This window comes from Vibrio sp. YT-15 (assembly GCF_033337445.1).
GTDB classification, from domain to species: domain Bacteria; phylum Pseudomonadota; class Gammaproteobacteria; order Enterobacterales; family Vibrionaceae; genus Vibrio; species Vibrio alginolyticus.
The window spans coordinates 1-57,671 of sequence record NZ_JAWOQR010000001.1 but is presented as its reverse complement, the minus strand read 5'-3'; the positions used below and the strand labels follow the sequence as shown (position 1 = coordinate 57,671).

The window sequence follows — 57,671 nt, the reverse complement described above, 5'->3', positions numbered from 1 at the left end:
TTCGCACCCAGATGGTAAAGCACGTTTTGTCGTGACCAGTGAATCTCCTACGCGTTTAGAAAGAACAAAAGGCTGGTGGCTCAATACGGGCAGGCAACGTGATCAATGGCATACCATGACGCGCACAGGTCATATCGCACACCTTGCCGCCTCTGAGTTAGAACCAACCGTGTACATGAACACACTCTCTGCTACTCAAAATCGCTTAAAAGCAGGACAACTCACCAAGCTGTTTCAGCCTACTTCAAACACCAGTATTTATGCCAAAGTTGCCATTGATGAAGGTTTGGGTTTTCAAGAGCTATTTATGTCAATGCACTGGGCGGGTCGATATGGCGGTGAAAGCAGTGTTAACGCGATAGTAAACAGCGCAAAAGACCCTATTTCCGGGCAGCCTGCGTTTAAGTCGTCTTATGTTGAAGTGCAAGATGCGGCGGTAAAAACCTACGGTATGTTCATCGGTACACAGTTTGATTCCGGTAAATTTCTCTACAGCGCATTTCAAGCAGAAAGCAATTTGGGCATTTGGCGCTTTGCACACGATAAGCGACCAAAGAAGCAGAGTTTTTGTCGAACGGAAAAGAGCCGCAGAATTACTATAGATATTGCCCAAGGTTGGTTAGCAGTGGATTACGACCTTGTTGGAGACGTTCGTATCATTCGTTCTGTTTTAGTGGTGTCTAGTGAACCGATTCAAACCGACTACACCAACTTTACCGGCTTGATTGGCAAGCCAATGGAGCTATCGCAACTGCTTACCATCACTCAATCGCAAAGCAGTGCCAAACTGGTTTGTAGTTGTTTCCGTGTCACTGATAAACAAATACATGACGCGATGGAGAAACAAGACTGCACGTCACTGACCCAGCTTCAAAACAAACTCAAATGCGGCACCAACTGTGGCTCGTGCGTCTCTCAAATCAAACAAATGGTCGACAGTCATCAGCATCAAAAGGGCAAACAGCAAGCGAACCAGCAAAGTCTGGCTATTCAAATAAAGTAAGTCATAAAGAGGATAAGCACATGGAAGCGCCTTATCAAAAGTCTTGGTTTAAGAAAGGACAAGCGAGTCAGAATCAAGAACGCTCGTCTCGCTTTTCTAAGCATGATCAAGCAAGCAAACTGAACCAACTCTTAGAAGACCATTCAGTAGACCTCGACGCGAACCGCAAAGGTTTTGTCTCGATTGTTGGAGCAGGGCCGCACGATCCTGACTTGTTAACCGTGAAGGCTGTGAAAGCGATTATGTCGGCAGAGGTTCTGCTGTACGACCGTTTGGTTAACAAAGATATTTTGGAGTTGGCTTCGCCACAAGCCGATTGGATTTACGTGGGCAAACGATGCGGACAACCTAGTATTGGTCAGGAAGAAATTTGTGACTTGATGGTATCGCTCGCTCAACAAGGAAAGCGAGTTGTACGCTTAAAAGGGGGAGATCCTTTTGTATTTGGCCGTGGAGGTGAAGAGGCGTTAGCACTCGTCAAACACTCAATCGCGTACGAAGTCATTCCCGGCATTACCGCTGCGATTGGATGTTCAGCAAACAGCTTGATTCCGCTGACTCATCGTGGCGTTGCTCGCAGCGTTACCTTTGTTACAGGGCAAGTGGTAACAGGCGCATTTGAAGCGTGGAGTCAACTGATGCAAAGCGGACAAACGTTAGTCTTCTATATGGGGTTAGAAAAGTCATCGCAAATACAAACGGGATTAATCAACTCCGGTTTGAGAGCAGATTTCCCAGTCGCGATCATCACTCATGGTTGCAGCCCTCAACAACAAGTGCACGTTACACAACTCAATCAGCTCAATGATTTATCGATTACACTTAAAGGCGTGAGCCCAGCATTGATTGTGATGGGAGAAGTTGTCAAACTGCGCGAACAACTAATAGAAACCGTACAGTCAGTGACGGAATACGAGGGAATATGAGCAGCATTTTGGAATGTATAAGAACAGTCGGTCGTGGCGAACGTGGTAGAAAACCACTGAACTTTGACCAAGCGTTTCGAGTTATGGATGAATACCTAAACGGTGAGTGCGATGATGATCAGATGGCAATGCTATTGATGCTGATCCGTGTACAGAACGAAACTCAACAAGAAATCGCTGGCTTTGTGAAAGCATTCCAATCCCGCATGCCAGCTATTGGTGCAGATATTGATTGGCCATGTTATGCGGGCAAACGTGAAGCGGCAGGTCAGCCTTGGCACCTGTTGGCAGCGAAGATCCTCGCCGATAATGGTCATAAAGTGCTGATGCACGGCTATCACGACCGTCAATCTGGACGTTTACACGCTGAAGACTACCTCGACAAATTTGCTATTACGAAAGCGGAATCAGCAGAAGACGCAAAGCGTGTGTTAGAAACACAAAACATTGTGTATCTGCCGCTGAGTTCGTTTGCACCCCAAGCAGAAACCATGATTGGTTGGAAGAATCGTTATGGGCTTAGAACGCCGATTAATACCGTGGTTCGAGCATTGAATCCGGGGCAGGCGACGGTTGGTATTCGTGGTAGCTTTCATCCCGGGTTCCAACAACTTCATGCTGAAGTCGAATTCGAGATTGGCAAAACCGCTCATGCCGTTGTGTCATTCAAAGGACAATCGGGTGAGTCAGAATACAACCCGAAAGTAAGCCAAACAGTATGGTTAAGCCAAACAAGCGGCGTGACATCGCATTACTGGACGGAACAAATGCTGTCTGAGGTGCCAATGCCTGCAAACTGCCCGTTTGGAACGTCAGAAGACGACATGAACCAAATGGCAAATACGGTTCTTGCCACCATGACAGTGGTGCTATTTGCACAAATGCATGACAGGGAAAAAGCATTCGAACGAGCTTTCTCTTACTGGCAAGCCTATTGCGGCCAGCAATAAGATACTATTGTCAATTAATGTAAAACCAACGACGCAAAGTTGTTGAATCTGAATCCATTATCTATTGTTTGAAGAAGGTAAAAGATCCTAGCTCGCCAATGATGTGTTTCACCACCTTGCTCCGTATCAGAGTGGTGAAACCGCAGTTTTAGCCTCAATCGCGTTCGTTTTTAGCTTCGCGTTTGAGAATGAGAAAATCCCATATGGTAAGACACAGAGGACATGGATAATGGTTCTAAAGCATACCACTCCTAGTGAAGAGGCTTCTCATCCGATCCCGCAAGAAGCCTTCGATTGGTACGACGAATACGCCCACGGAAAAATCACGCGCCGTGAGTTTCTTAACAGGCTGGGTGGCCTTGCGGTGCTTGGCTTTAGCATGACAGCACTGGTCGATGCGTTAACCCCGAATTACGCACTCGCAGAACAAGTTTCATTTAACGATCCTGACATCAAAGCAACTTACGAAACCTTTCCATCTCCAAATGGGCATGGAGAAGGGCGTGGTTATTTGGTGATGCCACAGAAGAAGACCTTAAAATCGCCGACCGTGTTGGTGATTCATGAAAATCGAGGTCTGAACCCTTATATCAAAGATGTCGCAAGACGACTTGCAAAAGATGGCTTTATTGCTTTCGCTCCAGACGCACTTTATCCACTCGGCGGCTATCCGGGGAACGACGATGAAGGTCGCGCCATGCAGAAAGAGATGGACAGAGCCAAGATCGAACAAGACTTTATTGCAGCCGCTAACTTCCTCAAACAATACGAGGGTGGCAACGGTAAATTGGGCGCGGTTGGATTCTGCTTCGGTGGATACATTGTCAATATGCTTGCAGCGGTAATGCCTGAGGAGCTCGATGCAGGTGTGCCTTTCTATGGAACACCAGCGGCGCAAGAGATCCAAAAGCAAGTCAAAGGGCCATTAATGATTCACTTTGCAGGGCTCGATAAGCGTGTTAACGACACATGGCCTGCCTATGAGCAGCAGTTAATCGCGACCGACGCACAGTATCAAGCGTTAATGTATGAGAACGTCAACCACGGCTTCCATAACGACTCAACGGCACGCTACGCACCAGAAGAAGCGGCACTCGCTTGGGAGCGTACACTCGGCTTCTTCAAAGAACATCTCGCCTCTAGTTAAAACGCTTCAACCTTAGTTGGCACATTCCTTGTTATGTCTCTCTTAGTGAGTGAGATATAAACAAGGAATGTGCATGACTCAATCAACGTCAAAAACACCTATCATAGTATGCTGTGATAGCCTCCAAGAGCAGGCTCGATTGTCCGGCTTATTGAGCAAAGATTACGACAACATCATCGGCTGCCAATTGGCACAACTAGAAACGTTAATGCAACGAGAACCGTCGGCAAGCGTTGTGGTTGGATGGCAGCAACCAACCGCGGAACTGCGTTTGATCGTCGATTTCTGCCGCAGAAAATCGGCACCACTTCTTATCGTCTTAAAGCAGTTATCATCTAATGATATCAATCGGTTATCAGAAAAAATGGACTATGTTCTTATGCCGCACGATAGTGAGTTTGCACTTCAACCTTGGATTGAACATGCGACATTAGTGAGAGCGAAATTCGAAAGTATGCAATCGGAAATTGAATTACTGACCCATAAGATTGAAGAGCGCAAGCTGGTGGAAAAAGCCAAAGGTCTGCTGATGAAGATGCACAGCGTTGATGAAGAACAGGCTTATAAAGCACTTAGAAATTCAGCCATGCAATCGAGCCAAACGCTCGCACAAGTTGCCAAGAATTTGATAACTACTTTGGAGGTGCTTGATTAGTTGCTCTACCACTTTGGGGTTAGAGTGCATTTTCTAACGTGGTGCGTGTTGCACTATCAGCAAGCAATAACAGGGAATAACAAACGGCAAGATATACTAATCTATTGTATTTACTGTGAAAAATAAGTTGGCACAGTAATTGGATTAGAAGAATTGGGTTTATTGTTGAATCGCTTATCTCAATTATCAACGGCGGTAATTGTAGACTTAGCAACGGCGCTACTGCTCTTCGGAGTAGTGGCGCTTTTTTTATGGGAGCAAACCAATGAAATGGAGTTCGATGCTGAAAGTGTCAGCAATTTCATTATCGGTATTCACCACGGTCAGCGTAAAGGCAGAGTTGGGTGAGCCAGAAATTGAAGACCTGAAGTTTGGTTTTATTAAGTTAACCGATATGGCACCGCTGGCGGTTGCTTATGAGAAAGGCTTTTTTGAAGACGAAGGTTTGTACGTCACTTTAGAAGCGCAAGCAAACTGGAAGGTGCTTTTAGACCGAGTCATCGACGGTGAGCTGGCTGGCGCGCACATGCTTGCTGGTCAGCCATTGGGCGCGACGATTGGTGTCGGCACAAAAGCAGAAGTGATTACCGCGTTCAGTATGGATTTGAACGGCAACGCAATCACGGTTTCCAATGATACTTGGGAGCAGATGAAGCAATACATTCCAAAACAACCAGATGGCAAACCTGTTCACCCAATCAAAGCGGATGCACTGAAGCCTGTGGTCGACAGCTATCTGGATAAAGGCAAACCTTTCAATATGGGCATGGTGTTCCCTGTATCGACGCACAACTATGAGTTGCGATACTGGTTAGCAGCGGGTGGGATCCATCCAGGTTTTTATGCCCCAGAATCAGGTGACAACAGTGGTCAGTTGGATGCTGACGTTCTTTTGAGTGTTACACCGCCACCACAAATGCCAGCAACAATGGAAGCGGGCACGATCAAAGGGTACTGCGTAGGCGAACCATGGAACCAACAAGCCGTATTCAAAGGTATTGGTACGCCAGTTGTGACCGATTACGAGATCTGGAAGAACAACCCAGAGAAAGTGTTTGGTGTTTCCAAAGCTTGGGCTGAGAAGTATCCAAACACGCACATTCGCGTAGTGAAAGCCTTGATTCGAGCTGCACATTGGTTGGATGAAAACGACAATGCCAACCGCCAAGAAGCAGTGAAGATGCTATCAAAAAGCGAATACGTTGGAGCCGATGCCGAAGTTATCGCCAACTCGATGACGGGCACATTTGAATACGAGAAAGGCGACAAACGAGACGTGCCAGACTTCAACGTGTTCTTCCGTCATAACGCCACTTATCCGTATTACAGCGATGCGATTTGGTATCTGACCCAAATGCGTCGCTGGGGACAGATCTCAAGCGAGAAATCCGATGATTGGTACATGGATGTCGCAAAAGAGGTTTACCGTCCGGACATTTACCAACAAGCGGCTCAAGCGCTAATTGAAGATGGTGTGTTGAGCAAAAAAGACTTCCCAGATTTCAGTGCTGAAGATGGCTTTCGTGCGCCACAAACACACTTTATCGACAACATCGTTTATGACGGTCGCGAGCCAAATAAATATCTAGAGAAGTTCTCTATCGGGCTTAAAGGAAAAGACAAGGTTTAACCATAACGATAAACGCCACAGGCGAGGGGATTCGCTTGTGGCAACAAGGATGTAAATTTCTTAGGAGTGAGTATGTCTAGTAATGTCATTTCCCTGTTTCCTGCTAAGCAGGTAGTGAACCGAAGTCGGTTGGTACTTTTGCCCGTCATTGGTTTGCTGATCTTTTTGGCAATGTGGCACTTAGCAGCGAGAGAAGTGCAAACCTCATTAGGTACGCTACCGGGGCCTGTGCAAACTTTTCAGCAGTTCAGCAACCTTGTCGATGACCATTGGCAAGAGCGAGAAAAGGAACAAGCGTTTATCGAACGTCAGGAAAAACGCAATGCTGCGAAGTTAGTCAAGAATCCGGATGCGGAAGTGAAGATTCGTCCTTACACAGGTAAACCGACGTTCTTCGACCAAATCATAACAAGCTTAGTGACTGTTACTGCCGGCTTTCTATTGGCGACTGTCATTGCGATTCCACTTGGCATCGTGCTTGGTCTGAATCAAGGACTGTATCAAGCGTTCAACCCAATCATTCAATTGCTCAAGCCCGTATCACCTTTGGCTTGGCTGCCTATCGTCACTATGGTGGTGAGTGCAACTTATGTGAGTGATGATCCGATGTTTGCTAAGTCGTTCATCAACTCACTGATCACTGTGGCGCTGTGTAGCTTATGGCCGACGCTGATTAACACCGCAGTGGGCGTAACGAGCGTTGATAAAGACTTAATCAACGTGAGCAAAGTGCTCCAACTTTCGTGGTGGCAGCACATTCGCACTATCGTTTTACCTTCTGCCATTCCAATGATCTTCACAGGTTTACGTCTCTCTTTAGGTATCGCTTGGATGGTGTTGATTGCGGCAGAAATGCTCGCTCAGAACCCAGGGTTAGGCAAGTTCGTTTGGGATGAGTTCCAGAACGGCAGTTCAGCATCATTGGGGCGCATCATGGTGGCAGTCATCACTATTGGCTTTATCGGTTTGATGCTCGATAGAGGCATGCTGCAACTTCAAAAGTGGCTGTCTTGGAATAAACAACAAGCGTTGAGATAAGGGAAAAGATCATGGAAAAAGCATTATTAGATCTAACGCGTTTAGGGATGCGATTCCCAACGCCAGATGGCGAGTTCATCGCGCTTAAGAACGTTGATTTACAAATCAATAAAGGTGAGTTTGTATCGCTGATTGGCCACTCTGGCTGCGGTAAATCAACGGTATTGAACTTAGTCGCAGGGCTGCACATGCCAACAGATGGCGGCGTGATCGTCGATGGACGAGAAGTATCCGGACCAGGGCCTGACCGCGCAGTGGTGTTCCAAAACCATTCATTATTGCCTTGGTTAACCGTGTATCAAAACGTTGAGCTCGCAGTAAAACAAATTGCCGGCAAAAAGGGCAAAGCGTGGATTCAGGAACAAGTGAACCACTATTTGGAGTTGATTCAAATGCAGCATGCCGCGCACAAAAAGCCCGATGAAATCTCGGGTGGTATGAAGCAGCGAGTCGGCATCGCGAGAGCACTGGCACTTCAACCGAAGGTTCTGCTGATGGATGAACCATTTGGCGCGTTGGATGCGCTAACACGCGCGCATTTACAGGACGCACTGATGAAGATTCAAGCCGAGCTAAACAACACCGTCATCATGATTACCCACGATGTGGATGAAGCGGTGTTGCTATCCGACAAAATCGTGATGATGACTAATGGACCGGCGGCAACTATTGGTGAAGTGTTAGAAGTGAATCTACCTCGCCCTCGTGAGCGTGTCGCACTGGCAGATGATGCGCAGTATCAGAAGTGTAGACAAGCAGTGCTGAAGTTCCTTTACGAGAAGCAATCCAAAGTCGAGATTCCTGCTTCGAAAGAAGACAAACCCAAAACTGCAGCGCAAACGGCATAAGGAGGCAGCGATGAACAGTCCTTTAACGATTCCAGTAAAGAACGCATTGAGCCACATCGTTGTGGTAGGCAACGGTATGGTCGGGCAACACCTCGTCGAGCAATTAGTGCAGAAAAACGCGCATTTGGAGCACCGAATTACCGTGATTGGTGCAGAGCGTTTTATCGCGTATGACCGTGTACAGTTGTCCTCTTTGTTTGCGGGTAAGTCTCATGATGATTTGATGCTGAGTAACCAAGAATGGTACGACATGCATGGCATCCAACTTGTACTTGGCAGCCAAGTAACAGGCATAGACAGAGAGCAAAAGCGCATTCTGCTTGATGGTGAAGATGTGCTGGGTTACGACCAACTTGTGCTCGCTACTGGTTCGTACCCATTTGTGCCGCCAATTGAAGGTAAAGACCGCGACAACGTGTTTGTCTACCGCACGCTTGATGACCTTTCACAAATCAAAAAGGCATGTGAAGGTGCAAGAACAGGTGCAGTGGTTGGCGGTGGCTTATTGGGTTTAGAAGCGGCAAACGCACTCAAGCTATTGGGGCTAGAAACTCACGTTATTGAATTTGCTCCCCGCCTGATGCCCATGCAGTTAGACGATGGTGCTGGCTTAGTACTAAAAGAGAAGATTGAAGCGCTAGGGCTAACCGTTCACACTTCAACGGGGACGGAGCGAATCTGCGATGGTGAAACGGCTAAGCATCGAATGGTGTTTAAAGACAAAGATCCTCTCGAAGTGGATGTGATTGTCTTCTCCGCAGGCATTCGTCCTCAAGATGAGTTGGCAAGGCTGGCTGAGCTAGAAATAGGCGAGCGAGGCGGCATTGTGATTAATAACCAATGCCAAACCAGCGATGAGAACATATACGCGATTGGTGAATGTGCCCTTTGGGAGCAGAAGATATTTGGTTTAGTCGCACCCGGTTACACCATGGCGAGAACGACTGCCGATGTCTTGACTGGTATGCCGAGCGAAGGTTTTAAAGGTGCTGACATGAGCACCAAACTCAAGCTGCTTGGGGTGGATGTGGCGTCTATCGGCGATGCACAAATGCAAACCGAAGGCGCACAGGAAATGGTGTTGCAAGATGCGGTTGCAGGCATCTACAAAAAGCTGGTGGTTGATGCGAGCGGCACCCAATTGCTTGGTGCGATTCTCGTTGGTGACAACAGCGACTACGATGCGCTCTTACAGTGTTATTTGAACAAAACGGTTCTACCAGACCACGCCGCGAACCTGCTGTTTGATACCGGAATGCTGGACGGAGAGATGCCAGACAGCGCTATCATCTGCTCTTGTCACAACGTCACAAAAGGCGACTTAGTTGCCGAGATTCAAGCCGGCACTACCAACCTGACAGACCTTAAAGCCAACACCAAAGCCGGTACTGGCTGTGGTGGCTGTAGCAATATGGTGAAGTCGGTATTGGATACTCAATTGGCAGCCATGGGGGTAGAGGTTAACAACCACCTTTGTGAGCACTTTGAGCTCAGTCGCCAAGATATGTTCCATATTTGCCAAGTGGAACAGATCAAAGACTTCGACACCTTAATTGCACTGCATGGCAAAGGGCATGGGTGTGATATTTGTAAGCCGACAGCGGCATCTGTGTTTGCTTCTTTGTGGAATGAACACATCATGGAGCCACAGCATCAATCTCTGCAAGATTCTAACGATGCTTTTATGGCAAACCTGCAAAAAGATGGCTCTTACTCAATTGTACCTCGTGTTCCGGGCGGCGAAATTACACCAGATAAACTTATCGTGCTAGGCGAAGTTGCGCAGCAATATGATTTGTACACCAAGATCACCGGCGGTCAGCGCGTGGATTTATTTGGTGCGCAGTTAGAGCAACTCCCAGAAATCTGGCAAACCTTAATTGATGCTGGTTTTGAAACAGGGCACGCCTACGGCAAATCGGTGCGCACCGTGAAATCTTGCGTCGGTTCTACGTGGTGTCGTTATGGTGTTGATGACTCGGTCGGATTAGCCATTGAGTTAGAGAACCGCTACAAAGGATTGCGAGCGCCCCATAAGCTTAAATTTGCCGTATCGGGCTGTACTCGCGAGTGTGCAGAAGCGCAAAGTAAAGACATTGGGGTGATCGCTACTGAAAACGGCTGGAATCTATACGTTTGTGGTAATGGCGGCATGAGACCAAGACACGCTGATTTGTTTGCATCCGACTTATCCAAATCAGAGTTGATCACCATGATTGACCGAGTTTTGATGTTCTACGTCAGCACCGCTGATCGCTTGCAGCGTACGTCTGTGTGGATGGAGAACATGGAAGGGGGCTTAGATTACCTTAAGCAAGTGATTCTGGATGACTCTCTCAATCTATGTGACTCTTTGGATGAACAAATGGCACGAGTCGTAGATACCTATCAATGTGAGTGGAAGAGTACGCTGGATAATCCTCAAAAATTGCAACGCTTCCGTCCTTTCTTGAACAGCACGTCGGGCAGTAAAGTCTTACCGTACCAACGTGTGCGCGGTCAGCGTATTCCAGTGAAACAGGAGGTGTAAATGGCAGCTTTAACCAAAGTGAAATTGTGTCAGCTTGATGACTTAATGCCGTTTATCGGTGCCACTGTATTGATTGAAGGCGAGCATGTCGCGTTATTCTACATTCCTGATAGTGGTGTTTACGCCGTTCAGGATTGGGACCCAATTGGTAAGGCTTATGTGATGAGTCGAGGGATTGTCGGTGATATTGATGGTGAGATGTGTGTTGCATCACCACTGTATAAACAGCACTTCAGTTTAAAGAGTGGGCAATGTTTGGAAGACGATGCGCACTGTCTAAAAACGTGGCAAGTAATAGTCGACGATAATCAGGTTTGTTACTTAGTCGAAGAATGACCCTCGAAACTAGCTTGCTCGATATGATTAAATTCTTAGCGTAAGAGATGAGCGAATAAAGCTCCAGAGACAGCCAGTATGGCTCTGGAGCTTTTTACTATTTGGAAGGATTCACTTGCAGTTCGGTATAGCCAGTCGAGTCGTCCATCGCTCTAGTAAACTCAAGTTCTGAGTAAGAATGGATGATCAATTCTGCGGTAGTATCAATCACTGTGCCTTCCAACAAATGCCCACCCCAAACTCGTCCTTCACGATCAGACACCGAGATATGAACGTGTTGATGTTCAGCCGTTAGGGTTCCCATCACAGAGACAATTTCAAATGGCTCTTGTTTGGTTAACGTACTATCTGCACCTGCCAAACGAAGGTTGAGGTCAGAGGTACAGCCAACGCATGAGGCAATCGAGCCTGCTTTGATGCCATGCTGCTCGACCAATTTCGCTAGGCTCAGCTTTAAGTCCATGCCTTTGGTAAGACGTACTGCTATCACTTCAATCGACATGTCACTTCCTAATCAAAACTAGCAAGCAGGAAAGCGCGGTATCCAAGTCGGCATAACGTTTGGCTTTGCCAAGTACGCGCATACCTTGCATGTTGTTGAGAACAAAACGAGCGAGCTCTTCTGGTTTCAGCGTTTTCGGCACTAAGGTTTCTTTTTGCGCATTGGTCAGCGCATCCGCAATGATGTCGATAAGATGGTCAAATAAGAAATGCCCTTTGCGCAGTACGTCATCATCTTCGCCAGCGTGCTCAATCAACGCATTTTGAATAAAGCACCCACAGTTGCGTTTGCGTTGCAGCTCAGCAAAAGATTTAAGGAACGATTCCAACTCAGGTAATGACGCGTCGTCTTTTTCCAAATCATTCAGTGAGGGTAGCGAGACCTTTTTTAAGTAAGTATCGAGCGCTTCGTAGTAGAGCTGCTGCTTGTCACCATAGGTGTTGTAAAGACTGAAGCGGTTGATGTTCAACTCGTCGGTGAGATCCGAGATAGACGTGTTCGCAAAGCCTTTGCGCCAAAACACATCCATAGCCACGAGAAGCTTTTCATCTCGGTCGAAGTTGGCTTTTCTTGCCATAAATTACCTGCCTGGGTCTGCTTATCGGGTAATTAAATTGCTTTGGAGGGATGGTACAGAGAACCTCTAGCGTTCGAACTGAACCAATATGATGAATACCCATCTATTCTTGGGTATCAGCCCCCAAATTCATGTGAACTCACAAACGGCATCAAAAATCTCGCTCAGCAAACAGACCCACAACTGTTTGAAAATTTTTGATAGTGAAGTTCTTGACTGATCGTTTATAAACTGGCTACAGTATATCCTAACCAATCGGTTAGAAAAAGATAAAAGGATGTGAAATGAAGCTCTATGAAACCGCAATGACTCCAAGTTGTAAGCGAGTTAGCATTTTTCTAAAGGAAATCGGTGGCGAGGTTGAGCGAATTGCGCTGAACGTTCGTGAGGGCGATAACCTATCTGAACCGTTTAAATCGAAAAGCGTGAACGGTAAAGTGCCTCTACTAGAACTGGATGATGGCACAGCGATCTGCGAAAGCGTGGCGATTTGTCGCTACCTAGATGAAGCGTTTGAAAATGATCTGGCGCTGTTTGGTGCTAACCAGCTCGAACGTGCTCAGGTGGAAATGTGGCATCGTGTGGTGGAGTTCCAAGGACTAAATGCGGCATTTCAGGCGTTTCGAAACATGACCGGAGTTTATGGAGACAGAGAACGTTGCGTTGAAGCATGGGGCGAAGAATCAAAACAACGCGTCTACGAATTTCTGCCTGTCTTAGACAAGCGCCTTGAACATAATGATTTTATCGCCGTAGACCATTTTACTATCGTCGATATAACAGGCTTTATTTTGATCAGTTTCGCAATTAAAGGCCTAGAAATTGATGTGCTATCGACGTCGCCAAGCATTGCTCGATGGTATAACCAAATTTTAGCTAGACCTGCATTTCAGAGTTAATCTATTGCAGCGAGTGGATGATAGCTCGCTGCTACCACCTTACAGATTCTTAACTCAGCAGGATATTCAAATTTTTTCAGATTTTTCTTATTTTTTCTCCTATCGCCTATAATTGGAAAAACAACCTCAATTTGCTTCGTTGCGTTTTAGAGCCTCGAGCTCTTGGTCCGTAGACGCTCTCTTTCATCATGGAAAGTCTAATAATAGACAAGGAGAGGTCATGAATATTCAAGTGAAAACTATCAATAATATTCTAATAGCCCTGTTAATGGTTTCGGTTTTTGGTCTATTCGCACTATACCTCAATTACACACAGCAGAATGAACAGATTGAAAGGCTGCAAAGTCAGTTAATCGAAAAAGAGCATCAGATACTAATTTCTAATGAAGCGTTGTCTTACACTCGATATCAACACCAATTATTAGCCGAAGACTACAGCCGTTTTAGAAATGAGCAGTCAGTGACTAGTGTTTTGCGTTAGCCAGTATAGCACCACTTTAAGGAGGCAGATGAAACCCATTCTTTTGGTCGATGACAGTAAAACAGTGCTGCTTTACATCAGCAGTGCATTGGAAAAGCAAGGCTATGAAGTGCTTGCTGTTGAAGACGGACGAGCGGCGCTCGAAGTGCTAACCCACCGCCCTGATATTCAGTTTGTGCTGAGTGATTTAATGATGCCTGGAATTAACGGTATTGAATTGTGTCGCCAATTAAAATCTAAAGTTAGCGAACGTTACATTTTCTTTGTTCTACTGTCTTCTAGAAATGACCAAAGTTCGATCGTGAAAGGCATTGATGCTGGCGCAGATGATTTCGTAGATAAAAAGACGTCTGTAGAGGAACTTCAGGCCAGAATCCGTGCGGGATTTCGTACTTTAGAACTGCACAACAAACTTGTTGAGAGAAATAAAGAGCTAGATGCGGCCTATCAAACAATTCACCAAGACCTACAGTCTGCTAGTCATCTGATGGAGCAACTACTCCCTGCTGAATCAACTATTCAGAATGTAAATTTTAGCTATGTCTACAAACCATGCTCCCAGATTGGTGGTGATATGTTGGGGTATTTGGAGCTCGATGAACAACATGTTGCGTTTTATGTATGTGATGTTTCTGGTCATGGTATTTCTTCAGCTTTGATGGCTTTTTCTATTCAACAGACACTATCTCAAAGTCAGGGGCCTGATTCGATCACGATGGAGTTGAGAGATGACGGCTATTGCGTAAGTGAGCCAGCATCTGTGATTGAACGGCTAAATCGGCGTTATCAGCAAACTAGAAACAGTCAACTTTACTTTACTATGGCTTACGCCATTCTTAACACAAAATCAGGGCGACTTAGCTATTGCACGGCTGGCCACCCCAGGATCTTAGTTTGGCGAGCGAGTACGAAAACGATGGAACAGATAGGTGACGATAACTTTATCGTTGGTGCAATGCAGCCGATGGAATATATCGGTAACCAAATTAGTCTGGATGAGGGCGATGCATTGTGGCTTTATTCGGATGGTTTGATTGAAGCGAGGCAGGGTGAGGAAATGTTTTCACTACAACGATTGGCATCGAGTATAAAAGCTGTTTGCACGCTGACAGTTGAAGACCAAGTGGGAGACGTCTTTAAAAAAGTACAATCTTGGCATAACGAAGATGAGTTTGATGATGATGCGAGCCTTTTACAGGTAAAATGGCATGGTGAGAGGCTCGACTTTAAGGAAAAGAATGTCAAAGAGCGAATTTAAACGAACTTACGGGAGCTCCCTTACTCACTCACGAAGTGCGAGCAAAGACGTTGTTCGGTTTTTGATGGGTCATCAAATCCCCTTAAATGCAATTCAATCATTGGAGCTTTGTGTCGTTGAGCTCATGAATAACGCTTATATTCATTCTTACAGTGAAATAGAAGGCCTGCCAATTGAAGTGGAGTGTAGGGTTGGGGATGACCAAGTGTCCGGTTTCGTGGAACTGAGAGTCTCTGATTGCGGAGCGCCGATCAATGAAAAGACGTTCATCCAACATAAAAACAAACAGATTGAGGCACCTAACTTAATGGATGACGATAGTTGGTCCTCCTCTGGTCGCGGACTGATGTTAGTCGCTCAATTATCTGACCTGTTTAAATTGGAAAAAGGTTTCGAAAACAATACGTTTGTTGTAGTGAAAAGGAATAGGGAGAGAAACTAACAACCAAGCAAAGTCGATTTCCTTCACTTGGTCCCTAGCGTTAACCTGACGGTTGCGTTGTATATCATTGTTATTTTGTATTCGTTGTTGGTGCCGGTGATAGTAACGCCTCCAACTCTTCTGGTGTTAGAATATCACTGATGTTTAACATATTACTTTCATCATCTAGCGCCATCTTTGTACGGCTAAGTAAGTACCTTTTTTGAGTTGGTGTTAGGTCTTTGAGAGACTCAATCAACTCCCTGAAATTGCTATTATTCATTGCCATATTTCCCCCAGTTAAGCCTTGAATTTCTTTATTGCATATTCTTCAAGTAAGCGAAGATTTGTTGATTAATTGCAGCTAGCTCTTTAGTAACTATAGCTATATCTGAGCTATCTGGCGCTGTATCGTTTCTGGTTTTTTCTTCTATTCTTTGAAACGCAATGACCGCGGTGTCTTCTCCGAAACTCTCTAGAATGCCTTTTAAACTATGAGCTAATAGATAGAGTTCTGACCAACATCTGCTTGCATATAGCTCATCTATACGCTCTATATCATTCGTGTGATCTTCAAGGTATGTAGAAAAAACAGTGACGATCAGATCTACGTCGTTATCCATGTATGTATTGAGAACATCAAAATTAATCATGTATACCCCTATTAAACGTTGAGGTAGAGGAATGTTTCGGATAATGAAGGCTTAGCCGAAGGTATGAATGGCATAACCAGTATTTGAGCAGAAATAGTTTGCTTGTCGCTTGAGATAAACTTACAAAAAGAAAGTCATTGTTAAAGATATTTTGACTTATATCCAAACGGCAATGGTCGAAATGTAGGGATGAAAAAACTTCAACTCGTGTGTTTTTAACACAAGTAGCAAAGGGGACGTTTCCAAGTAAAACGGCGAGTCGGTAAGTGTCTTGCAGTCCTAGTTTAAGGCTATCGTTACATACGGACGCCAGACGTTCGCCAACTTTGACTATTCCTTCAGTCAAGGCTAACTCTCCTCATTAAGTACAAGTATAAATTAGCAATCTAGTTGCATATTGGCAAGTAATCTGCGGCAAAAAAGGGACTCGCGTCCCTTTTGTATTACTAGCTTTGCTTAGAGTCCTGTTCTATTTGCTTCATAAGCTCGTTGGCTTTCTTCATAGCGCGTCTTGCGCTTGAAGTCCTTCTCTTATTAAGTAATATATCGGAGAAGCGTAAGTATTTATCAGCAGTTTTGAATCTTAAATCGTTAACATCCTGAAAACCAATAGGAAAGTTTTTCGAGAACAGATCCATATCCTTCACCAAGTTATCGAGATGAGTTGTCGTCCTTGCCTTTTCTAGGCGAGAATAAAAGTTTTCAAACTCTTCTTGGAACAGGATTCTAGCGGCATCTTCTGGAAACGGTAGAGGGCTGTTGGAATCTAGCGCTGTCTCATATAATTTCATTTCCAGCACTGCATCTTTCATCGCATTACTTATCTGTAAGTTCTCTTGATGCTCTTCTACGTTTGAAAAGAAGGTGTTCCCAACCTTAATAAGAGCAACAAGTGCAGCTGCGTCTTTCTTTTTGAGTGCTTCAGTGAGGTGCTGACCGAAAACATCGCTAGATAACGAACTTGGCGTGAAAGGATAACCTTGATGAATCTGATTTAACTCATCCTTGAGCTCATAGATGGATTTACTGCCGTCTTCTTTACTGTACCGAGACTTTTCAAGTTGACTGTTGATTTGCCTTGCTATCGAAAGTAACGTGGAGTGCTTGCTTGACTGAATATCTAAGGCAAGAACTTCTATTTTATGTGAGTCAGGGTAGTAGGTTTTTGCTTTATCAAGTATGGACTCAATTTCATCATAATTCGGGTAGTTGTTGGCATCAGAATTCAAAACCTGATCAATTTCAGATTCAAACTCGCTGAGAATATAGGTCTTGTGTAAGCGTAATAAGCCAGCCTTAACGACTGGATGTAAGCTTTTTTCACTATCAATCAGTGCCAAACTTTTTTCTGCTGGCGTATCAAGCTGCCACTCTTGTCCGGCAATTTGATCATTTTGCTTGCTAATAACGGTTTCCAAAGTGGCGATGGTTTCTTGTTGCTGCTGATAACCAAATACAATGCCGCTAACTAATAATATACTCGCTGCCGCGCCGCTAGCAATAGGCCAATAGCGCATATTCAATTTGCGTTTCAACTGCTCAGGGGTCAGCTCGTACGGAATGATGCCAGTTGAAAATACGCTTGAAAATATTGGCCACTTAGATGCAGGCATGTTAGTTGGTTTAGAGACCTTGATCTTCTTTTTGAGAGCTTCATTAACTGGAGTTCTTGCGTAAGGGTGTTTGCAACTCAATAACTCGTAAGCAATACAAAATAGAGCAAACATATCGTCGCTTAAGTTCGGTTCCTTACCGGATAACAGGTTGAGTGATGCATAGTTGGGAGTATAACCAAGCGTTTCAACATTTTCGGATTTACGTTTAGCCGCATATTGATCCTGCTTTAATTGATGAGTTTTAGATACACCAAAATCAAGCAGCTTAACGTCACCCTCAGACGTTAAAATCACATTAGCGGGCTTTAGGTCGGCGTGCACTACACCAAGAGAGTGAGCATATGAGAGTGCATCGAGTACCTGATTTAGGATTGATAAAGTTGCATTAAACTTCAGCCCATGGGGCCTAGAACGCTGTATTAAACTCTCTAATGTTTCTCCGTTAATATACTCCATAACTAAAAAGTATATTTCGCCATCAACACCAAAATCAAAAACCCTAATGATATTAGGGTGGCTTAACCTTTGAGTTTGTTGAGCTTCACGTATTAACATGCGTGCAGTCTCTGGTTGAGAAGCAAACTCTTTCTGTAATATTTTTAACGCAACGTAGGGTGTTTCTGAACCTGAAGATTCAAGAATCTTATCTTTAGCTAAGTAAACATCGCAAAGCCCACCATGCCCAATAACCGACTCAATTTCATACCGATTTTTAACGGTCGTTCCTATTAAGCTTTCGTTAATAACATCTTTGTTATTATTTAATGAGTCATCTTTATTGTTTTTTTTCTTATTAACTAACGGAGTGTTTTCTTTTTGAGACAGTTTTGTATTTGTTTCATTTCTATTTTTAACGGAGGTTTCATTATTAGTGAGTTTGGTTGATTTAATTGCATTGTCTCGTTTTTGAGTCTTTACAATTTTAGTTTTATCTCCGCTTTCTTCGTTATTTATAGAATTGTTTTTATTACTGTCTTCCATCACAAGAACTCCGTATAAATGATGGGGGAATATATACCTTTCTGCTCAATGAAAAGTCATTATGTTAGAATTTCTCGGCCAAACTAACATTCGTTTTTTTATTGATGAAAGTCTAAGTGTCAAAAATTTGAACTTGGTTGGATAATTAAAATTGTTGAACAATACGTGATTGCTTTGATAAAAAAATGATTCATTATTCCGTGCATGATTTTCAATGGCAGTATTAAGATTTTTATTAATCTTACTGTTAATAAGAAGCCAGTTAATAATAAAATTAAAAATAATATCTAGCAGGTCTTTGGCGAGGTTTACATGAAGTTGGTTTTAACCATAACAAGTTTTCACAAATTTACTCCAGAGATTGAGAGTGAGTTCGTGTTTGAATCAAGTGATGAACATGCCAAGGTTACATTTGGTAGGTCTGAACAATGTGATTGGACACTACCAGATCCTGAAAGAGTGGTATCCGGAACCCACGGAGAACTGATTAAGTTTGGTGACAAATACTTGATAAAAGACCTCTCAACTAATGGTACTTTTGTAAATAATGCTGTAACTCCTGTGGGTCAAGGAAATGAAATAGCACTAAGCGATGACGATATGGTTAGCTTAGGGGATTATCAAATTTCAGTTTCTATTCAAACAGATACAGATGTATTCAGTCTTGAGACAAGTAAAAGTCTTTCTAGCGCACCCCCTGAAGTAGTCTCAAGTCCATCGGAAGCAGAATTTGTGGACCTAGGCCTTAGTGCTAGTGAACTCTTAAACGAAAGTGTTCCTTCTGACTTTCAGCTAGATATTGGTTTAGTCGATGATTTTATTGATATCCCAAAGCCCGAAAAACAGAGCACCGTATCTGAAACTTTACCGAAAGTTAACCGACAATCAGAACACCTATCGACTCCCAACTTTGATACCAATGGGGGTGAACTTGCGGCTTTTGTTAGAGGGGTGGGTATAGATCCAATGATGATTCCCAGCGATAACCGAGAGGAATGGTTCGAACAACTGGGGGAGTCATTTTCTTTGATGCTAGTTGGTTTAATGGAAACACTGCATAACAGAGCAGTGTTTAAACAAACAAATCGACTTAGTCATACCGCATTTCGTAAGTCAGAAAATAACCCTTTAAAGTTTTCTGCAAACTTAGAAGATGCGATTCATAACTTATATAACCGTCAAACCGCTAGCTTCTTAAAGCCAAATGCAGCCATTAAAGAAGCATTTAATGACATCGAAAGTCATGAGCAAGCCTTAATGAAAGGTGTTGAAGGTACGGTTTCGAGTGTTATGTCACTTGTTGAACCTACTTCTATATACTCAGATGCTTTAGCGAAAGACACGGTTATTAATAAGGTTATTCCAGCTAGAAAATATGCTCAAAGTTGGAAGAGGTTTGAGGATATTCATGAAAAGTTATCCGATGATATTATCAATAAAGAGTCTCCGTTCTATTTAGAAGACTTCGCTAAGCACTATGAATTAGCATTAAAAAACAAAGGCTAGGAATTAGGGTGATGAAAAAGTTTTACCAATATATTTTGTTATTAATTTCAATGGCTTTATTTGGGTGCTCAGCAGCGAACCTAGTTGTTGATCCATACTCAGATTTAGAAATAGCAGCAAGTCATAACATTAATCCTGATTCAAACGGCAGGCCTTCTCCTGTAGTGGTGTATGTATTTGAATTAACGTCAAATACCATTTTCGAAAGCCAGGACTTTTTTTCTATTTATGAAGAAAGTGAAAAAGTCTTAGGACCTGATTTAGTGAATAAATATGAAGTTTCATTAACTCCAGGTCAGAAAGAAACATATCAAGCAAGTATGTCTCCAAAGACAGAATATTTAGGCATTGTCGTAGCGTTTCGAGATATTGAAAACTCAAATTGGCGACAAGTCATTAAAGTGGATAAGACCGGTTACAACACATATCAAGTATTGTTAGAAGATCTGTCTTTGGTCGTTAAATAACGTTTAGTTGGCTAATTATAAATGACGCAATACTCCAAGACGGCTTGGTGCGAAGGAATGTTTTTACGTCCCCAGCACTTCCAACAACAAGAACGCGCAACCTCTCAAGAATTCAAGGGCTTACATCAGTTAGGTGGGGCTTACAATTGGGGAGTTTGGAAATGTCGAGTAAAAAAACACGCGCTAAAAGATGGTCTTATTGAACTTGAGCATCTTGAAGCTGTTTTGCCAGATATGACGTTGGTTAATACGTTAATATCCAACGATTCAGTTTCGCCTCTACTTATTGATAAAAACACTGAAAATACGTTAGTAAAAATAACTCTCCCTCTTTCAAGTGTTACAGGTAAAAACGTTTCGGATGTAAGCGAATCGATCGTCTCTCGTTATGTACTTCAAGATATCGACGTGATAGATAACCTTACAGGACAAGATGAAGAAACCATCCAAGTTGCAGCCCTTAACCTAGAGTTGAAAGCGAGTAATGACAAATTAGCGGGTTATGTGGAGTTACCTATCTTAAGGATCAAAGAGGTAACTCCTGAAGGGGAAGTTATACTAGACGATGAGTACGTTCCTCCGCTTATCAACCTCCTTAGCGACAAAGTTATGTCAGCTTATCTACGTAACGTTATCGCGATGACAAAGATGCGTGCTGACGTTATTGCACAGCGCTTGATTAAGGGTAAATCTGCATCGGCATCTGCTGTTGATTTCATCATGCTCCAAATGCTGAACCGATATGAGGCGAAGTTAAAGCATTTCAGTGAGTTAGATAGGTTACATCCACTGGAATTAGCGACGACACTTAAAGGTTACATTGGTGAGTTAGCCACTTTTTCTAATAAAACTAAAAGAGTCCCAAGTTTGCTTGCGTATGATCACTTAGATGTATCAAGTGTCTATAGCGAGTTGAATCAGATACTCAGTCAGTACCTCAGTGTTGTCCTTGACCAAACTGCGACCAAACTTCCGTTGGAGCCTCGCCAATACGGTATTCAAGTGACGCCGCTTCCAGATAAACGCTTGCTTGAGTCATGCCAATTTGTGCTAGCAATTAAAGCAGACACCACAACAGATGAAATAAGACGCCTGGTCCCAGCGCAACTCAAGTTTGGCCCGGCAGAACAGATTCGCGATCTAATTAATAATCAGATCAACGGTATAAACGTAGTGCCGTTGAGTGTCGTCCCGAGACAGATTCCTTACCAAACGGGCTATGTTTATTTCGAAGTTGTCAAGAAAGGGCCATTTTGGATGAGGCTAAAAGATAGTGGCGGTATTGCGCTTCACCTATCAGGGCATTTTCCGAATGCTGAACTTGAGCTTTGGAGTATTAATCAATAGGCGCGCTCTGTATGGAACAAACGATAGTAAAACCAACACCGGGTGGAAGAGCACCCGCATCGAAACCACAATCAGAAAAGTCTGTGGATAATACCGTAGTTATCTCAAAAAGTCCTGGATTGGTGAACAATGATTCAGTGGTCGCTTATGGGAATAACTCTCTACTAGCAGAGGCGAATGGCCTGTTATCTATTATCGGTCAAATTCGCTCGACAGCGACTCATTCCGATCCGTTGTTTCTAAAAGAGACATTGGCACAAAAGCTTAGAGATTATGAGAACCGATTACGTCAGCATGACGTTGATTTGGATACCATTGATACAGCTCGTTATTGTTTATGCTGTTCACTAGATGAAGTTGTCCTTAACACCAATTGGGGTGGGAATTCATTCTGGAGTCACGATTCATTACTTAGCTCCTTCTATGCTAGCAGTCAAGGTGGGGAAGCGTTCTTTAAGCATCTTGATAAGTGCATGGCGAAACCAGATGTGAACTTAGATTTGCTTGAACTAATGTATGTGTGCTTATCTCTCGGGTTTCTGGGTCAATACCGTTTAGAAAAAAATGGACTGGAATCGCACCGGAAATTGAGAAGACAGGTTATTGCTACTCTTAAGACTTATGGGAGAGGAGTCCCTCAGGAACTAAGCAATAGTATCGACCAACACATTTTGAATGGCTCAAAGGCTTCTGATAGAGCTCCTCTTTGGGTTGTATGTTCTGTAACGGCGGCACTATTGGTCTGCATATATATGTATTTTAGTTATGAGCTAAATAAGGCATCCAATCGCACCTTTTCTCAATTAGTCAATTTGATTCAACCGCAACAACTTAACCAAGATGCAACGTCAGAATCAAAATCAGCGCCAATTGCAGAAAAGATTTCAATGTATCTAGCAACTGAGATCGGTAAGGGGCTAATCAATGTTGAGCCGCTGCAAGACAGGGTAAGAATTTCGTTAAAGTCTCAAGATCTATTTGAATCAGGTAGTGCTGATGTTGTCGCTTACATCCAACCCGTTATTTCTAAGCTTGCGAGAACATTGGAGTCGACCCAAGGCAAGATCATTGTTACTGGTCACACCGACGATAGGCCTATTTTCACGAGTAAATATCCCTCGAACTGGCACCTATCATTAGCTCGAGCCACTGCTATGTCTGAACAACTGATCTCGAATAGTGCATTAGAAGGGCGAGTGATACCCGAGGGATTGGGGGATGCAAGACCATTAGTTGAAAACAGTAGTGATGAAAACCGAGCTATTAACCGCCGGATTGAAATCGACCTTCTTGTCGCGAATTAATAATAGGTAGATAGAGATGCGTATTAAAGAAATTGGCAGAATATTTACTCAAAGATGGTTTCTCGGTCTTATAGGTGTCGCTGCTTGTTCTATTTTCATTTGGGTTGTTGGTCCACTTATTGCGATAGCGGGATATGAGCCCCTAAAGAGTGACTTTCAACGGCTAGTCACTATTCTAGTGTTGGTGTTGCTTTGGGCGATATTTAACGTTACCAAGCAGCATAAGCAAAAGGTGAAAGAAGACGAAAGTATTCAAACGTTGCTTGAGGTTGATAGCCTATCAGATAAAGAAGCGGCAAGTGAAATTGACTTAATGCGCGAGCGTATTGAGCAAGCTGTCAAAGTAGTGACGAAAACACACAAAGGCAAGAGAAGCTTGTATGACTTACCGTGGTATGTGTTGATTGGCCCTCCTGGAACGGGGAAAACAACCGTATTAAAGCAGTCGGGGTTAGAGTTTCCATTAGGAGACAGCCTTGGCTCTGACTCTATTGCCGGTGTAGGTGGCACTCGCCACTGTGATTGGTGGTTTGCAAATAAAGCAGTTCTTATAGATACGGCTGGCCGGTATACGACACAAGACAGTCAAGAAAAGGTCGACTCTAAAGCGTGGCATGGTTTCTTAGGATTGTTGAAAAAGTATAGAACGCAAAGACCAATTAATGGTGCGATTGTTACGATAAGCTTAGCCAGCGTGATGTCTCAGACTCGAACCGAGCGAAGTCTTCATGCTCGAGCAATTAAGTCGAGACTTCAAGAACTGAAAAACCAGTTAGGCATGCAGTTTCCGATTTACGTATTGCTCACCAAAATGGATTTAGTTGCCGGTTTCAATGAGTTCTTTGCCGATTTAAGTAAGGAAGAGCGAGAGGAATTATTTGGTTTCATGTTCCCTCGTGAAGTGGATGATGAAAGAGGCGTTATTTCTCTATTCAACAAAGAATTTCATGGCATGTTGGAGCGCCTTGATGCCCGTATGCTTAGAATACTTGAAACAGAGGACGATTTAGATAAACGCGCGCTTATCTTTGAATTTCCAAAGCAATTAAGAGTGCTACAAGCTAATCTTGACGAGTTTTTAGCTGAAATTTTTGCACAAAACAGTTTTGAAGAGCCTGCCTTGATTCGTGGTGTGTTTATGTTGAGTTCGGTTCAAGAAGGCTTACCAGTCGATAAGCTGATGAATGAATCAACCAATGGACTTGGGTTAAATCGTTTAGCTCTAGCAAAGAGTCAGACTGGTTCTCATAGTTATTTCGTAAAGAATCTTTTTGACAAGGTTATTTTCAAAGAGCAACTGTTAGGAACAGTTAATCGTCACTATCAAAAGCAGTCAGGTTGGATGCGTCGAGGTGTTTACATTGGATGTACAACGCTACTGCTAGGAGCTTCTGCGCTTTGGTTTATGAGTTATAAGTGGAACTCACAGTTAATTGTCGATACCAATGAACAAGCTAGCCATATTGATGCACTGATTGGCGCTCAAAGTTTAGATTTTGAAGCGGATATTGTTTCAGCTGTAGAAACATTAGATAGGTTGATGACGCTTCCTCTCGGAAAGCAAAGCAACTACGGTGATGCCGACTCTGTAAAGAGGTTTGGTCTCTATCAAGGAGACAAAGTATCTCAGGCGGCAAACAATGCATATTCTGATGCTTTGACCCAATTTTTCGCCCCTTTGCTTCTTGATAGCCTGGTGTCAGAAATGGAGAGCAATCAACAGCATCGTGAGTATTTGTACGAAACGTTAAAAACGTATTTGATGTTATTCAATCCAGACAAATATCAACAAGATGAAGTGTTGGCTTGGTTTAACTTTTATTTCGAACGTCAATATCCGGGTGAGCTAAACGCAGACTTAAGAAGACGCTTGCTACAGCACACTCAATATTTATTAGGCAACGATGGACAAGGCTTTACTTACAACACTGCTGCTGTGACGAGTGCTCGAAAAGTGTTGACTCAAATGTCTCTACCTGAACGTGCTTATCAGCGAATGAAAATACAATTTTCTAAGAGTCATGTACCTTCATTTCGCTTGACTGATGTATTGGGACCTAAAGGGCTTGAGCAGTTCGAGCGAGCTAGTGGAAAACCGCTATCACAAGGCATTTCGGGTTTCTACACGTACAATGGTTTTCATAGCATTTTTCAGATTCAGATCAACCGTACAGTAAAAAGCCTAATGGAAGAGAACTGGGTTTATGGTGACGATCTTAAGGCCCATGAAATTGATCAAGATAGTGCCATCCAAGGCGTTCAGTCTCGATACTATCAAGATTATGTTAATGAATGGAAAACGTTGATCGAAGATATTCAATTGAAGCAGGCTCCGAGCCTAGAACTTGCGACAGAGCAAGCGAGGGTTTTATCTGGAGTTGAAAGACCAATCGAATCTTTGTTGAGAGCAATCCAAAAAGAGGTTGCTCTATCAAAAGTATCATTGTCAGAAAATCAAAAAGCCGCTTCTGAAGTTGTTGGTAAAGTTGCCAAAGTTAAGTTTTCAAATACGGCAGATAGACTAGACATGTATTTACCTGAAGAAAACGGTTTCAATGTTGCTCTGCCAGGTAAAGAAGTCGAATCGCATTTTTCAGAGATCTTACGCCTTGGTGAGCAAGACTTTGATGATATTCAACAAGCAATGGTTAACTTGCGTTCGTATTTAAGTGACTTATCAAGCTCTGGTAACAATCAGAAAATTGCCTACAAAAGTATTTTAGATGGAACCGTTACACAAGATGTCGCAGCTTCCTTTGCTCGTGCTAAAGAACTTTTGCCGAGACCATTTAATCAATGGCTAGGTGAGCTTTCTCAAGAGTCGGTTAAGTTTGCGGAGAGCGGTTCGAAGGATCATCTAAATCAACTTTGGGTAACACAGGTGGTCCGCCCTTATCAGCGGACTATTGCTGGCAGATATCCATTCGAGCCCAACGCGAGCAGAGAAGTTAGATTGAAAGACTTTAAGCGATTCTTTGGTTATGGAGGTACGCTTGACGCATTCTTCCAAGAATACCTCGAACCGTTTGTGGATACTTCGAAAAGTCGTTGGCGATTAGAAAAGGAAATTGGAGTTCGTCCAGAAACACTAATGGTCTTTCAAAGAGCGCAACGTATCAGGCAGTCTTTCTTTGAATCTGATAATTCCTTACGCGTAGAGTTTGGGATGAAGCCTGTTTATCTAGACCAGCACATTACTCGATTTGTCTTAGAGTTGGGTGGACAAGATTTGGTTTATAAGCATGGACCAGCAAGAGCTAAATCGTTGAGTTGGCCTGCCGGTCAAGATCAGACTCGAATTGTGTTCACACCACCTGAATCTAAACGCGAAATTGCGCATACCTATGAAGGTGAGTGGGGCATATTCAAGCTTTTGGATCAATCACTTAAAGCAAGGCCAGAATCGCGTAAAGACAATATAGTTATGATTGATTTAAAGGGAAATAAGGTGCAACTAGAGCTTATTCCTTCTAGTGCCATTAATCCGTTTTGGTCAAATGAAATGGAGAGGTTCAGATGTCCACGAACCTTATAACATCAGGCTGGGGTTATATCGGTAAAATGCCTGCAAAAGGGGACTTTGTGAAAGATGGTTTATCACAAGATTTCTCGGAGCGTTGGCATGATTGGCAACAGGCGGTTATTGCAGTCAGCAGGGAACAACTGGGTGAAAGCTGGAATGAGCACTTTTTAACGGCTCCTGTGTGGCACTTTGCTTTGGATATTAGCTATTTAGAAGACTCAACCTACATTGGTAGCATGATTCCTAGTGTTGATGCATGCGGTAGATACTTTTTCTTTACTATAACTCGTGCCGTAAAAGGTGAAGCTGCGCAATATTGGGGTGACAGAGCTTGGACCGAGGACAGTGCAGCTCTTGCTCTTTCAGTACTTGAGGACGACTTTGTCTTTGATGTTTGGCATAAGAGTACTCAAGAAAAAAATGACCTCGTTGCGAATGTAACAAGTGAAGTGAGGCCTCTGGAGTTTCTTTATCAAAGCCAAATATCTACAGTTTTTCATGATCACGGCAATACTGATCAAAACACGCTTTTGAATTACTTCATTAAAGAAAAATTGAGTAAACCATGTTTTTGGTGGACTGAAGGTTCAACGAAGGTTGAACCATGCATGTTCATTACGAGTGGATTTCCTTCAATTGGTCAGTTTTCAGCCATGCTTGATGGCGGCTGGAAAAAGTGGAATTGGTAGGATAGAAGAATGAATTGGAACTATTTTACCTTTGCTAAATCGCACGCAGGAAAAGTACGCCCTTATAACGAGGATGCTCTGTTGGATATGACAGAACAGCATATTTGGGTGGTTGCCGATGGAATGGGTGGACACAGTGCTGGCGATATAGCAAGCCAGATGCTAGTGGATAGAGTCGCGCGCCACATGCAGGATGTCTCCAATACTAATATCGATGATATCCGAAGAGTGGTTCAAGAAGCGAACTTAGAAATTTACCAATACGCACAAAATCACTTAGACGGTAAAACGATGGGAACAACACTTGTTTTGTTGTTTATTCAGGATGGGTATTACCACTGTCTTTGGGTGGGTGATAGCCGAATTTACCAGCTTAGAAGTGGTAATTTTGTCCAAAAAACACGTGATCATAGTCAAGTCATGGACTTAGTGGATCAGGGCTTATTGGCATTTGAAGATGCCGAATCGCACCCTCTTGCAAATGTTATTACCAGAGCTGTTGGGGTCGACGAAAGTGTCACTATTGATCAAGTTTCAGGGCAGTTGGCTGACGGCGATCAGTTTCTACTCTGTAGCGATGGACTCTCTAAGGAACTTACGAGTGATGAAATTCATCGGACATTGTATGCAGACTCAGTCAACCAAGCTGGATTAGCGCTCATGCATTCGGCTTTGGTTCGGGGCGCAAGTGATAACGTAACTTGTGCTTTGATCAAAGTTCGCCAAGCGCAAACGGAGTGCGAAACAGTAACTAGAGAAGACGCGACGATACCTGTCTTTCTAAGAGGGAGAGCTTATGAGTAATGAAATGTTTGATTGGTATGAACAAGCGTTGGCTCCTATATCTCAAGAAAATCCTACAGGTATTGATCCTAGAGAGGATGTATCACCACAGTCTGCTTACTATCGGTTGAAAGATCAGCGTATGGCCGCCCGCAACGCTGAACGTAATGCTCTTATAGAAGAAGAAAGTATCTATACCCACAGTAATTTATGGCGAGTATTTATTGAAGATGTCCCAGAAATACTCACGAATCAGTCTAAAGATTTGGAATTTGTTGCCTGGCTTATAGAAGCCCTAACTCGATTGTATGGTTTTCGTGGTATGGGCGTTGGCTACAAACTCGCAACCAGTTTAATTGAGAACTTTTGGGATGATCTGTACCCAATGCCTGATGAAGATGGTATTGAGACAAGAATATCGGCGATTATTGGCCTCAATGGTATCGATAGTGAAGGAACACTTATTTTTCCAATTGCTTGTATACCATTGACTGACTTAGGCGTGGAGCAAGCTTATGCCTATTGGGAATATCAGCAAGCTATAGAGCTTGAACGCTTAGACGAAGATAAGCGCCGAAATCGAGTCGAGCTTGGGGCTGTTGAGCTATCTGAAATTATAACTACGGTTAAGTCGACTTCTGATACGTTTTATCGAGAATTAATCACGGATTTGGAGTTCGCTACGGAATCATTTAATGAATTCAGTCAGCGATTAGATGAAGCGGTCGGTGATGTGACTCCTAGCTCTTATATATCAAAAAGACTTGAATCAATACACTCGGCATTAAAGCACCTTCTTGGAGATCGTTTTAATCAACCACAAGCAGTGATTGAAGAGCTAGAGGATCTTGATGAATCTTCTTCTGAACAACCGTTAAGTGCACAAAGTTGTGATGCATTATTAGCGACAAACATGAAATCACGAGAGCAGGCAATTAGACAATTGCAGCAAGTAGCTGATTTCTTCCGAGAGAGTGAACCTCACTCACCAGTTTCTTACTCCATCGAACAGATCATTCGTTGGTGTGGGATGCCTCTGCCGGAGTTACTGGCGGAACTTATCTCCGACGGGGATGCAAAGAAAAGCTACTTCCGTTTGGTTGGCATAGCAGAACAAAATGAAAATTAATAAAGGGAGAATGGTATGACGAGTATCCACTCGAAACTATCACGAGTACGGAAGCCTCGTGTCCACATTACCTATGATGTTGAAACTGAAGGTACGACTCTTAAGAAAGAACTGCCTTTTGTTGTAGGTGTAATGGGTGATTTCGCTGGTCAAAACACAGAAGCGTTGAAGCCATTAAAAGACCGCCGTTTTATTCAGATCGATCGAGATAACTTTGACGATGTACTCAAAAAAATGAATCCATCGGTGAAGTTTAAAGTTGCGAATAAGCTTGCGAATGACGATTCACAGTTTGAGGTCGATTTAAACTTTAAATCAATGCAAGACTTTGAGCCTGCTGCGATCGTAAATCAAGTTGATCCACTACGCCAATTGATGGAAACGCGTAATAAACTGCGTGATTTGATGACAAAAGTTGACCGCTCAGAAGAGCTTGAAAATATCCTAGAGGATGTTTTGAACAATACAGACAATCTGGCAAGACTTGCAGGCGAGTTAGATCTTGGCAAGAAAGCGAAGTCAGACAGTACTGAAGGAGCGGAATAATGACGACTGAAGCTGAAAAACAGTTAGATCCAACTGTTAATGAACAGACAACTTCATTCTTAGATCAAGCTATTGGTGCGACTAAGCAGACCGAAGCTTCTCGTGCTGAGGAGCTGATTAAAACGCTCGCTGAAGAAGCAATGAAAGGGACAGTTACTTGGAACAAAAACCTAACAGTAACTTTTCGTGAAGCGATTAATTTGCTCGATAGGCAGATTTCTGATCAGTTGTCTGAAGTAATGCATCACCCAGAATTACAGAAACTCGAAGGTTCTTGGCGCGGCTTAAATTATCTAGTGATGAATTCAGAGACCAGTTCTACTCTGAAAGTTCGCATGATGAGTATGACCAAGAAAGAACTACATAAAGACTTGAGCAAAGCTGTTGAGTTTGATCAAAGCCAGATCTTTAAAAAGGTTTACGAGTCTGAGTTTGGTAGTGCTGGTGGTGAACCGTATGGTGCATTGATTGGAGACTATGAGTTTACCAACCACCCAGAAGATATTGAGTCGTTACGCCTAATGTCAAATGTAGCGGCTTCTGGCTTCTCTCCATTCTTGTCCGCGGCTTCACCAGCACTATTCGGCTTTGATGAGTGGACTGAGCTGTCAAAACCACGCGACCTCGATAAGGTATTTGAATCACTAGAATACGCCCAATGGCGTTCGTTCCGCGAGAGTGCCGATTCGCGCTTCGTTAGTCTGACGATGCCAAAAGTCCTTGCTCGTTTGCCATACGGACAAGCTACCGCTCCAGTCGAAGAGTTTGGGTTTGAAGAGTTCGAAGTAGATCCTGTTTCAGGTATTGCTGTTAACGCTGAACATAACGACTACTGTTGGATGAACTCTTCGTATGTTCTTGGTGTTAAGTTAACCGACGCATTTTCAAAATATGGATTTTGTACTGCCATCCGTGGTGCAGAAGGCGGCGGTCGAGTGGATAACTTGCCAACGCATTTCTTCATGAGTGATGATGGCGACCCTGATATGAAGTGCCCAACAGAGATTGGTATTACCGACAGACGTGAGGCGGAGCTTGGTAAGCTTGGTTTCTTACCGCTTTGTCACTACAAAAACACCAACTATGCAGTGTTCTTTGGTGCGCAAACCTGTCAAAAACCAGCGAACCATGAATCCCCTGAAGCAACGGCCAATGCGGCCATTTCTGCCCGCCTACCTTATATGATGGCAACATCTCGTTTTGCGCATTATTTGAAAGTAATGGCTCGAGATAAAATTGGTAGCTTTATGGAAGCAGAAGACGTTGAGTCTTGGCTGAACCGCTGGATCCTAGGTTACGTCAATGCTTCTGAAGGCGGTGGTCAAGAGATCAGAGCGAAATACCCTCTAGCAGACGCTCGTGTTCAGGTTAAGGAAATTCCTGGCGCACCTGGTTCTTACAATGCCGTAGCATGGCTGAAACCTTGGTTGCAAATGGAAGAACTGACGACATCTTTGCGACTTGTGGCCAAGATCCCTCAGTCAGGTGGATAAGAAACGAATTGGCTGGTCGAAAGGCCAGCCATGACCAATCTTTATGTTCTAGATGGAATTAGCAGTGTCACTTAACTTTCGCGACCCTAGCAAGCTAAAACATGAGTTCAGTACCGGAGGCTACGCTGAACTTGATAGCCCGTGGTTGACTCGATTCAATGAATCTTCTGATCTTGTATCGTCAGCTCGAATTTGGCTAGAAGGTACACGTTCAAGAGATTTGGACAGCTTTCGTCATAGTGTGATGAACACAATTAACGGCATTGATGAGCTATTAGAATCTCAACTAAATGAAATATTACATCATCCTGAGTTTCAACAGCTCGAAAGGGGGTGGGTTGGAGTTAGGTATTTATGTGAACAGGTTGATTCTCGTTCATCGGATTCTGTAAAAGTTAAGGTTTTAACGGCGACATGGAATGAAATCAGTAAAGATGCTTTAAAAGCCATCGAGTTTGACCAATCAGCACTATTTAAGTTGCTCTATCAAAATGAATATGGGATGGCAGGGGGAGAACCCTTTGGTGTGGTGGTTGGAGATTATCAGCTTCGCTGTGATCCTAGTAAAAATTATTTTGATAGAGATCTGTCTGTGTTGAGTAAGATCTCTCAGTCTGCAGCTGCAGCATTCAGCCCATTTATCATGTCTGCATCGCCAGAGATGTTTGGTGTTGATAGTTTCGCTCAACTCTCTGCGATAAGAGATATAGCGGCCCAATTTGAACAGGAAGATTATGCAAAGTGGCGTAGTTTGAGAGACAACGATGACGCTAAATTTATTGGTTTGACTGCACCTAACGTCTTGTTCCGTCAGCCATACAAAAGTGATGGCTCGCGGAATGATAAATTCAATTTTCAAGAACACATCTACGACTCCAACCGAGATTTGCTATGGGGGAGTAGTGCGTACTGTTTTGCTGCCGTATCAATTAGAGCATTTCAGGAACATGGTTGGTTCACGCATATGCGAGGGATTAAACAAGGCGATTACAGTCAGGGTATTATCGTCGCTCCTACAAGGAGCAAGATGCGTGTTAATGGCAAGAATGATCGTGAAAGATGTCCGTTAAACTTGAAAATCTCTGAGAGAAAAGAACAAGAATTGTCTGAGTGCGGTTTTATTTCTATTTCTCCAATACCTGAGACCGATATGGTGGGGATGACCTCGAATGTATCTCTCTACAAGCCCAAACAATACGCAGAAAAGCATATTTCAACGAATGCAAAACTGACATCGATGTTGCAATACACATTGTGTGTATCGCGAGTCGCACATTATCTCAAGGTTATGGGGCGTGACAAAATTGGTGGGTATCAAGACGCAGAAAGCCTAGAGCGTGACTTTCAACGCTGGTTACATCAGTACACTACCGCATCAGATGAAGCGTCTGATGAGCTTCGAGCTAAATACCCCCTAAATGAAGCGAAAATTACAGTTCGAGAGAAAAGAGAAACTCCTGGACATTATTACTCAGTTATCCATTTGCGACCGCATTTTCAACTCGATCAAATGGTATCTAGCATTAAATTAATTACCGAATTATCACCAGAGCACATGGTGTAAGGAAATAACAATGACTCAATGGAAAAATGCTTTGTCCCAAGGCCTATTGCAACACGCTCTAGAGCAATTAATTGATGAAATTAAAGCAACCCCTAAAGATGCGAGCTTGAGAAGTTCCTTCATTGAGCTTCTTTGCATTGATGGGGACTTCGAGCGTGCGGACGCTCAGCTCATGCAATCGATTAAATTGTTTCCTGAGTATCTGCCTGGTGCAAGTCAGCTACGACATTTAGTGAAAGCAGCTCAAGCTAGAAAGGATTTTATCAATGGTGCGGCTAGTGCCAAAGTATTAGGTGATGAGGAATTAACTAAAGAGCTTGTTCGATTTAATCTTGCTCTCGGAAATCAAGAGTACGAAGAAGCGTCACGTCTATCGCATCGCATTGAAGAGCATCGTACTATTAAAGGGTTTAACGTAAACGGCACAAACTACGAAGATGCTAGAGATATTGATGATCGTTTAGGTGGTTACATTGAACTGTTTTCTACAGCAGGTAACTATTTTCTTGTACCCATATCGAGCATCCATACGCTAGAAGTTAAAGCACCTGCTTCTTTGTTAGAGAGTATTTGGCGACCTGTCGAGTTTGATATCGATGGACTTGGTGAAGGCGAAAGCCATATGCCTTTGACGTATGTCGACTCAGAGACCGATGCGCAAAAGTTAGGTCGAGAAACGGATTGGAAGCAGATTGGTGAGCAAGAATCTTTTGTTGGCTTGGGTCAAAAATGTTGGTTAGTCGGTGACTCAGCGCTTCCAATCTGTGATTTGACTACATTATTAGAACAGAAACAAATAGCGTAGAAATATCATGTCGTTAACCGTTTCTCTGCTCGACAAATTGATAGATAGTGATCCTCTCGCTCGGGATGAGAAAGACTTCCCTGCAAGCCAGCAACAGATGTTGAGCAGCTTACTTAGAGATCTAGAGTCGATGCTGAATAGTCGTATTGGATGGAAAAATATTCCTGATGATCTTCTAGAGGTTCGTTATTCAATATTGAACTATGGGCTGCCAGATTTTTCCTCAATGCCCTATAGCAGCCAAGAAGGGCAGAATCAGCTTTGCGACATCGTTCATGATGCAATTAAAGAGTTTGAGCCGAGGTTAAGGAACCCTCATGTCCAGATTTCGGACGAGAAAAACGCTATTGATAGGGTATTGAGGTTACAGATAAATGCCACTTGCTTAATTGATAACAGTATTCATGAAGTGCGATTCAATTCTGAAGTAGAGCCGGTAAATTTAGGTATGAAACTGAGTAGAGCAAAATGAGTGAAGAGTTTCTCAAGTACTATAATCGCGAGTTAGCTTATTTGCGTCACAAAGGGCAAGAGTTTGGTGAGCAGTATCCCAAGATTGCCGCGAGACTTCGTATTAGTGAGGAACAGGTTGACGATCCACACGTAGAAAGATTGTTAGAAGGCTGCGCATTTCTAACAGCAAGGATTAGACAAAGCTTAGACAATAGTTACCCTCAGTTTACAGAGTCTTTGATGGGACAGTTATATCCGGATTTTCACGCCCCAATCCCGTCAATGTCAGTCATTAAAATGAGCTGTTCTAACTCCACTTCCTCTTATTTTGATGTAGAAGAAGGCGAGCGAGTTGTTATCGGTGCTCCTGGATATCATGAGTGCGAGTTTAGAACTTGTTATCCGGTCAGAATGTATCCTGTTGATGTGACCTATGGCGTTTTTAAAAATGCGCCTTTCAAGCCAGTTGGCTCACGATGGGAAAGCAATGCTCATTCAGTTTTGAAAGTACAGCTCACGGCTCAAGATGAAGAGACTCCTCTTGGTGAAATGGGGGTAGAACGGCTGCGCTTCTATTTAAACGGTCAATCTCAATTGACTTTTAAGCTCTACCAAATGCTGTTTCAAAACCTAATTGGTTTATCTGTTGTTGTGGATGGCAAAGAAGTTCGTCCTTTAACCAAAAGACATCTTTCTGAAGTGGGATTTTCAGAAGATGAGAAAGTTGTGCCATACAGTAAAAGAAGCTTTTCAGGAGCAAGATTACTTGTTGAGTATTTGCACTTTCCTGAGAAGTTTATGTTCTTTGATATCACCGAACTTGGATTATCAGAGCTAGATCTTAGAGAGCAAGTCGAACTGTATTTTTACTTTGATACCAACGATGACTGGCTTCCAAAGCAAGTGGACGAAGAAAGCTTAATGGTAGGCTGTGTGCCTGTGATCAACTTATTTAAAAGTATTATGGAGCCTAAGCGTATTCTACCAACTGAATACGATTACCACTTGTCTCCACAATACCAAGAAGCTGAAAGTAATGAGGTTGTCTCAATTTCTGATGTAACGTTGAGAAACTGGAACAAAACGTACCACAATTTGCCATGTTATCACGCTGGTGAGCACACGCATTATACGAACACTAGTGAGATTTATTGGTTGATGAGACGTGAGGATAAGAACTGGGCTGGTGGGTATGATGAGCCAGGTAGAGAAACTTACATTTCTTTTGTTGATAAAAAACATCAATTGTTCAGCCCGGATAGCCGGGAAAACTGGTTAATGTACGTGGAAGCTGAGTGCTGTAACCGCAACTTAGCGCAGAAACTTCCATTTGGAGGTGGGCTGCCGCAAGTATCTTTACCGGAGGTAAATGACAATTTCGAATCTGTTCGTTGTTTAGTTTCTTTATCAGAAACTATTCGGCCAGAAATGGATGAAAGCACACGATGGCAGTTAACTAAGCTTTTAACTTTAAACCATTTTACCGAGGAAGATGGTTTAGCAACTTTGAAGCAGACCCTTAATCTCTATGCATTTTCTGGGACAGCAGAAACGAAAGCGGTAATCGATGCTTTAACTAAGTTAGAGTTTGAGCCTACTACAGGAAGAATTAGTCAGAAAGGTAAAGTTGGATTTGCGCACGGTATAAAAATTATTTTGACGGTTTCTGATCAAATTTTACCTAAAGAGCAGATCTTTCTCTTAGGTAGTGTTTTATCTGTTTACTTCTCGCAATATGCTGAAATTAACATTTTTACGCAGTTAGAAATAAGACTTAAGTCCACGGGAAAGCCTTTCCACTTATGGCCCGCATTAACTGGCGATAAGGTGTTGTTATGAGCGCGGAACAGTTTTATCGAGAATTAAAGCAACATCCATTGTTTGAAGCGATTCATCTTATTGAACACGAAGTTCTGCAAGCAGAGGCGCAAATAGGAACAGATGCGTTACCGAAGCATGAAAAGCTAAACTTAAAGGTTAATCCATCATTAGGTTTTGAAAATGCTCAGCTTTGTGAACTGAAAAATATAGATGACAACAAGTTAGAGATTGAGACCAATTTAATTGGCCTAACGGGTGAGCAAGGTGTGCTTCCCCAGCACTATAGTGAATTAGCTTTACATCGCCAAAAAGAAGGCGATACGGCTATGGTGGACTTCTACGATATTTTCAATCATCGCTTATTATCTCTTTATTATCGATGTTGGCAATTGAGTCAGCTGACTGTTCAGTCTCGTGCGCATGCGCAGGGCGCGCGTTCGCCGTTAGAAAGCTGTAAATCGGCATTAACTGGGAAAGGGAGTTCACTGTCCCGGCACTATGGTGGTGTGTTTGCTTCACCAATGAGAAGTAAAGGTGGACTAAAAAGTATTCTTGAATGTTTATCTGGATGCCAAGTAAAAATTCATGAATTTCAAGGACAATGGTTACACCTTACGAAAGAAGAGCAAACACGCCTTGCATCCCGAACTATGCCTGAAGGGCAGTTTGCTCAACTTGGTTTAGGAGCTTCTTTGGGTTCGAAAGCATGGAATATCAACGCGGGGACAACAATAGAATTTCTGCCAAAAGATAAACAGCTAGTTAGTAAATTGCTTCCTAACCAACCCAATATAGCAATCATTAAGAACGCTGCTTATGAGCTGATTGGAAAACATAAACAACTGAAGTGGCAGCTCACCACCAAACATAGTTTGCTACCACAAGCTTGTTTATCGAAACAGCAGGGGCAGTTAGGTATTGGTTCTGTGCTTAAAAAACACGAACGTACAAAAGATCGAACTATAACAATTACTATTTAAAGGAAATGTAATGGCTTCACTCTCACTTTCAGCGTTGGTCGAAAGATTGTCTCCTCAGGCTAAGGAAACACTTGAACAGGCAGCTGCGATGGCAAGCTCCCGAACTCATCACAGTATTGAAATGTCTCACTGGTTAATGATGATTATCCGCCATCCTGACGATATTTACTCTGAAGTTTTTGACGAATTTGATGTCGATAAAATCAAGGTTGAAACCGATATTCAAAAGGCATTAGAAAAATACAAAACAGGATGCCAGTCGGTGCCTGGGCTATCAGCTCATACGGTGACTGTTATGCAAAATGCCTTGTTATCTGCAACCATTGAATTCAATCAAGAACAGTTGGGGTGCATCCATCTTTTATTTGCCTACTTGTCTGATGATACGTTAGTCAACATGGCTGGTTCGATTAGTCCTGAACTAAACAAGATAGAACCATCTCGCTTATTGAACTTTAAAGAAAGTAATGCGCCTCAATCAAGATCGAATGACTTAGCACAGTCAAACGCGAATTCTGCCTTGAATCAATTTACAACAGACCTTACTGAGCAAGCTAGGGAAGGTAAAATAGATCCGGTGATTGGTAGAGATAATGAAATTCGCCTAATGATCGATATTTTATTAAGACGCCGACAAAACAACCCGATTCTTACGGGAGAAGCTGGTGTTGGAAAAACAGCCGTTGTTGAAGGTTTGGCGCAAAAGGTCATTGATGGCGATGTACCTCCCGCTCTGCAAAATGTGGCAATTAAGTCTCTGGATTTGGCGTTACTGCAAGCCGGCGCAGGCATGAAAGGTGAGTTTGAAAACAGGCTTAAGAACCTTGTGAAGGAAGTAAACGACGCTCCACAGCCTATTATATTGTTCATTGATGAAGCTCATGGCCTAATTGGCGGTGGTGGGCAAGCGGGCCAAGGTGATGCGGCGAATATTCTGAAGCCAGCATTAGCGAGAGGTGAACTCAGAACGATCGCAGCAACAACGTGGGCAGAGTATAAAAAGTATTTTGAAAAAGATGCAGCTTTAACTAGGCGTTTTCAAGTCGTAAAGGTTGATGAGCCAGCCCCTGAACTCGCGATCGAAATGTTACGAGGCTTACTTGATGTAATGGCACAACACCACGATGTTCATATCACTAACCAAGCTCTCAATGCAGCGGTCCAACTCTCAGCTCGATACATTAATGGTCGTCAACTGCCAGATAAAGCGGTTTCTGTTTTGGATACGGCCTGCTCTCGAGTTGCGTTAAGTCAGTCATCTACACCGGGAGGCCTAGATACGAAAAGAAATAAACTTAAAGCAAAGCAAGCTGAGTATGAGCATCTTAGCCAAGAGAATCGGCTAGGAGCATCTCTTGATGTGCAGCTGCAAAGTGTCCGAAAAGAGATTGATGCGCTATCTAATGACATTATTGAATTAGAAGTACTTTGGGAAAAAGAAAAAGAATGGGTAAGTGAAGCTAAGTCACTTAGAACCCAAATAATCCAGGAGGGTTCTGAGACTGCGAGAGACAAGTTACAAGAGCTTGAAAATAACCTCTCCGCTAACTCACAGCCCTTAGTTTTTTCGCATGTAAATGAAGCGCTAATCGCAGAAGTTATTTCGGATTGGACCGGTATACCGCTGGGTAAACTTCAGGATGATGAAATCCAAGCAGTATTGGGTTTGAAAGAAAGTTTGTGTAAGCGAGTTGTCGGGCAGGATCACGCTTTAGAGCTCATGTCTGAAGTGATAAAAACCGCGAGTGCGCAGCTCACGGATGAGACACGACCAAATGGTGTATTTCTCCTAACCGGACCAAGCGGAGTGGGTAAAACCGAATCGGCTTTGGCGATTGCAGAGAAAGTCTATGGTAGTGAAGAAAATGTCACGACTATCAATATGTCGGAATTTAAGGAAGAGCATAAAGTCTCATTGCTATTAGGTTCTCCTCCTGGTTATGTCGGTTATGGAGAAGGAGGTGTACTGACTGAAGCTGTTAGACGTAAACCTTATAGTGTAATTCTCCTCGATGAAATGGAAAAAGCGCACCCTGGTGTTCAAGATATTTTTTATCAGGTATTTGATAAAGGCTCAATTAAAGACGGTGAAGGTCGAGATATAGACTTTAAAAACACTATTATTATTATGACCGCGAACACAGGGACCGAAACGACGATGTCTTTGTATTCTGATCCTGATTTAGCTCCTGAGCCGTCAGCACTAAAAGATGCTTTACGCGATGATTTGTTGGTTGACTTTAAACCAGCATTTTTAGGGCGTGTGAATGTATTACCTTATTTGCCTCTATCAAGAAAAGTATTGATAGAAATAACAAAATTAAAGTTGGATAAAATTACGACTCGTATTCGTAAGCACTATAACGCTGACCTGTTTTTTGATGAGGAACTAATTAATGATATTGTAGACAATAGCAATGAGTCTGGCAGTGGTGCGCGTGTGGTACAAACAACCATAGAAAATACATTGCTTCCGAAGATTTCTCATGAAATATTGCATGCAATTCTTAATGATAAGACGTTTGATGAAATTATTGTTAAAGGTACAACTAGTGGACTTGATGTCTCAATAGTTTAACATCCTTTACACTCTTAATAATAATTGGGAGTTGGTTCATATTAACTATTATTTTTTATAAAAAACGCTTAAATTAAATCTTATTTAAAGATATAACAGGGCGTATTTAAAATGAAGTTTTTGATACATTAATCACTAATTATCACCAAACGTCAGATAATTAAATTACTACGATATATGTCAATTAATAATGCTATAGGAGATTAGCATGCAGTCTAATACGTATCTTAAATACGCAGATATTAAGGGTGAGGCAACAGCCGAGCAATACAAAGATTTGATTACACTACTATCTGTAGATTGGAGTGTAGGTCGTGAGATCTCATCATACACTGGTACAGCGATGGACCGTGAAGCGAGCGCTACTCGTCTATATGATTTGACTATCACTAAACTTCAAGACCGTTCTTCTCCTGACTTATTTAAAGAAGCGACGATTGGTAAAGGTAAACCAGCGGTTTTCCATATTACTAAGCAGGGTGAGAAGGTTGAAGAGATCATGAAGATCGAACTGACTGATGCGATGATTTCTAACTACTCAGTTTCTATCCAAGACGATCGTCCAGTTGAAACTATCACAATTTCTTACACAGAAATGATGATGACAGTGACTCCTACTGACGATAAGAACAACACTTCTGCTCCATTGGTATACGGCTACAGCGGTGTTAAAGGTCAACAAATGTAATTTTCATGCGGGGGAGTATTCCTCCGCATTTTTTTGAAAGAAGTATTTAATGAAAAGAGCAACTCAAGATAACAATTTCATCCGAATTTCTTCCCCATTCGGTAAAGATGCCATCATACTAAACTCGTTTGAGTATAGAGAAGAGATCTCAGAACTTTTTTCATTGCGTGCTAAAGCTTACTTTAATGATCAACGAAGTGAGTTAAACGAAATTATTGGTAAGGAAGTTACCATTACCCTTGAAAATAATGAGGATGTTTCTTCAAGTCCTCGTTATATGCATGGTTATGTTTCTGCTGCAAGATTAGAAGGGAAAAGGGTTTCTAATACACATAAAGGCGAAAATTATAAAAATATAGAATTATTAATAGAGCCTAAATTACGTTTCGCTGAATATCGAAAAAATTGCAGAATATTTCAGCATAAAGATATAAAGGAAATTATCTCTGAAGTGCTATCGGAGCATAGTGTTGCCTTTAGTTTTGAGCTAACCAAGTCCTATCCTAAATACACGTACAAAGTACAATATGAAGAATCAGATCTTGAATTTGTTCGACGTCTGTTATCGGAGGAGGGGCTATCATTTTGTTTTACACATACTAAGTCTGCCCATACGCTCAATATTTTTGATGACATCAGTTTTTATAAGCCAGGTACTGAGTTTTTAGTCGATTTTGATACAGGTACGGCGAAGTCTAGCCACATTTCTTCTTGGCATGAAACGCAAATCCTGACTACTAAAGCGAGTCAAAAGTCAGGCTATAACATGCTCAAGCCTTCTTCGAATCCTAAAAATACTGCAAAGGGTGAAAGTGATTTTTTTACAGTACCTGGAAGCGAGTATTTTGAATACATGGGTGAAATGGAGAGCAATGATCAATACGCACTGAGAAACACGCATGCAATAGAAGCACTACAGCAAAATGCATATTTGTGTCGTGGCGAGGCTACGTGCAGAACATTCAGCGTAGGCAAGTGCTTCAAGTTTAAAAAGCATGAAGATAAATCTCGAGTCGGCAAAGAATATGTACTGTCTTCTGTTTTTTTGTCAGCTGCTGTTTATAACCAGACTGGTCAAGGTGGCACCGGTGCGCAAGGTGTCAAAGTCTCGTTTAGTTGTGTTGACTCGAAGACAATCCTTCGTCCTTCAGTTAACTATCGGAAACCTCAGATGAAAGGTTTGCAAACCGCAGTAGTTACGGGGAACAAAGATGGTGAAATTTACATAGACAAACATGGCCGTATCAAAGTTCAGTTTCACTGGGACCGTGTTGGTAAATACGATGTAAATAGTTCATGTTGGATTCGTGTTGCGCAAAATATTGCAGGTAACGGATGGGGGTCGGTGTTTCACCCTAGAGTCGGACAAGAGGTCATCGTCGAGTTTGTAAACGGAGACCCTGATCAACCAATCGTTACGGGGTCACTATATAACGGTAGTCAACTCCCTCCTTACGCTTTACCAGAGCAAAGTTCTCAGAGTGGTTATAAATCACGCTCTGTACAAAAAGGTACATCCAATTTTAATGAGTTGCGCTTTGATGATAAGCCCGGTGAAGAGCACATTTATCTTCATGCTGAAAAACTGTTCCAAATGCTAGTTGAAGACTGTGTTGATATCGCCGTTGAAAACAGTAAAACCGAAAAAGTGACCAATGATGTTAATCAAGAGGTTGGTCAGAACGCGAGCTTGAAAGTAGGTAAAAACTTTTCGAATGAAACGGGTGAAGTGCTGTCTTTTAATGCAGGAAAGAGCGTCGAGATAAAAGTAGGTGGTGCTTCTATTCAGATGTCTAGCTCTGGAGAAATCAATATCAAAGGTAATAAAATATCCATTAACGGCTCAGCTATTGCTCTTAAAGCTGGGCAAATCTCATTGAACTAAGGTGATTTAAAGTGGGTAAACCAGCCGCAATTTTGGGCAGCTTTCATCTTTGCCCTAAAAAAACAGGAAAGATACCACATGTCGGTGGTCCCGTCGTTGTTGGTTCACCAAACGTAACGATTGGCGGGATACCTGCGGCAAGACAAGGCGACAAGCTTATTTGTATCGGTCCTCCGGATAGTATCTCAGCAGGTTCTTCTAGCGTAACAATCAACGGTAAACCAGCCGCGAGAGTCGGCGATTCAACGTCTCATGGTGGCAAAATTCTATCTGGTATGCCTACGGTTTTAATCGGAGGCTAGATGCCACTCGCATTTCAAACGCATCTTCTATCCTTTAATGGCCGTTCACACACCGTTCGCGAGATAGCTGATGATTCTTTTAGATTGTCCGAGGAAATCCGACCCCCTGACTTTGCTCAATCAATAGATGAGCATATATTAAGCCTCGTGCGCTCTGAGCGCGAGAGTCTTGAGCAAGCTGATATCAAGGGGAATCTCTGTGTTCTTTTACCATCTTCGGTAGACAAAAGTTTGCTTAAAGCATTGATAAGCGAGCTTTCTATTTTCGTTGACCAAACTGTCAATACTGAAATTTACTTTTATCCTTATGGCCAAGCTGCATTTTTGATGGCACTAAATCGGATAAATCGTGAAGTTAATGAAACGCAAGCGACTTGGATACTGGCTATAGAGGTTACGAGTGATGTAGAAGGGCATGTCAAACCTCAAAGCTCTATCATTTTAACCAAGTGTTTTTTTCGACATTCAGGTCTTGTGCCTGATGTTGTTCGAATTGATTTAGATGCCAAACAACAACGCATCGCCGTGGACAAGGTGTTTAAGCAATTAGGAGTAAGTTGTGAACATCCACTCAGTCAATTGTATTTATCCGTTAATAAGGAAGAACCGCAATGGTTAAACTCAATGCAATTCTTGTCTCCGTGGGTGACCGATCAAACTCAGTATCAATTTGTTGATATCAAACTTGGCGGATTGGGTGCATGTGGCGGCGTTTTAAAAGCGTTAGTGATTGATGAGCTTCAAAGAAGCAGCCCCTGCCCAGACTTTCACGTGTTGCAAGCGGACATCGAGTCAGATGGCTATGCGGTAGGAGTAATATACAATTGGCGTAGTGAATAGGTCTGGCTATTGCTTTTCCTTCTAGTAGTAGTAGCTGAGGTTTTAGTGATGCAAATGTTATGGGGGATTGACTCGAAACTGGCCCTTTAATGATGTTTGGACAATGACTAGGCGCAGCTTGCTTTTCAAAATAGCTTTGCTCACCGCGTTTTTACAGTGTTCTTCTCGCTTTCTGATTAAATAGCCAGCCATAGAACACAAACCACATGAAAAGCTGTTCGACTCAAGATATCCTTACCGAAATAAAATAACTTGAGTTTTGGCTTGTTCGAGATCCCACCCGTGACGCATTCCTTTTTATAAACGGTACATGGACTCTGACAGAAGCAAGCCTACTCATAGAATTGGCGGAGAGTGAATTCGAATGAAGTTTATCCACACCTCAGATTGGCATCTTGGTCGACAATTCCACAACGTATCACTACTCGAAGATCAACAAGCAGTACTCGAACAACTGATTAACTATATTGAACGCAACCCCGTCGATGCAGTTGTAGTGGCGGGAGATATCTATGACCGTTCGGTGCCACCAACGGTTGCAATAGAACTGTTAAATCGAGTCGTGAAACGCATTTGTACCGAGTTAGAAACACCAATGATATTGATATCTGGCAACCATGATGGTGCAGAAAGGTTAGGTTTCGGCTCAGAGCAAATGAAAAATGCAGGTCTCCATATTGTTAGCAACTTTGAAGAGATGCTCACTCCCATCATCATAAAAACGGACTCTGCGGACGAGGTCGCGTTTTATGGTATGCCTTATAACGACCCTGAACAGGTCAGGTTTGCCTACAAAGCCTCGGTATCCACTCATGATGAGGCTCATCAATTGCTTGTTGAGCAAATTAAAGAGCGCTTTATCTCTAAGCAAAAGCGCGTGCTCGTGAGTCACTGTTTTGTTGATGGGGCTATCGAGTCAGACTCTGAACGACCATTATCTATTGGTGGTTCTGATCGCGTGAGTCATGAACACTTCTTAGATTTTGACTACGTCGCACTTGGTCATTTGCATCAGCCTCAAAAGAAAGGCGCAGAGCATATCCGTTACTCTGGCTCTCTCATGAAGTATAGCTTTGGTGAACAGAACCAGAGAAAAGGTTTCACGTTAGTTGAACTGGACAAGAAAGGATTTGTTTCTGCAGAGCATATTGATCTTACGGCTCCTCATGAAATGCGCATTGTAGAGGGCGAGCTGGATAAAGTTATTGATCAAGGCAAAACAGACCCTAAGAATGAAGATTATTTGTTAGTTCGCTTGATGGATAAACATGCGATTTTAAACCCAATGGAAAAACTTCGTTCAGTGTATCCAAACGTTTTACACCTTGAGAAACCTGGCATGTTAATTGGGGTAGAGCAGGAAATGGCGCAAGCAAAGTTGGCGCGAAGCGAAATTGATATGTTCCGAGATTTTTTTATTGAGGCGCAAGATAGCCAGTTGTCTAAAGAGCAAGAGCAAGCTGTTACTGACATTATTAAGCAATTATCACAGCAATAGGGACCAAAGATGAAACCAATTAAACTAACCATGCAAGCCTTTGGTCCGTTTGCAAAAACTGAAATCATTGATTTTGAGAAGCTTGGCAGTAACCCTCTATTTTTGATTAATGGTCCTACAGGTTCCGGTAAAACGTCGATCTTAGATGCCATTTGCTTCGCCCTTTATGGTGAAACCACAGGTAATGAGCGACAAGGTATTCAGATGCGGTGTGACTTATCCGCGCAAGATTTACCAACCGAAGTAGTTCTCGAATTTTCGTTACACGGCAAACAATACCGAGTTGTTCGATCCCCTGAGCAGGAAGCGCCCAAGGCCCGTGGTGAAGGGATGACGATCAAAAAGCACACTGCGGCTCTTTATGAACTCGGTGGGACTGAAACGCTTATCACCAGCAAGACGACTCAGGTTAAAACTGAAGTTAGCAATATTATTGGCTTGAATGAAACTCAATTTCGTCAAGTTATGGTGTTGCCTCAAGGAAAATTCCGAGAACTGTTGCTTGCTAGCTCTAAAGAGCGTGAAGAAATTTTTGGCCAGCTCTTTCAAACTGACATATATAAAAAAATTGAGTACGCGCTCAAAGATAAAGCGAGTGCAATTAGTAAAGCGAAAGGCGAATTTGATAATCAAATTCGAGGTGCTTTACAAGTTGCAGAAGCGAGTTCTGAACAAGAACTATTACAACAACTGGAACAAGTAACTAAGCAATTAGAGTCTGATAAAAAGAATGAGCAAGCAGCGTTAGATAAGCTCAATACTGCTAAATCTGAATTGCAAAAAGCGGAAACCTTGAATGGAGAGTTTTCGAAACGAGAGCAAGCAGAAAGCGCACTCAAGCTGCATCTAGAACACTCAGATTCGATAAAAGCTCGTCAACAGCAATTAGAAAACGCTAAAAATGCCAATAAGATAGAGTTGCCGTACATCTCATTACAAAATGCAAAAGCTCAAACGCAAGAGCTTAGGCAAAAAATCGTAGCTTTGAAAGAGAGTCTCGAAAAAGCTCATGTCGTTGCGAGAGAACAAGAAAACTTGCAGCAAAGTGCAAAAGAGGCCGCGGCAAAGGTCCCGCAGTTAACGCAACTGCAGTATCAGCTTGAAAGTATGAAAAACAAGTTGGTCGAGAAAGACAATTTGGAAAGTAAAATAACGGCGGGTTATCAACAAAAACAACAATTTGAAGCAACGTTAAAACAGTACATAGAACTAAAAGATAAGTTAACGTTACAGGCCCAGCAGGGACAGAAGGAGCTAGAGAAAGCACGAGTTGATGTTGCGCTTATTGGCAGCATCGATGCGGAAATAAAACAAAAACAACGGCTGCTACAGGATCTACAAAAGCTGCATGATCTTACTTTAGAGCTCTCTAAACTCAATGCGCTAACTGTAGGTAAGCAGCAGTCACTAAACGAAGCCAGTCAGCGCTATATGCAGTGTCAACAAGACGCTGATACGATAGAGCTTAAGTGGCACAACGCTCAAGCAGCAGTATTAGCGCAGCGACTAAAAGCAGGTGAAGCATGCCCGGTGTGTGGTAGCGAAACGCATCCTAACCCCGCAACGTTTGTTGAAGAAGCCGTTACAAAAGAGCAAGTTCAGGCGGCTAGAGCGAAAGAGCGAGAAGCTCAAACCTTGTTGAACCAACTAAGCAATCAGCTAGAACAACATAACGTTGTCATTAGTCAGTATCAGAATCAGTGTAACCAGTTGAAAGAGGAGTTGGGTGAGTATGCTACATCTGAGATCTCGACGGTTCAAAATGATTTGCAAGCGCTTAATGCTCAACTCCTACGTCTACAAGCTATTGATATTGAAAAACTAGAAAGGAACGTTGAACAGCTTAATCAACGCTGCGTCGTGGGTGAAAATAAAATTCATGAGCTGCAGAATCAAATGGCGGCAAATGAATCAACCGTTAAAGCGAACCAAGAACAATTGGCTCAATTACAAGCTTTTATTGACCCAAAATACAGTTCCGCTGACTTGCTTGAACGTGAAATTTTGCTGACAAAAGAGCAAATTCTGAGTTTGAACACAGGCTTAGAAAAGGCGCAAAACGCTTTGCAGCAAGCGATATTGGAGAAATCAAATGCGGAAAGTCACTTAGCGACGAACAAGCAGTGGTTATCTGAGTCAGAGCAAAAACTTAGCCAAGCAGAATTAGCGTGGAATGAGGCACTACAGGCGAGTAAATTTGAAGATGAAAGCCATTATCTAAGTAGTCGAGTGGGAGATGATGAACTTCAAGCCTGGCAGCAAGAAATAGACAGCTTCAAACAGGCACAAACCAAGCTTGAGCAAACACTACATGATTTAAATCATGCATTGAAAGATCTTGAAAGGCCTAATTTAGAGTCGTTTAACGACAGGTTAACCACTCTGCAGGCGCAATATATTGAAGTAAGGAATCAACTTGATACCACACGCTCAATATTTGAACGTCTTGAAAAGGTTCGTAAAGATATTGCCGTGTTGCATGAGAAAAATAGTAAGTTAGAAGAAGAATACAAAGTCTTTGGTACGTTGTACGACGTTGCTAGTGGTAAAACAGGCAGCAGGGTTAGCCTACATCGCTTTGTTCTTGGTGTACTGTTGGATGATGTGCTGATTCAGGCCTCTCAACGTTTAAGCCTTATGAGTAAAGGGCGCTATATTCTTGCTCGAAAAACAGAGGGCTTCAAAGGTGCTGCGGGTCGCGGCTTAGATTTAATGGTTGAAGATGGCTACACAGGAAAAACGCGTGATGTTGCGACACTTTCCGGCGGTGAATCATTTATGGCAGCGCTTGCTCTGGCACTTGGTTTGTCGGATGTTGTGCAATCCTATAGTGGCGGTATTCGTTTAGACACTTTATTTATTGATGAGGGCTTCGGTAGTTTAGACCCAGAGTCTTTAGATCTTGCTATTCAAACGCTAGTGGACCTGCAACAGACTGGGCGCATGATCGGTGTTATTTCTCACGTTTCTGAGTTGAAAGAACAAATGGCGCAGAGGATTGATGTAGAACCATCAAGACTTGGTTCAACGGTGTCGATTAAATCTCAATGTCGCTTCGCTGTCTAATTCAGTGACTACTGTTAGATCAAAAAGCCCCTAATGTTGGGGCTTTCTGACTAAGTCGCTACTGTTCGCAAAAGTGGCCTTCTTTTGGCGATTGGGTAATCGCATATTCGCCATCGAGGTTGCGATAAACAATCGTGTTCCAAACAGAGCCATCATCCAATTCAAACTCAATAGCATAGTTGACGCCACTAACGATTTGCGCGTGAACATTCAGTATTTGTTTAAACGACGCTATTGTGTCCATTTTCTTTAAAACAAAGGCCATTGCCTTTTGTGCATCAGGGGTCGCGTTAAACTCATTCCACCCACCTGGCATGTTTCCTTGTGCATTACATACATCTGCCGAGGTCGTTAATTGTGTCGTTTCGCTCGGCTTTTCCTGCTGACAACCTGCAAGTAACACCAAAAGTGCACAAACTGACACTGTTTTTAATTTCATAACAATAACCTCTGTCTATAACGCAACGTATTATAGGAGGGTGATATGCCTACGAATGTCTATGTTGTGCAAAGTTTCTATATGCATAGGGTTAAATGCTGACAAAATATACAAGCATGGTCAGCTTGTAAGTCAAAAATAGAGCAATCTTGTTAACGATTTGCTGAGATGACGAGGTTTCGGTGTTCAGCGCGCTATTGATGATGAAGAATTGTGATGTGTCCCTATTAGGGCGATGGTGCGGCTTAGTGATCGATTTGTTATCTTCTAGAGTAAAATCAATCACTAATTAAAATTTAGGTGTTGTATGAAATCGATAAAAATATTTTTACTTTTGTCACTTGCAACTTTATTTGGTTGTACCTCGAAGCCGGATGGGGTGGAACCCGTGAATAATTTCGATTTAGAGCCATATCTAGGTAAGTGGTACGAAATTGCACGCCTAGACCATTCATTTGAGCGAGGCTTATCCAACGTTACCGCTGAGTATCAGGTTCGCGAGGATGGTGGGGTTAAGGTGATAAACCGTGGATATTCCGAAGAAGAGCGACAGTGGTCAGAAGCTGAAGGCAAAGCTTATTTTGTTGAAGATAAAACGGTTGGACACTTAAAGGTTTCCTTTTTTGGGCCAATATACTCTTCTTACATTGTTTTTGAGCTAGGTGAAAACTATGACTATGCGTTTGTTTCCGGTTACAACCACGACTATTTGTGGCTACTGTCTAGAACGCCTAACGTTGATGAGAAAGTAGTGGAGCGCTTTAAGTACGTAGCTAAAGAGAAAGGTTTCGCTATAGACGAGCTCATTTTTGTTGAACAAGAGAAACAAAGACAGCTTTAAGTTCATCAGCGTGGCTGAAAAAGCGGACAGAGGGGAAGCTTCCTAATTAAGAGCTCAGTTTGTCATTTCGCTTAACAGTAATTTGTTACCGCGTAACTTAATGTGGTCAAAATGGATATAGCCCCATCATTTGTGATTACTCGTGATGGGGCTTATATAAATTTGAGTGAGCGTCGAAAGGTTGATCTATCAACAAACGGTTATGGTTTACTTAATCAAACGAACGATCAGGGAACCTGGTGCTCGAATAGATTCAACATTGTGGCTAAGTACTGTGCCGCTTGTTGGGGCGGTGTAGCGTTTAATCTCAGCGCCAAAGCTGTCGTATTGAATCGCAAGAAGTTGGCCTTGCTCGACAAAATTCATCAAACTGACATGAGGCAGTACAAAGCCGCCGTGTGTCGCTTTCACACTGACGATTTCGTTTCCTTCCAAGCATGACGTAATAGGGTCCATATCACCTTCAACAATGTTATGCTTTTTCAGCACATTAAAAATGCCTGTTACAGTTCGACTGATGAGCTCTTGCTCGGTGTATCGCCCCATACCTACTTCAACTGTAATGCTTGGGACACCATGGTTATTCCAAACCGTTTCAAGGACGCCAGCATCTCCAGGATCATTTAAAATCGCATCAGGATTAATGAGACGAGCCATTTCTAATGATTGCTCGATTCGGAAATCTGCAAACACGTAAAGTGGATAGGCCGCACCACTGGTTTGAGTGTGAAGGTCAATGGCTAAATCAGCATTTGGCTTGAGCAAATCATTCCACAATGCATATAAGTAACGTTGGGCCTCATTGCCGTTTTGGTCACCAGGAAAAAAGCGGTTTAAGTTTGCAGGAGACGCGTCAGGGTCTGCGGAATAGAAATCGCGGCTGTGGTTTAGCATACCTGGCATGTTAATGGTTGGAACAATAGTGACAGTACCAGCGACTTCAGTGCCGATGAGCTCTCGAGCAGTTTTCTGCGCTGCTAACACACCATTGTACTCATCACCATGAACCCCTGCGGTAATCATGATCTTCTTGCCAGGTTTTTCACCTTTGAACACTAGCACAGGTAGGTGTTGCCACTGAGAGAGAGCATTTGTTGCGATGCGAAACCAAAACTTATGCTCGCCCGAATTTAGGTCTGCTACATTGAGAGATTGAATCACTTGATGACCTTGAATCACGTCATCGAGAAATTGTGTTGCCATTAAAGTTACCACTCCAAAACCATAAGCTAATCTAAAACCTTAGCGTCGTCATACCATGAATATTAATAAGGCGAGAACATGTCTCGCCTTAATTACCAATTGGTTTCGTTTTACGCAAAACCCATAATATGAGCTGCGATAACGACGATACTTGATAGGGTAAAGAGTAATAGAATAAATCGCCAGCAGAATTTTGCCCAGTCACCCCAGTCGATACGGCAGACACCAAGCGTTGCCATGAGAGATGCCGAAGTAGGGACGATAACGTTAGTAAAGCCATCGCCAAGTTGGAATGACAAAACTGCCACTTGGCGTGTAACGCCTGCAATGTCTGCCAGAGGGGCCAGTAGAGGCATCGTTAGTGCCGCTTGTCCTGAGCCTGAAGTGACAAAGAAGTTGAAGATAGATTGGAATACATACATTAACCATGCTGCAGCTACGTCAGGAAGCCCACTGATCACGCCGCCAGCACTGTTTAGAATTGAGTTCAGTACACTCGCTTCATCAGTTGTACCACCACCAAGGATCAACAATACCCCTTTTGCACAACCCACTAATAGGGCAGGTGCAAGCATAATAGCTGCACCTTCTTTAAATGCATCAGCTGCGCGGTTTAGCGTCATACCGTTTAGGCGGAAAATCGTACCGATGATCGCGACAACAAAGCCCATAGTGAAAAATTGAGAAGCGATTTCTGGGATGTACCATGCGTTAGCGACTACGCCCCAAACGACCCACACCGTGGTCGCAATAACCGTAAGGATAACGAGTGTGTCACCTAGGTTCCAACGAGAATCTTGATTGCCAAGCTCTTGCTGACGGAAATACTGGTCTGTGCGATGGCTGTAAGAAAGTTTAGGATTTGACTTCACACGAGCGGCGTAGATCATTGTGAAAGCGATACCGATTAACGTAAAGCCAGCCCATAACCCCATGCGCACTGTCATGCCGGATAAAACAGGTACACCCGCAATGCCTTGCGCAATAGCGACGGAAAAAGGGTTCATCCAAGAAGTAGCGAAGCCAATTTGAGTCGCAACATAGGTAACCATTACCGTAGTGATACCATCATAACCAAGGCGAACCATAAGCGGCGCGATAATAATCGCAAACGCTACGGCTTCTTCACCCATACCAAATACCGCACCGCCTAGCGAAAACAGCAAAAATAGCACTGGAATGAATAGTGCTTCGTTACCTTTGGTCTTATCGATAAGGCGCAGGATACCGTTGTCGATGGTGCCTGTGCGCATTACAACGCCGAAAGCACCGCCGATAACCAACATGAACATAATCACGCCGATTGCGCTGCCCCATTTAGAGCCAGAAACTAGCCCTTCGAAAGGGAAGTTCATCAAACCAATGCCACCACCAGAAGCAAACAGGCCAACTTTGTTGTAAACCAATTCACCGTTTTCGTCGGTTGCATAAGAGAAAGAAGAAGGATCGATAACTGTGCGAGTTTTTTCTGCACCGTCGACCATGTAGGTCACCTGTTGGCTATCAAAATGACCAGCAGGAATTAAGTAGGTAAGAATCGCAGCAAGAATACCAACAATGAAGATCAAAATGAGGGTATCTGGCATCTGCCACGACTTAGGGGTAGCAACCGAGTCTGCTGGTTGTGCATGTGTGTGAGACATAACTTACTTCACGTCAAATTCAATAAAGCATGAAATATCGATAAAATAGAATAAAAAGTCAATATTAATGCTTATGTTGAACTATAAAGTCATCAAATATTTGAAGTGAAGTTAATTTGATTGTTTTGTGGTCAAATGTTGGGTTAATGTTTCAATATGCGTTGAGTTTGGATGATTCACGAGCTTTCATAGTGCATCTACAAGTGATCTAATCACTTGATTTCCTTCTGTTCTGCATAAAAAGCAGCGACATCACGAAGGTCTTCATCATTTAACATTTTTAACTGTGCTGCCATCATTTCTGCAAGTGGCCCTTTACGCTCACCGGCTTGGTAAGATTTCATTGCATTGTAAAGGTACTGAGTATTTTGACCAGCAAGGCTTGGATAGGTGTTGTTCGTTGCGATGCCTGTAACACCGTGACAATAGACACAGCTAGGTGATTTGATTTTACCTTTATCAGCATCACCAAACGGCTCGGCATGGATAGCGGAAGAGAAAATAAAAGAGATTAGAAATACAAATCTGAGCATGGAGGTTATCTATTCGCTAAAAATCATGCCGATACAATAAAGCTTCCCCTTAGGGGAAGCTCAATGATCAAAATCAAATTAAAGTAGAGATTTTATACTTGATAAGAAAGTGTCGATGTCTTTCGCTGAAATATCTTTATGAGTTACAAAACGAATTGGATTTCCAGGGGTTATCGTGATGTTTTGTTCCTTTAGTTTCGCAGCGATACTTACTATGTCCACTTGAGGATCAAGCTTCGCGAACACGATGTTCGTTTGAACAAATTCAGGGTTGACTGAAAAACCAGGCAGTTCTGCTAAACCTTCCGCTAAGGTTTTTGCGTTGATGTGATCTTGTTTTAGCTGTTCCACTTGTTCGGTAAGGGCAAGTTTGCCTGCTGCGGCAAGAATACCCGCTTGACGCATACCACCGCCGACCATCTTTCTTAAGCGACGTGCTTTTGCGATGTAGTCTTTGCTACCAAGCAGTAGCGAGCCAACAGGGGCAGCCAGACCTTTCGACAGACAGATCGTCATTGAATCAAAGTACTGACCGATCTCTTTTACCGGAACATCAAGTGCAACGGCTGCGTTAAAAACGCGAGCGCCATCTAGATGCATCTGCAAGTTATGTTTATTCACGAAGTCACGTGCTTCTGTTAAGTAAGACAGAGGTAGTACTTTACCATTAATTGTGTTTTCTAAGCTGAGAAGCTTAGTGCGAGCAAAGTGACAATCATCTGGTTTAATCGCAGCAGCCAGTTTATCAAATGGTAGCGTGCCATCTGGGTTATTTTCGACTGGTTGAGGTTGAATTGATCCCAAAACCGCCGCGCCACCAGCTTCGTATTTGTAGTTATGTGCTTGTTGCCCACATAGATATTCATCTCCCCGCTCGCAATGCGCCATTAAACCGAGCAGATTGGCTTGAGTGCCTGAAGTGGTAAACAAAGCTGCTTCGAAACCAGCAAGCTGCGCAGCAAATTTTTCAAGCTCATTGACCGTAGGGTCATCACCATAAACATCATCCCCAACGGGGGCCTTAAACAGGGCTTCTCGCATGGCTTGGGTGGGCTGTGTAACGGTATCTGATCGAAAATCCATGAATGTCTCCTTGGTCAAAGTCCTAAATATATCCGCAAAGGCGCGCTTTGCTTAAGCAAGCGATCGTTTTGGCATCGGTGATCGTGCCATCGACAATCTTTTCTTCGAGTTGCTTGATTGACAAGGTGACGACCTCAATCACTTCGTCTTCATCGCACTCGTAACGGTTTGTTTTATTGAGCTTTTCGGCAACAAATAGATACTGTATCTCATCACAAAATCCGGCAAGAGGGGTGACTTGGCCGAGAGACGTGAATTTCTCTGCACTAAACCCCGTTTCTTCCTCTAGCTCTCTTTTGGCGCAGCAGAGTGGCTCTTCGTTGCCTTCTCTGGTACCAGCAGGCAGTTCCAATAGCCATTTATTAAGTGAAGGCCGAAATTGGTGGACAAGGACAATCTCACCCTCCGCTGTAATAGGGAGAATCACCGCAGCACCCGGATGATGGATTGTGGTGTGCGTAATTGCCTGTCCTGTAGGAAGCACAACGTCTTCTTCAATCAGAGAAATTTGCTTCCATTTATGAATTATCTTGCTCATGCAGTTATAAACCCTAGCTGTTACCGCATTTTTGACGTTTTTGGACATTAACCACAAATGGTGGGAAACAAAAGCAAAAAATACTGCAACACGACGAAAGCGTTTGCACTTTAAGTGAGCAATGTCTCATAAATGGAAACTTTGATTGCTTCGTCAAGAAGGGGAAAAGCATCTGCTATAAGGGGAATTCGACAAAATACATTTGTAACAAAGTTATAACAAGTGTATAAAAATGTTAACGCAATACCACTTCAGCAGCAGGAGAACGTATGACACAAACCTTATTTGCCTCAAATGCCGAAAAAGCGCTTCTCTCAGAACGCATCAATAAATTGGCGAAAGCGTTAACGGATGGCGTTTATGAGCGTGAACATACGATCAAGCTCTGCCTTCTTGCTGCACTTGCTGGTGAAAGTGTTTTTCTTTTAGGTCCCCCTGGTATTGCAAAAAGCTTAATTGCCAAACGACTCATCCAAGCGTTCGATAACAGCAGTTACTTCGAATACCTGATGACGCGCTTCTCAACCCCTGAAGAGGTGTTTGGGCCACTGAGTATCCAAGAGCTAAAAGACAACGGCCGTTATGTTCGCTTAACTAAAGGGTATTTGCCAACTGCACAAGTCGTATTTTTGGATGAAATCTGGAAGGCGGGCCCTGCAATTCTTAATACATTGCTGACAGTGGTTAATGAGAAAACATTCAAAAATGGCAGCGATATCGAGCGTGTGCCAATGCGCTTGTTGGTATCGGCTTCCAATGAATTACCCGATGAAGATAGTGGATTGGATGCGCTCTACGACCGCATGTTGGTGCGTGTGTTTGTGAATCGAATTCAGAATAAACAAAACTTTAAGTCGATGTTGACTGTGGGCACATCGCAAGAGGCACAAGTACCAGAAGGCCTAGCGATAACTGATGAAGAATATCATCAATGGCAACAACAGCTCGACAAATTGACGTTAACCGACAATGCATTCGAAAAGCTTTTCCAGCTTAAAACGATGTTAGAAGCCAAAGTTGAAGCTCAGTTTGGTGATGTGGCCAATACCGACATGTATGTCTCTGACCGCCGCTGGAAGAAAGCCGTGAAGTTGTTAAAAGCGAGCGCGTTTTTTAATGGTCGCGATGAAATCAATCCGCTTGACCTTCTACTGCTGCAAGATTGTTTATGGAACAGTCCTGAATCGCGAGATGTGGTACGTGAAGTGGTTCAAGAGTTCGCCTTAAAACATGCATTTGATCAACAAGACGCGGAGCAGGAAATTGAGTACTGCCGAGAGTCTTTGGTTGATGTTCAACATGAACTTGAAGATGCCTACCGCATGACGTTAACGTCTGAAGCGGCAACGGGTATTTTGCGTAAAGAAACCATGCGCTTTGATACCTCTAAAGCCAAGATGTACAAAGTTGGCGCAGCCGTTAACTTAGTTAAATTGGTTGTCTTGCAAAGCAACATGTCGGTTTCAGAATCAGAAAAAGGTGATAGCCGCTGGGTTTATGTACCCAAAGATGAGTTAGATCGAGTCATTAAAGAGGGAAGCGGTGATGTGTATGGTTACGTCAATCAAAACACCAACATGTGCCGTTTACGATTTGACGTTGACGCGGCGAATAACCTAGTTATCCGGGATATCGCGAACCGAGGCATTTTGGTTAGCCTAGTGACTCAAGAGGGCTTGGATGTAGAGCTTTACCAAAAGTGGTTAACGCAGAGCGAAAAAGCCGTAAATCAGCTTAGTGAGGCAGAACACCATATGCGCAAGGTGAAAGCGAACTTTCATGATGCGCTTCCGCATAGCTTTGTTGATCCTGAACTACCCCGCCTAATGGAGTCGAGTCTGCAACAGGTCAGTCAGAGACTTGAATCAATCCAAGCAGAAAGTGAAAAAGTTATCCAACGCTTTAAAAACTTAAATCAGTTTTTCTCATAAGGAGACGACATGCTAGGTGCAGACGGACTTAACCTCGCGCTAATGGTGGCCGACTCCGGCATCATCGATAGCGCAGTTAATGATTTGATGGCTCGTTCACAAGTCATGATGATGGCAGAAAACCGAGGTGTTAAATCTTCGGTCAAAGGTCACTTGTTAAAGTGGCGAGGCAGCGTCAAAAAACGGATCACCAAGGTATGTGAGACAGAGCGTTTCCAACAAGAGCTGTCTTTATATCAAGAGGTTATTCATTGGGATGAAGAGGCGTTTTTTGAAAACATCGAAGATGTGATTAAAAAGCTGGAATGGCACTCTGCGTTTTACATGCAAGCTCGCCGAATGATGGAAAAGAACAAAGGGATGAATAACCCTATGTTCCCTCATTACTTTTGTGATCAATGGTACAAAAGCCTCACCGATGCTATAAAACAAGCGCAAGTAAGCGAGCTTGAAGCCAATAAAGAAAAGGTGCTGAATGACCTGTATCAACGTATGGAAACCATGCGTAATATGGATAAAGTCACGGAGTCGGGTGACGCTGAAAGTGTAGGGCGCCTGTGGGATATGGCATCTGCCAAGTTGAGTAAAACAGACTTAACGGTGATGAAACGCCATGCTGAGTTTCTGAAGAAGCACCAAGGCTTGCAAGAAATTGCGGAGCAACTCGGTCGTATGGCGGGGCAAGTAAATGATCCTGAACTAAATCGTGCGCCCACTGAAGAACTTCAATTGGTCGAAGAGAAAAGTGATGAGGCGACGGATGATATTGTCGGTATTCACGAAAGCGATGATCTAAATAAGCTACTTCCCAACGAAACGATGTTTTTGGCGTATCCTGAACTTGAAGTTGTGTTCTATAAACACTTAGTTGATAAACGGCTCATGAACTATCGTACACAAGGCAAATCGCGCACGTTACGTAAAGTTAAAGCTCACCGACCTGACCATAAAGCGGTAGATATCGAAAAAGGCCCCTTCATTGTTTGTGTGGACGCGTCCGGTTCCATGAGTGGCTTTCCTGAGCAATGCGCCAAAGCCATGGCTTATGCTCTGATGCAAATCGCACTAGCGGAGCAACGTGATTGCTATGTCATTATTTTTTCTACGGAACACATTACCTACGAACTAACCAAACAAGATGGTCTGCGCGAGGCGGCGGACTTTCTAACTTATAGCTTCCATGGTGGTACAGACTTAGAGCCAACTTTGATTAAATCTATCGACTTGATGAGCGGTGATAAATATAAAAACGCAGACATGGTAGTCATTTCCGACTTTATCGCGCCAAAACAACAAGACGAGTTACTGGCCAAAGTGGATGCGCTCAAAGCGAAGAAAAACCGTTTTCACGCGATTAGCTTATCGAAATACGGAAATCCTGCATTAATGTCGATGTTTGATCACACTTGGTCTTATCACCCTAATGTTGTGGGAAGATTGCTAAAAAGGGTCAGCAACTATTAAACGCCTTAATGTTTCATGGGACAAAACGAACTGAAAGCGAGATTTATATTGCTTCGTTTTAAGCCAATAAGATCGAACTTTGGTCGAATTGACTTAAAAGAAATCAAACGAACAGAAAATGAAATGTTTTTGTTTGACTATCTTCTCTCAATCCGTAAAGTAGCCACCAACGCAACGGGGTAGAGCCCTGAAGCGTAATAAAAAGGCGCCTTGGCAGAGTGGCTATGCAGCGGATTGCAAATCCGTGGACCTCGGTTCGACTCCGGGAGGCGCCTCCA

50 protein-coding genes and 1 tRNA gene (1 of these 51 running past the window's edge) are annotated in these 57,671 nt (G+C 43.0%); 40 read left to right on the top strand and 11 right to left on the bottom strand.

The features are described 5' to 3' along the window. The 10 genes from R7D93_RS00255 to nirD all read left to right on the top strand — a co-directional run. A protein-coding gene (locus R7D93_RS00255) for a nitrate reductase (RefSeq protein ID WP_213867763.1) crosses the window boundary here: on the top strand, positions 1-1,003 show its end. It extends 1,661 nt beyond the left edge of the window; 1,003 of the gene's 2,664 nt are visible here — the last part of the coding sequence; its start codon lies beyond the left edge, outside the window; the stop codon is at positions 1,001-1,003. A gap of 20 nt (positions 1,004-1,023) precedes the next feature. Then, positions 1,024-1,929 carry a uroporphyrinogen-III C-methyltransferase gene (cobA, locus tag R7D93_RS00250; RefSeq protein WP_225496195.1) on the top strand — a complete coding sequence of 302 codons (906 nt, stop codon included), beginning with the start codon at positions 1,024-1,026 and terminating at the stop codon, positions 1,927-1,929. Beyond that, positions 1,926-2,879: a glycosyl transferase family protein gene (locus tag R7D93_RS00245; RefSeq protein WP_045477745.1), complete on the top strand. Its 954-nt coding sequence runs from the start codon at positions 1,926-1,928 to the stop codon at positions 2,877-2,879. Before cobA ends, R7D93_RS00245 begins: the two co-directional genes overlap by 4 nt. A gap of 229 nt (positions 2,880-3,108) precedes the next feature. Then, positions 3,109-4,026: a dienelactone hydrolase family protein gene (locus tag R7D93_RS00240; RefSeq protein ID WP_225496194.1), complete on the top strand. Its 918-nt coding sequence runs from the start codon at positions 3,109-3,111 to the stop codon at positions 4,024-4,026. Between the two features lie 73 nt (positions 4,027-4,099). After that, the gene (locus tag R7D93_RS00235; protein WP_225496193.1) at positions 4,100-4,681 is read left to right on the top strand and encodes an ANTAR domain-containing response regulator; all 582 of its coding nucleotides are present in this window, start codon (positions 4,100-4,102) and stop codon (positions 4,679-4,681) included. Positions 4,682-4,946: 265 nt separating this feature from the next. Further along, a complete protein-coding gene (locus tag R7D93_RS00230; protein ID WP_005387573.1) occupies positions 4,947-6,311 on the top strand; it encodes a CmpA/NrtA family ABC transporter substrate-binding protein in 1,365 nt (454 codons plus the stop codon). A 72-nt stretch (positions 6,312-6,383) separates the two neighbouring features. After that, on the top strand, positions 6,384-7,349 hold the full coding sequence (locus R7D93_RS00225; protein ID WP_079401738.1) for an ABC transporter permease: 966 nt from the start codon (positions 6,384-6,386) through the stop codon (positions 7,347-7,349). Between the two features lie 11 nt (positions 7,350-7,360). Then, positions 7,361-8,197 (top strand): ABC transporter ATP-binding protein, encoded by an 837-nt coding sequence (locus R7D93_RS00220; protein ID WP_064376516.1) that lies wholly within the window; start codon positions 7,361-7,363, stop codon positions 8,195-8,197. A 10-nt stretch (positions 8,198-8,207) separates the two neighbouring features. Further along, a complete protein-coding gene (gene nirB, locus R7D93_RS00215) occupies positions 8,208-10,727 on the top strand; it encodes a nitrite reductase large subunit NirB (RefSeq protein ID WP_225496192.1) in 2,520 nt (839 codons plus the stop codon). Further along, entirely contained in the window at positions 10,728-11,063 is a 336-nt protein-coding gene (gene nirD, locus R7D93_RS00210; RefSeq protein ID WP_054823874.1) for a nitrite reductase small subunit NirD, read from the top strand. It begins immediately after the preceding gene. A 97-nt stretch (positions 11,064-11,160) separates the two neighbouring features. Here the strand turns inward: nirD and R7D93_RS00205 are convergent, their stop codons facing one another. Next, positions 11,161-11,565 carry a PPC domain-containing DNA-binding protein gene (locus R7D93_RS00205; RefSeq protein ID WP_213867756.1) on the bottom strand — a complete coding sequence of 135 codons (405 nt, stop codon included), beginning with the start codon at positions 11,563-11,565 and terminating at the stop codon, positions 11,161-11,163. A 1-nt stretch (position 11,566) separates the two neighbouring features. Then, positions 11,567-12,142, bottom strand: coding sequence for a TetR/AcrR family transcriptional regulator (locus R7D93_RS00200; RefSeq protein WP_005375904.1), 576 nt, complete (start codon positions 12,140-12,142; stop codon positions 11,567-11,569). Between the two features lie 284 nt (positions 12,143-12,426). Here R7D93_RS00200 and R7D93_RS00195 point away from each other — a divergent pair, with 284 nt between their 5' ends. The 4 genes from R7D93_RS00195 (at position 12,427) to R7D93_RS00180 (ending at position 15,222) form a co-directional block, all read left to right on the top strand. After that, a complete protein-coding gene (locus R7D93_RS00195) occupies positions 12,427-13,041 on the top strand; it encodes a glutathione S-transferase family protein (protein ID WP_213867755.1) in 615 nt (204 codons plus the stop codon). Between the two features lie 220 nt (positions 13,042-13,261). Continuing rightward, on the top strand, positions 13,262-13,522 hold the full coding sequence (locus R7D93_RS00190; RefSeq protein WP_005375908.1) for a hypothetical protein: 261 nt from the start codon (positions 13,262-13,264) through the stop codon (positions 13,520-13,522). A gap of 28 nt (positions 13,523-13,550) precedes the next feature. Continuing rightward, positions 13,551-14,780, top strand: coding sequence for a PP2C family protein-serine/threonine phosphatase (locus R7D93_RS00185; RefSeq protein ID WP_213867754.1), 1,230 nt, complete (start codon positions 13,551-13,553; stop codon positions 14,778-14,780). After that, positions 14,761-15,222 carry an ATP-binding protein gene (locus R7D93_RS00180; protein WP_053349943.1) on the top strand — a complete coding sequence of 154 codons (462 nt, stop codon included), beginning with the start codon at positions 14,761-14,763 and terminating at the stop codon, positions 15,220-15,222. The genes R7D93_RS00185 and R7D93_RS00180 overlap by 20 nt, the downstream gene beginning before the upstream one ends. A gap of 70 nt (positions 15,223-15,292) precedes the next feature. Here R7D93_RS00180 and R7D93_RS00175 read toward each other — a convergent pair whose 3' ends face one another. From R7D93_RS00175 to R7D93_RS00165, 3 genes are all read right to left on the bottom strand, one after another. Then, entirely contained in the window at positions 15,293-15,484 is a 192-nt protein-coding gene (locus R7D93_RS00175; RefSeq protein WP_025767706.1) for a hypothetical protein, read from the bottom strand. 34 nt (positions 15,485-15,518) lie between these two features. Next, entirely contained in the window at positions 15,519-15,854 is a 336-nt protein-coding gene (locus tag R7D93_RS00170) for an Hpt domain-containing protein (RefSeq protein WP_025767707.1), read from the bottom strand. Between the two features lie 446 nt (positions 15,855-16,300). Beyond that, the gene (locus R7D93_RS00165; RefSeq protein WP_225496191.1) at positions 16,301-18,451 is read right to left on the bottom strand and encodes a serine/threonine-protein kinase; all 2,151 of its coding nucleotides are present in this window, start codon (positions 18,449-18,451) and stop codon (positions 16,301-16,303) included. Between the two features lie 312 nt (positions 18,452-18,763). Here R7D93_RS00165 and tagH point away from each other — a divergent pair, with 312 nt between their 5' ends. From tagH to R7D93_RS00055, 22 genes are all read left to right on the top strand, one after another. Then, positions 18,764-19,957, top strand: coding sequence for a type VI secretion system-associated FHA domain protein TagH (gene tagH / locus R7D93_RS00160; protein WP_005375931.1), 1,194 nt, complete (start codon positions 18,764-18,766; stop codon positions 19,955-19,957). A gap of 11 nt (positions 19,958-19,968) precedes the next feature. Continuing rightward, a complete protein-coding gene (gene tssJ, locus R7D93_RS00155; protein WP_017820223.1) occupies positions 19,969-20,424 on the top strand; it encodes a type VI secretion system lipoprotein TssJ in 456 nt (151 codons plus the stop codon). A gap of 21 nt (positions 20,425-20,445) precedes the next feature. After that, positions 20,446-21,771: a type VI secretion system baseplate subunit TssK gene (gene tssK / locus R7D93_RS00150; protein ID WP_080276943.1), complete on the top strand. Its 1,326-nt coding sequence runs from the start codon at positions 20,446-20,448 to the stop codon at positions 21,769-21,771. Between the two features lie 11 nt (positions 21,772-21,782). After that, on the top strand, positions 21,783-23,075 hold the full coding sequence (gene tssL / locus R7D93_RS00145) for a type VI secretion system protein TssL, long form (protein ID WP_213867752.1): 1,293 nt from the start codon (positions 21,783-21,785) through the stop codon (positions 23,073-23,075). Between the two features lie 16 nt (positions 23,076-23,091). Then, a complete protein-coding gene (tssM, locus tag R7D93_RS00140) occupies positions 23,092-26,610 on the top strand; it encodes a type VI secretion system membrane subunit TssM (protein WP_213867751.1) in 3,519 nt (1,172 codons plus the stop codon). Further along, positions 26,592-27,287 (top strand): type VI secretion system-associated protein TagF, encoded by a 696-nt coding sequence (tagF, locus tag R7D93_RS00135; protein ID WP_225496190.1) that lies wholly within the window; start codon positions 26,592-26,594, stop codon positions 27,285-27,287. Before tssM ends, tagF begins: the two co-directional genes overlap by 19 nt. A 9-nt stretch (positions 27,288-27,296) precedes the next feature. Continuing rightward, positions 27,297-28,091 (top strand): PP2C family protein-serine/threonine phosphatase, encoded by a 795-nt coding sequence (locus R7D93_RS00130; protein WP_005375947.1) that lies wholly within the window; start codon positions 27,297-27,299, stop codon positions 28,089-28,091. Then, the gene (gene tssA, locus R7D93_RS00125; RefSeq protein WP_213867750.1) at positions 28,084-29,199 is read left to right on the top strand and encodes a type VI secretion system protein TssA; all 1,116 of its coding nucleotides are present in this window, start codon (positions 28,084-28,086) and stop codon (positions 29,197-29,199) included. The genes R7D93_RS00130 and tssA overlap by 8 nt, the downstream gene beginning before the upstream one ends. 15 nt (positions 29,200-29,214) lie before the next feature. Beyond that, positions 29,215-29,745 carry a type VI secretion system contractile sheath small subunit gene (tssB, locus tag R7D93_RS00120; RefSeq protein WP_005375949.1) on the top strand — a complete coding sequence of 177 codons (531 nt, stop codon included), beginning with the start codon at positions 29,215-29,217 and terminating at the stop codon, positions 29,743-29,745. Then, entirely contained in the window at positions 29,745-31,238 is a 1,494-nt protein-coding gene (gene tssC / locus R7D93_RS00115) for a type VI secretion system contractile sheath large subunit (protein ID WP_005375950.1), read from the top strand. Before tssB ends, tssC (R7D93_RS00115) begins: the two co-directional genes overlap by 1 nt. A gap of 52 nt (positions 31,239-31,290) precedes the next feature. After that, positions 31,291-32,802 (top strand): type VI secretion system contractile sheath large subunit, encoded by a 1,512-nt coding sequence (gene tssC, locus R7D93_RS00110; protein ID WP_225496189.1) that lies wholly within the window; start codon positions 31,291-31,293, stop codon positions 32,800-32,802. Positions 32,803-32,812: 10 nt separating this feature from the next. After that, positions 32,813-33,607 (top strand): type VI secretion system accessory protein TagJ, encoded by a 795-nt coding sequence (locus tag R7D93_RS00105; protein ID WP_225496188.1) that lies wholly within the window; start codon positions 32,813-32,815, stop codon positions 33,605-33,607. A 7-nt stretch (positions 33,608-33,614) separates the two neighbouring features. Then, positions 33,615-34,079 (top strand): type VI secretion system baseplate subunit TssE, encoded by a 465-nt coding sequence (gene tssE / locus R7D93_RS00100; protein WP_042520997.1) that lies wholly within the window; start codon positions 33,615-33,617, stop codon positions 34,077-34,079. After that, positions 34,076-35,899: a type VI secretion system baseplate subunit TssF gene (gene tssF, locus R7D93_RS00095; RefSeq protein WP_225496180.1), complete on the top strand. Its 1,824-nt coding sequence runs from the start codon at positions 34,076-34,078 to the stop codon at positions 35,897-35,899. Before tssE ends, tssF begins: the two co-directional genes overlap by 4 nt. After that, positions 35,896-36,861, top strand: a complete 966-nt coding sequence (tssG, locus tag R7D93_RS00090) for a type VI secretion system baseplate subunit TssG (protein WP_213866309.1) — start codon at positions 35,896-35,898, stop codon at positions 36,859-36,861. The genes tssF and tssG overlap by 4 nt, the downstream gene beginning before the upstream one ends. 10 nt (positions 36,862-36,871) lie before the next feature. Continuing rightward, positions 36,872-39,439 (top strand): type VI secretion system ATPase TssH, encoded by a 2,568-nt coding sequence (gene tssH / locus R7D93_RS00085; protein WP_225496176.1) that lies wholly within the window; start codon positions 36,872-36,874, stop codon positions 39,437-39,439. A 208-nt stretch (positions 39,440-39,647) separates the two neighbouring features. Beyond that, positions 39,648-40,127, top strand: a complete 480-nt coding sequence (locus tag R7D93_RS00080; RefSeq protein WP_005375967.1) for an Hcp family type VI secretion system effector — start codon at positions 39,648-39,650, stop codon at positions 40,125-40,127. Between the two features lie 49 nt (positions 40,128-40,176). After that, entirely contained in the window at positions 40,177-42,012 is a 1,836-nt protein-coding gene (gene tssI / locus R7D93_RS00075) for a type VI secretion system tip protein TssI/VgrG (RefSeq protein ID WP_225496165.1), read from the top strand. Between the two features lie 11 nt (positions 42,013-42,023). After that, positions 42,024-42,314, top strand: coding sequence for a PAAR domain-containing protein (locus R7D93_RS00070; protein WP_005375969.1), 291 nt, complete (start codon positions 42,024-42,026; stop codon positions 42,312-42,314). Beyond that, entirely contained in the window at positions 42,315-43,154 is an 840-nt protein-coding gene (locus tag R7D93_RS00065; RefSeq protein WP_025767716.1) for a hypothetical protein, read from the top strand. A gap of 364 nt (positions 43,155-43,518) precedes the next feature. Then, a complete protein-coding gene (locus R7D93_RS00060; protein WP_085569006.1) occupies positions 43,519-44,652 on the top strand; it encodes an exonuclease SbcCD subunit D in 1,134 nt (377 codons plus the stop codon). Between the two features lie 9 nt (positions 44,653-44,661). Then, positions 44,662-47,718 carry an AAA family ATPase gene (locus R7D93_RS00055; RefSeq protein ID WP_225496161.1) on the top strand — a complete coding sequence of 1,019 codons (3,057 nt, stop codon included), beginning with the start codon at positions 44,662-44,664 and terminating at the stop codon, positions 47,716-47,718. A gap of 58 nt (positions 47,719-47,776) precedes the next feature. Here the strand turns inward: R7D93_RS00055 and R7D93_RS00050 are convergent, their stop codons facing one another. Beyond that, positions 47,777-48,157, bottom strand: coding sequence for a cystatin domain-containing protein (locus tag R7D93_RS00050; RefSeq protein WP_005387498.1), 381 nt, complete (start codon positions 48,155-48,157; stop codon positions 47,777-47,779). Between the two features lie 307 nt (positions 48,158-48,464). Here R7D93_RS00050 and R7D93_RS00045 point away from each other — a divergent pair, with 307 nt between their 5' ends. Then, positions 48,465-48,998: a lipocalin family protein gene (locus tag R7D93_RS00045; RefSeq protein WP_017820207.1), complete on the top strand. Its 534-nt coding sequence runs from the start codon at positions 48,465-48,467 to the stop codon at positions 48,996-48,998. A gap of 207 nt (positions 48,999-49,205) precedes the next feature. On the opposite strand, the gene R7D93_RS00040 is transcribed toward R7D93_RS00045, so the two are convergent. From R7D93_RS00040 to R7D93_RS00020, 5 genes are all read right to left on the bottom strand, one after another. Next, entirely contained in the window at positions 49,206-50,201 is a 996-nt protein-coding gene (locus tag R7D93_RS00040; protein ID WP_054574303.1) for a succinylglutamate desuccinylase/aspartoacylase family protein, read from the bottom strand. Between the two features lie 110 nt (positions 50,202-50,311). Further along, positions 50,312-51,844: a putative basic amino acid antiporter YfcC gene (gene yfcC / locus R7D93_RS00035; RefSeq protein ID WP_080996659.1), complete on the bottom strand. Its 1,533-nt coding sequence runs from the start codon at positions 51,842-51,844 to the stop codon at positions 50,312-50,314. Positions 51,845-52,056: 212 nt separating this feature from the next. Further along, a complete protein-coding gene (locus R7D93_RS00030; protein ID WP_085569008.1) occupies positions 52,057-52,377 on the bottom strand; it encodes a c-type cytochrome in 321 nt (106 codons plus the stop codon). A 78-nt stretch (positions 52,378-52,455) separates the two neighbouring features. Then, positions 52,456-53,460 (bottom strand): low-specificity L-threonine aldolase, encoded by a 1,005-nt coding sequence (gene ltaE / locus R7D93_RS00025; protein ID WP_085569009.1) that lies wholly within the window; start codon positions 53,458-53,460, stop codon positions 52,456-52,458. A 22-nt stretch (positions 53,461-53,482) separates the two neighbouring features. Further along, positions 53,483-53,998, bottom strand: a complete 516-nt coding sequence (locus R7D93_RS00020) for an NUDIX hydrolase (RefSeq protein WP_085569010.1) — start codon at positions 53,996-53,998, stop codon at positions 53,483-53,485. Positions 53,999-54,267: 269 nt separating this feature from the next. On the opposite strand from R7D93_RS00020, the gene R7D93_RS00015 reads away from it, so the two are divergent. The 3 genes from R7D93_RS00015 (at position 54,268) to R7D93_RS00005 (ending at position 57,671) form a co-directional block, all read left to right on the top strand. Then, the gene (locus R7D93_RS00015) at positions 54,268-55,929 is read left to right on the top strand and encodes an ATPase RavA domain-containing protein (RefSeq protein ID WP_213886024.1); all 1,662 of its coding nucleotides are present in this window, start codon (positions 54,268-54,270) and stop codon (positions 55,927-55,929) included. 9 nt (positions 55,930-55,938) lie between these two features. After that, positions 55,939-57,393 carry an ATPase RavA stimulator ViaA gene (gene viaA, locus R7D93_RS00010; protein WP_005375981.1) on the top strand — a complete coding sequence of 485 codons (1,455 nt, stop codon included), beginning with the start codon at positions 55,939-55,941 and terminating at the stop codon, positions 57,391-57,393. Positions 57,394-57,597: 204 nt separating this feature from the next. Beyond that, positions 57,598-57,671: transfer RNA gene (locus R7D93_RS00005), tRNA-Cys, on the top strand.

Coding starts and splice junctions, on each gene's coding strand:
- cobA (WP_225496195.1), top strand. CDS start 1,024: ATGGAAGCGCCTTATCAAAAGTCTTGGTTTAAGAAAGGACAAGCGAGT.
- R7D93_RS00245 (WP_045477745.1), top strand. CDS start 1,926: ATGAGCAGCATTTTGGAATGTATAAGAACAGTCGGTCGTGGCGAACGT.
- R7D93_RS00240 (WP_225496194.1), top strand. CDS start 3,109: ATGGTTCTAAAGCATACCACTCCTAGTGAAGAGGCTTCTCATCCGATC.
- R7D93_RS00235 (WP_225496193.1), top strand. CDS start 4,100: ATGACTCAATCAACGTCAAAAACACCTATCATAGTATGCTGTGATAGC.
- R7D93_RS00230 (WP_005387573.1), top strand. CDS start 4,947: ATGAAATGGAGTTCGATGCTGAAAGTGTCAGCAATTTCATTATCGGTA.
- R7D93_RS00225 (WP_079401738.1), top strand. CDS start 6,384: ATGTCTAGTAATGTCATTTCCCTGTTTCCTGCTAAGCAGGTAGTGAAC.
- R7D93_RS00220 (WP_064376516.1), top strand. CDS start 7,361: ATGGAAAAAGCATTATTAGATCTAACGCGTTTAGGGATGCGATTCCCA.
- nirB (WP_225496192.1), top strand. CDS start 8,208: ATGAACAGTCCTTTAACGATTCCAGTAAAGAACGCATTGAGCCACATC.
- nirD (WP_054823874.1), top strand. CDS start 10,728: ATGGCAGCTTTAACCAAAGTGAAATTGTGTCAGCTTGATGACTTAATG.
- R7D93_RS00205 (WP_213867756.1), bottom strand. CDS start 11,565: ATGTCGATTGAAGTGATAGCAGTACGTCTTACCAAAGGCATGGACTTA.
- R7D93_RS00200 (WP_005375904.1), bottom strand. CDS start 12,142: ATGGCAAGAAAAGCCAACTTCGACCGAGATGAAAAGCTTCTCGTGGCT.
- R7D93_RS00195 (WP_213867755.1), top strand. CDS start 12,427: ATGAAGCTCTATGAAACCGCAATGACTCCAAGTTGTAAGCGAGTTAGC.
- R7D93_RS00190 (WP_005375908.1), top strand. CDS start 13,262: ATGAATATTCAAGTGAAAACTATCAATAATATTCTAATAGCCCTGTTA.
- R7D93_RS00185 (WP_213867754.1), top strand. CDS start 13,551: ATGAAACCCATTCTTTTGGTCGATGACAGTAAAACAGTGCTGCTTTAC.
- R7D93_RS00180 (WP_053349943.1), top strand. CDS start 14,761: ATGTCAAAGAGCGAATTTAAACGAACTTACGGGAGCTCCCTTACTCAC.
- R7D93_RS00175 (WP_025767706.1), bottom strand. CDS start 15,484: ATGAATAATAGCAATTTCAGGGAGTTGATTGAGTCTCTCAAAGACCTA.
- R7D93_RS00170 (WP_025767707.1), bottom strand. CDS start 15,854: ATGATTAATTTTGATGTTCTCAATACATACATGGATAACGACGTAGAT.
- R7D93_RS00165 (WP_225496191.1), bottom strand. CDS start 18,451: ATGGAAGACAGTAATAAAAACAATTCTATAAATAACGAAGAAAGCGGA.
- tagH (WP_005375931.1), top strand. CDS start 18,764: ATGAAGTTGGTTTTAACCATAACAAGTTTTCACAAATTTACTCCAGAG.
- tssJ (WP_017820223.1), top strand. CDS start 19,969: ATGAAAAAGTTTTACCAATATATTTTGTTATTAATTTCAATGGCTTTA.
- tssK (WP_080276943.1), top strand. CDS start 20,446: ATGACGCAATACTCCAAGACGGCTTGGTGCGAAGGAATGTTTTTACGT.
- tssL (WP_213867752.1), top strand. CDS start 21,783: ATGGAACAAACGATAGTAAAACCAACACCGGGTGGAAGAGCACCCGCA.
- tssM (WP_213867751.1), top strand. CDS start 23,092: ATGCGTATTAAAGAAATTGGCAGAATATTTACTCAAAGATGGTTTCTC.
- tagF (WP_225496190.1), top strand. CDS start 26,592: ATGTCCACGAACCTTATAACATCAGGCTGGGGTTATATCGGTAAAATG.
- R7D93_RS00130 (WP_005375947.1), top strand. CDS start 27,297: ATGAATTGGAACTATTTTACCTTTGCTAAATCGCACGCAGGAAAAGTA.
- tssA (WP_213867750.1), top strand. CDS start 28,084: ATGAGTAATGAAATGTTTGATTGGTATGAACAAGCGTTGGCTCCTATA.
- tssB (WP_005375949.1), top strand. CDS start 29,215: ATGACGAGTATCCACTCGAAACTATCACGAGTACGGAAGCCTCGTGTC.
- tssC (WP_005375950.1), top strand. CDS start 29,745: ATGACGACTGAAGCTGAAAAACAGTTAGATCCAACTGTTAATGAACAG.
- tssC (WP_225496189.1), top strand. CDS start 31,291: ATGGAATTAGCAGTGTCACTTAACTTTCGCGACCCTAGCAAGCTAAAA.
- R7D93_RS00105 (WP_225496188.1), top strand. CDS start 32,813: ATGACTCAATGGAAAAATGCTTTGTCCCAAGGCCTATTGCAACACGCT.
- tssE (WP_042520997.1), top strand. CDS start 33,615: ATGTCGTTAACCGTTTCTCTGCTCGACAAATTGATAGATAGTGATCCT.
- tssF (WP_225496180.1), top strand. CDS start 34,076: ATGAGTGAAGAGTTTCTCAAGTACTATAATCGCGAGTTAGCTTATTTG.
- tssG (WP_213866309.1), top strand. CDS start 35,896: ATGAGCGCGGAACAGTTTTATCGAGAATTAAAGCAACATCCATTGTTT.
- tssH (WP_225496176.1), top strand. CDS start 36,872: ATGGCTTCACTCTCACTTTCAGCGTTGGTCGAAAGATTGTCTCCTCAG.
- R7D93_RS00080 (WP_005375967.1), top strand. CDS start 39,648: ATGCAGTCTAATACGTATCTTAAATACGCAGATATTAAGGGTGAGGCA.
- tssI (WP_225496165.1), top strand. CDS start 40,177: ATGAAAAGAGCAACTCAAGATAACAATTTCATCCGAATTTCTTCCCCA.
- R7D93_RS00065 (WP_025767716.1), top strand. CDS start 42,315: ATGCCACTCGCATTTCAAACGCATCTTCTATCCTTTAATGGCCGTTCA.
- R7D93_RS00060 (WP_085569006.1), top strand. CDS start 43,519: ATGAAGTTTATCCACACCTCAGATTGGCATCTTGGTCGACAATTCCAC.
- R7D93_RS00055 (WP_225496161.1), top strand. CDS start 44,662: ATGAAACCAATTAAACTAACCATGCAAGCCTTTGGTCCGTTTGCAAAA.
- R7D93_RS00050 (WP_005387498.1), bottom strand. CDS start 48,157: ATGAAATTAAAAACAGTGTCAGTTTGTGCACTTTTGGTGTTACTTGCA.
- R7D93_RS00045 (WP_017820207.1), top strand. CDS start 48,465: ATGAAATCGATAAAAATATTTTTACTTTTGTCACTTGCAACTTTATTT.
- R7D93_RS00040 (WP_054574303.1), bottom strand. CDS start 50,201: ATGGCAACACAATTTCTCGATGACGTGATTCAAGGTCATCAAGTGATT.
- yfcC (WP_080996659.1), bottom strand. CDS start 51,844: ATGTCTCACACACATGCACAACCAGCAGACTCGGTTGCTACCCCTAAG.
- R7D93_RS00030 (WP_085569008.1), bottom strand. CDS start 52,377: ATGCTCAGATTTGTATTTCTAATCTCTTTTATTTTCTCTTCCGCTATC.
- ltaE (WP_085569009.1), bottom strand. CDS start 53,460: ATGGATTTTCGATCAGATACCGTTACACAGCCCACCCAAGCCATGCGA.
- R7D93_RS00020 (WP_085569010.1), bottom strand. CDS start 53,998: ATGAGCAAGATAATTCATAAATGGAAGCAAATTTCTCTGATTGAAGAA.
- R7D93_RS00015 (WP_213886024.1), top strand. CDS start 54,268: ATGACACAAACCTTATTTGCCTCAAATGCCGAAAAAGCGCTTCTCTCA.
- viaA (WP_005375981.1), top strand. CDS start 55,939: ATGCTAGGTGCAGACGGACTTAACCTCGCGCTAATGGTGGCCGACTCC.